47 protein-coding genes (2 of these 47 running past the window's edge) are annotated in these 57,671 nt (G+C 66.3%); 13 read left to right on the forward strand and 34 right to left on the reverse strand.

Annotated elements, in window-relative coordinates:
- A protein-coding gene (locus V9K93_RS05805; RefSeq protein WP_006391721.1) for a sugar MFS transporter crosses the window boundary here: on the reverse strand, positions 1-1,090 show its 5' portion. Its footprint begins 200 nt before the window's first position; the window shows 1,090 of its 1,290 coding nt (coding positions 1-1,090); its start codon is at positions 1,088-1,090; its stop codon lies off the left edge, out of view.
- 376 nt (positions 1,091-1,466) lie between these two features.
- Between V9K93_RS05805 and V9K93_RS05810 the strand changes: the two genes are divergently transcribed.
- From V9K93_RS05810 to V9K93_RS05820, 3 genes are all read left to right on the forward strand, one after another.
- On the forward strand, positions 1,467-2,486 hold the full coding sequence (locus V9K93_RS05810) for a glucokinase family protein (protein ID WP_136638960.1): 1,020 nt from the start codon (positions 1,467-1,469) through the stop codon (positions 2,484-2,486).
- A 143-nt stretch (positions 2,487-2,629) separates the two neighbouring features.
- Positions 2,630-5,290, forward strand: coding sequence for a TonB-dependent receptor (locus V9K93_RS05815; RefSeq protein ID WP_136638959.1), 2,661 nt, complete (start codon positions 2,630-2,632; stop codon positions 5,288-5,290).
- 111 nt (positions 5,291-5,401) lie between these two features.
- Positions 5,402-7,759, forward strand: a complete 2,358-nt coding sequence (locus V9K93_RS05820; protein WP_337302203.1) for a beta-N-acetylhexosaminidase — start codon at positions 5,402-5,404, stop codon at positions 7,757-7,759.
- A gap of 105 nt (positions 7,760-7,864) precedes the next feature.
- Here V9K93_RS05820 and V9K93_RS05825 read toward each other — a convergent pair whose 3' ends face one another.
- Positions 7,865-8,257, reverse strand: coding sequence for a VanZ family protein (locus tag V9K93_RS05825; protein WP_046986317.1), 393 nt, complete (start codon positions 8,255-8,257; stop codon positions 7,865-7,867).
- Positions 8,254-9,438, reverse strand: coding sequence for a class I SAM-dependent methyltransferase (locus V9K93_RS05830; protein ID WP_046986316.1), 1,185 nt, complete (start codon positions 9,436-9,438; stop codon positions 8,254-8,256). The genes V9K93_RS05825 and V9K93_RS05830 overlap by 4 nt, the downstream gene beginning before the upstream one ends.
- 59 nt (positions 9,439-9,497) lie before the next feature.
- On the opposite strand from V9K93_RS05830, the gene V9K93_RS05835 reads away from it, so the two are divergent.
- Positions 9,498-10,235, forward strand: a complete 738-nt coding sequence (locus tag V9K93_RS05835; protein WP_006391894.1) for a pteridine reductase — start codon at positions 9,498-9,500, stop codon at positions 10,233-10,235.
- Between the two features lie 65 nt (positions 10,236-10,300).
- Here V9K93_RS05835 and folK read toward each other — a convergent pair whose 3' ends face one another.
- Positions 10,301-10,786: a 2-amino-4-hydroxy-6-hydroxymethyldihydropteridine diphosphokinase gene (folK, locus tag V9K93_RS05840; RefSeq protein ID WP_136638956.1), complete on the reverse strand. Its 486-nt coding sequence runs from the start codon at positions 10,784-10,786 to the stop codon at positions 10,301-10,303.
- Positions 10,787-10,879: 93 nt separating this feature from the next.
- On the opposite strand from folK, the gene V9K93_RS05845 reads away from it, so the two are divergent.
- Positions 10,880-11,623, forward strand: coding sequence for a proteasome-type protease (locus V9K93_RS05845; protein WP_046986314.1), 744 nt, complete (start codon positions 10,880-10,882; stop codon positions 11,621-11,623).
- A gap of 75 nt (positions 11,624-11,698) precedes the next feature.
- On the opposite strand, the gene V9K93_RS05850 is transcribed toward V9K93_RS05845, so the two are convergent.
- The 4 genes from V9K93_RS05850 to V9K93_RS05865 form a co-directional block, all read right to left on the reverse strand.
- The gene (locus V9K93_RS05850; RefSeq protein ID WP_012512119.1) at positions 11,699-13,210 is read right to left on the reverse strand and encodes an ATP-binding response regulator; all 1,512 of its coding nucleotides are present in this window, start codon (positions 13,208-13,210) and stop codon (positions 11,699-11,701) included.
- 4 nt (positions 13,211-13,214) lie between these two features.
- Positions 13,215-13,655 (reverse strand): response regulator, encoded by a 441-nt coding sequence (locus V9K93_RS05855; RefSeq protein WP_005411057.1) that lies wholly within the window; start codon positions 13,653-13,655, stop codon positions 13,215-13,217.
- Positions 13,652-15,469 (reverse strand): sensor histidine kinase, encoded by a 1,818-nt coding sequence (locus tag V9K93_RS05860; RefSeq protein ID WP_046986311.1) that lies wholly within the window; start codon positions 15,467-15,469, stop codon positions 13,652-13,654. Before V9K93_RS05860 ends, V9K93_RS05855 begins: the two co-directional genes overlap by 4 nt.
- Before the next feature lie 286 nt (positions 15,470-15,755).
- Positions 15,756-16,139, reverse strand: coding sequence for a BON domain-containing protein (locus V9K93_RS05865; RefSeq protein WP_012512120.1), 384 nt, complete (start codon positions 16,137-16,139; stop codon positions 15,756-15,758).
- Positions 16,140-16,310: 171 nt separating this feature from the next.
- Here V9K93_RS05865 and V9K93_RS05870 point away from each other — a divergent pair, with 171 nt between their 5' ends.
- Positions 16,311-17,354, forward strand: coding sequence for an oxidoreductase (locus V9K93_RS05870; protein WP_253078325.1), 1,044 nt, complete (start codon positions 16,311-16,313; stop codon positions 17,352-17,354).
- A gap of 294 nt (positions 17,355-17,648) precedes the next feature.
- On the opposite strand, the gene gnd is transcribed toward V9K93_RS05870, so the two are convergent.
- The 8 genes from gnd to V9K93_RS05910 all read right to left on the reverse strand — a co-directional run bounded on the left by gnd (position 17,649) and on the right by V9K93_RS05910 (position 26,301).
- Positions 17,649-18,554: a phosphogluconate dehydrogenase (NAD(+)-dependent, decarboxylating) gene (gene gnd, locus V9K93_RS05875; protein ID WP_046986309.1), complete on the reverse strand. Its 906-nt coding sequence runs from the start codon at positions 18,552-18,554 to the stop codon at positions 17,649-17,651.
- A 10-nt stretch (positions 18,555-18,564) separates the two neighbouring features.
- Positions 18,565-19,800 carry a hypothetical protein gene (locus V9K93_RS05880; RefSeq protein WP_136638983.1) on the reverse strand — a complete coding sequence of 412 codons (1,236 nt, stop codon included), beginning with the start codon at positions 19,798-19,800 and terminating at the stop codon, positions 18,565-18,567.
- Between the two features lie 17 nt (positions 19,801-19,817).
- Complete coding sequence (locus V9K93_RS05885) at positions 19,818-20,408, reverse strand: DUF2242 domain-containing protein (protein WP_136638953.1); 591 nt, start codon at positions 20,406-20,408, stop codon at positions 19,818-19,820.
- Between the two features lie 247 nt (positions 20,409-20,655).
- Complete coding sequence (locus V9K93_RS05890) at positions 20,656-22,833, reverse strand: carboxy terminal-processing peptidase (RefSeq protein ID WP_046986307.1); 2,178 nt, start codon at positions 22,831-22,833, stop codon at positions 20,656-20,658.
- A 301-nt stretch (positions 22,834-23,134) separates the two neighbouring features.
- Entirely contained in the window at positions 23,135-24,145 is a 1,011-nt protein-coding gene (gene lipA, locus V9K93_RS05895; protein WP_136638952.1) for a lipoyl synthase, read from the reverse strand.
- An 18-nt stretch (positions 24,146-24,163) separates the two neighbouring features.
- The gene (gene lipB, locus V9K93_RS05900) at positions 24,164-24,874 is read right to left on the reverse strand and encodes a lipoyl(octanoyl) transferase LipB (RefSeq protein ID WP_046986305.1); all 711 of its coding nucleotides are present in this window, start codon (positions 24,872-24,874) and stop codon (positions 24,164-24,166) included.
- Complete coding sequence (locus V9K93_RS05905) at positions 24,862-25,140, reverse strand: YbeD family protein (protein WP_012512125.1); 279 nt, start codon at positions 25,138-25,140, stop codon at positions 24,862-24,864. The genes lipB and V9K93_RS05905 overlap by 13 nt, the downstream gene beginning before the upstream one ends.
- Positions 25,141-25,308: 168 nt before the next feature.
- Positions 25,309-26,301 carry a CsgG/HfaB family protein gene (locus V9K93_RS05910; RefSeq protein WP_136638951.1) on the reverse strand — a complete coding sequence of 331 codons (993 nt, stop codon included), beginning with the start codon at positions 26,299-26,301 and terminating at the stop codon, positions 25,309-25,311.
- 359 nt (positions 26,302-26,660) lie between these two features.
- Here V9K93_RS05910 and V9K93_RS05915 point away from each other — a divergent pair, with 359 nt between their 5' ends.
- Entirely contained in the window at positions 26,661-27,734 is a 1,074-nt protein-coding gene (locus tag V9K93_RS05915) for a lipid A deacylase LpxR family protein (protein WP_136638950.1), read from the forward strand.
- 90 nt (positions 27,735-27,824) lie between these two features.
- Here V9K93_RS05915 and V9K93_RS05920 read toward each other — a convergent pair whose 3' ends face one another.
- The 9 genes from V9K93_RS05920 to V9K93_RS05960 form a co-directional block, all read right to left on the reverse strand.
- Positions 27,825-29,045: a D-alanyl-D-alanine carboxypeptidase family protein gene (locus V9K93_RS05920; protein WP_046985793.1), complete on the reverse strand. Its 1,221-nt coding sequence runs from the start codon at positions 29,043-29,045 to the stop codon at positions 27,825-27,827.
- A 100-nt stretch (positions 29,046-29,145) separates the two neighbouring features.
- A complete protein-coding gene (locus V9K93_RS05925; RefSeq protein WP_253078328.1) occupies positions 29,146-30,417 on the reverse strand; it encodes a septal ring lytic transglycosylase RlpA family protein in 1,272 nt (423 codons plus the stop codon).
- A complete protein-coding gene (mltB, locus tag V9K93_RS05930; RefSeq protein WP_046985795.1) occupies positions 30,414-31,559 on the reverse strand; it encodes a lytic murein transglycosylase B in 1,146 nt (381 codons plus the stop codon). The genes V9K93_RS05925 and mltB overlap by 4 nt, the downstream gene beginning before the upstream one ends.
- 1,064 nt (positions 31,560-32,623) lie before the next feature.
- Complete coding sequence (gene rodA, locus V9K93_RS05935) at positions 32,624-33,703, reverse strand: rod shape-determining protein RodA (RefSeq protein ID WP_337302401.1); 1,080 nt, start codon at positions 33,701-33,703, stop codon at positions 32,624-32,626.
- A gap of 159 nt (positions 33,704-33,862) precedes the next feature.
- Positions 33,863-34,975: a rod shape-determining protein RodA gene (gene rodA / locus V9K93_RS05940; protein ID WP_046985025.1), complete on the reverse strand. Its 1,113-nt coding sequence runs from the start codon at positions 34,973-34,975 to the stop codon at positions 33,863-33,865.
- Positions 34,972-37,047, reverse strand: a complete 2,076-nt coding sequence (gene mrdA, locus V9K93_RS05945) for a penicillin-binding protein 2 (protein ID WP_136639025.1) — start codon at positions 37,045-37,047, stop codon at positions 34,972-34,974. The genes rodA (V9K93_RS05940) and mrdA overlap by 4 nt, the downstream gene beginning before the upstream one ends.
- 3 nt (positions 37,048-37,050) lie before the next feature.
- Positions 37,051-37,536: a rod shape-determining protein MreD gene (gene mreD, locus V9K93_RS05950; RefSeq protein WP_046985023.1), complete on the reverse strand. Its 486-nt coding sequence runs from the start codon at positions 37,534-37,536 to the stop codon at positions 37,051-37,053.
- Positions 37,533-38,642 carry a rod shape-determining protein MreC gene (mreC, locus tag V9K93_RS05955; RefSeq protein ID WP_136639026.1) on the reverse strand — a complete coding sequence of 370 codons (1,110 nt, stop codon included), beginning with the start codon at positions 38,640-38,642 and terminating at the stop codon, positions 37,533-37,535. Before mreC ends, mreD begins: the two co-directional genes overlap by 4 nt.
- A 121-nt stretch (positions 38,643-38,763) precedes the next feature.
- Positions 38,764-39,810: a rod shape-determining protein gene (locus V9K93_RS05960; RefSeq protein ID WP_005419402.1), complete on the reverse strand. Its 1,047-nt coding sequence runs from the start codon at positions 39,808-39,810 to the stop codon at positions 38,764-38,766.
- A gap of 283 nt (positions 39,811-40,093) precedes the next feature.
- Here V9K93_RS05960 and V9K93_RS05965 point away from each other — a divergent pair, with 283 nt between their 5' ends.
- Positions 40,094-41,032: a carbohydrate kinase family protein gene (locus V9K93_RS05965; protein ID WP_006392776.1), complete on the forward strand. Its 939-nt coding sequence runs from the start codon at positions 40,094-40,096 to the stop codon at positions 41,030-41,032.
- Between the two features lie 174 nt (positions 41,033-41,206).
- Here the strand turns inward: V9K93_RS05965 and V9K93_RS05970 are convergent, their stop codons facing one another.
- The 6 genes from V9K93_RS05970 to ubiE form a co-directional block, all read right to left on the reverse strand.
- Positions 41,207-43,180, reverse strand: coding sequence for an LTA synthase family protein (locus tag V9K93_RS05970; protein WP_046985020.1), 1,974 nt, complete (start codon positions 43,178-43,180; stop codon positions 41,207-41,209).
- Positions 43,181-43,465: 285 nt separating this feature from the next.
- Positions 43,466-44,098 (reverse strand): HAD family hydrolase, encoded by a 633-nt coding sequence (locus V9K93_RS05975; protein ID WP_136639058.1) that lies wholly within the window; start codon positions 44,096-44,098, stop codon positions 43,466-43,468.
- Positions 44,095-44,826, reverse strand: coding sequence for a hypothetical protein (locus V9K93_RS05980; RefSeq protein WP_337302204.1), 732 nt, complete (start codon positions 44,824-44,826; stop codon positions 44,095-44,097). The genes V9K93_RS05975 and V9K93_RS05980 overlap by 4 nt, the downstream gene beginning before the upstream one ends.
- Positions 44,827-45,065: 239 nt before the next feature.
- Positions 45,066-45,728 (reverse strand): hypothetical protein, encoded by a 663-nt coding sequence (locus V9K93_RS05985; RefSeq protein ID WP_136639028.1) that lies wholly within the window; start codon positions 45,726-45,728, stop codon positions 45,066-45,068.
- Positions 45,729-46,158: 430 nt separating this feature from the next.
- Entirely contained in the window at positions 46,159-48,090 is a 1,932-nt protein-coding gene (locus V9K93_RS05990; protein WP_337302205.1) for a M1 family metallopeptidase, read from the reverse strand.
- Between the two features lie 301 nt (positions 48,091-48,391).
- On the reverse strand, positions 48,392-49,153 hold the full coding sequence (gene ubiE / locus V9K93_RS05995; RefSeq protein WP_337302206.1) for a bifunctional demethylmenaquinone methyltransferase/2-methoxy-6-polyprenyl-1,4-benzoquinol methylase UbiE: 762 nt from the start codon (positions 49,151-49,153) through the stop codon (positions 48,392-48,394).
- 79 nt (positions 49,154-49,232) lie between these two features.
- Between ubiE and V9K93_RS06000 the strand changes: the two genes are divergently transcribed.
- The 4 genes from V9K93_RS06000 (at position 49,233) to V9K93_RS06015 (ending at position 51,038) form a co-directional block, all read left to right on the forward strand.
- Positions 49,233-49,685, forward strand: coding sequence for a nucleoside deaminase (locus tag V9K93_RS06000; RefSeq protein ID WP_046985014.1), 453 nt, complete (start codon positions 49,233-49,235; stop codon positions 49,683-49,685).
- A 198-nt stretch (positions 49,686-49,883) separates the two neighbouring features.
- Positions 49,884-50,141, forward strand: a complete 258-nt coding sequence (locus V9K93_RS06005; RefSeq protein WP_295382056.1) for a hypothetical protein — start codon at positions 49,884-49,886, stop codon at positions 50,139-50,141.
- 74 nt (positions 50,142-50,215) lie between these two features.
- Positions 50,216-50,542: a hypothetical protein gene (locus V9K93_RS06010; RefSeq protein ID WP_006393104.1), complete on the forward strand. Its 327-nt coding sequence runs from the start codon at positions 50,216-50,218 to the stop codon at positions 50,540-50,542.
- 73 nt (positions 50,543-50,615) lie between these two features.
- The gene (locus V9K93_RS06015) at positions 50,616-51,038 is read left to right on the forward strand and encodes a low affinity iron permease family protein (RefSeq protein ID WP_012512139.1); all 423 of its coding nucleotides are present in this window, start codon (positions 50,616-50,618) and stop codon (positions 51,036-51,038) included.
- 108 nt (positions 51,039-51,146) lie between these two features.
- On the opposite strand, the gene smeF is transcribed toward V9K93_RS06015, so the two are convergent.
- The 3 genes from smeF to smeD all read right to left on the reverse strand — a co-directional run bounded on the left by smeF (position 51,147) and on the right by smeD (position 56,946).
- Positions 51,147-52,532: a multidrug efflux RND transporter outer membrane subunit SmeF gene (smeF, locus tag V9K93_RS06020; RefSeq protein ID WP_046985012.1), complete on the reverse strand. Its 1,386-nt coding sequence runs from the start codon at positions 52,530-52,532 to the stop codon at positions 51,147-51,149.
- A gap of 97 nt (positions 52,533-52,629) precedes the next feature.
- Positions 52,630-55,752, reverse strand: a complete 3,123-nt coding sequence (gene smeE, locus V9K93_RS06025) for a multidrug efflux RND transporter permease subunit SmeE (protein ID WP_337302207.1) — start codon at positions 55,750-55,752, stop codon at positions 52,630-52,632.
- Between the two features lie 12 nt (positions 55,753-55,764).
- Positions 55,765-56,946: a multidrug efflux RND transporter periplasmic adaptor subunit SmeD gene (gene smeD, locus V9K93_RS06030; protein WP_032976547.1), complete on the reverse strand. Its 1,182-nt coding sequence runs from the start codon at positions 56,944-56,946 to the stop codon at positions 55,765-55,767.
- Between the two features lie 226 nt (positions 56,947-57,172).
- Here smeD and smeT point away from each other — a divergent pair, with 226 nt between their 5' ends.
- Positions 57,173-57,671, forward strand: partial view of an efflux transporter SmeDEF transcriptional repressor SmeT gene (gene smeT / locus V9K93_RS06035; RefSeq protein ID WP_337302208.1) — the 5' portion only. Its footprint extends 161 nt past the window's final position; the window shows 499 of its 660 coding nt (coding positions 1-499); its start codon is at positions 57,173-57,175; its stop codon lies beyond the right edge, outside the window.

The following is a 57,671-nucleotide window of genomic DNA, read 5'->3' on the forward strand; positions in this document are numbered from 1 at the left end:
CCAGGCCGCGGATCGCCAGCGGGAAGATCGCCGGCCACATCATCGCGTTGGCGAAGCCCAGCAGGGCCACGAAGGCCACCGATACATAGCCGTGGGTGGCCCAGGCACCGAGGCAGAACACCACGCCCAGCACCGCCGAAATGGTCAGGTAGCGCGACTGCGACACGACCTTGGGGATCAGCAGCAGGCCGACCACGTAGCCCACCAGCATCGCGCCGAGGGTGAGCGAGGTGAACATCTTGGTCTGGTCCAGCGGCAGGTCGAAACCATGTCCGTAGGTGCCGATCGCATCACCGGCCATCACCTCAACGCCCACGTAGACGAACAGGCACAGCACGCCCAGCCACAGGTGCGGGAACTGGAAGATGCTGCGGCGCTCGGCGGCACCGGCAGCCACCGGCGTGGCGTTGGCCTCGGAGGACTTGATTTCCGGCAGCGGCGAGAACAGCACGGCCACCGCCAGCACCACCAGCAGGCCGGCCATGGCCAGGTACGGCGCGTGGATCTTGGCGGCGAATTCGTTGAGCAGCTGCGCCTTGGTGGCTTCGTCCGCAGCGGCCACCGTGGCCGACAGGTCACCGATGCCATGCAGCACCACGGTACCGATCAACACCGGAGCGAGCATGCCGGCGATCTTGTTGCAGATGCCCATCAGCGCGATGCGCCGCGCCGCGGTCTCGATCGGGCCGAGGATGGAGATGTAGGGGTTGATCGCGGTCTGCAGCAGGGCCAGGCCGCTGCCGATCACGAACAGGCCGCCGAGCGCACCCGGGTACCAGCGCTGGGTGGCGAATTCACCGAACAACGCGGCACCACCAGCCATCACCAGCAGGCTCAGGCTCAGGCCCTTCTTCATGCCGGTGCGACGCAGGATCCACGACGCCGGCAAGGCCAGGAAGAAGTAGGACAGGTAGAACACCATCAGCACCAGGAAGGCGCCGACCTCACTGAGTTCGAAGGCCAACTTGACGAAGGTGATCAGCGGGCCGTTGAGCCAGGTGAAGAAGCCGATCAGGAAGAACAACACGCCAACGATGGCGATGGAGGTGGCCACGTTCGGGCGCGCGCTTGCAGCGGGGACGGCGGACATCAGGAGGGCTCCTGCGGCGACGGCCGCAGAACGCGGCGTCGGAGAGTGGCTGGGAACAACGTTGTCACATTCTTTCGATGGACAGCTGCGGTTTGTCAACTTCCACGCGCAGCCCTGTGAACCTCGTGCTGCACTGCGCAACCCGATCGCGGCGCCTCGTGCTGAATGCGCCGGAGGCCTTGGGCCATGTGCGGCAATGGTTCCAACGTGAAACCCGCACTCACGCCATGTAAACGTTTACTGCCTATCGCATTCGTTGCGATGCAGCAACGAAAGTGTCACGAACTCGTTGACATCGTTGTCAGCGGGGTTACAGACTCCGCCCCAATCGCCGCCCCCGATCCCGGGGCCGGCCCCACCTGCAGCAGGAGCCCGCGTGACCGCCAGCCACCCCGCCCCGGCCCATGTCCTGTCCCGAGTCGCGCCCTCGTTCCTGGCCGCCGACGTCGGTGGCACCCATGTGCGCGTTGCCCGGGTCCAGGCCAGCGGTGATGCTGCCCATCCGGTGCAGGTGCTGGAATACCGCAAGTACCGCAATGCCGACCATGCTGGCCTCAGCGCGATCCTGTCCGATTTCCTGGGTGAAGGCGTGCGTCCTACCCATTGCGTGGTCGCCAGCGCCGGCTATGCCCGCGAAGACGGCACGGTGATCACCGCCAACCTGCCGTGGCCGCTGTCAGCCCGCCAGGTGGAAGCCGACGTCGGCCTGCAGCGGGTCTACATCGTCAACGACTTCGAAGCAGTGGCCTACGCAGCCGCGCAGGTTGACGCCAGTGGCGTGCTGCACCTGTGCGGGCCGGACACCGCTGCCCGTGGCCCGACCCTGGTGGTCGGCCCCGGCACCGGGCTTGGCGCGGCGCTGTGGATTCCCACCGCGCACGGCCCGGTGGTGCTGCCCACCGAAGCCGGCCAGCCGACCCTGGCGGCCAGCACCGAACTGGAAATGGCCATCGTCCGCCACATGCAGCGTGACCGCGCCCACGTGTCGATCGAACACGCAATCTCCGGCCCGGGCCTGATGAACCTGTACCGCGCAGTGTGTGCGCTGCAGGACCAGGCACCGACCTTGGCCAGCCCCGACGCGGTCACCGCAGCGGCCATGGCCGATACCGATGCGCATGCGCGCCAGGCGCTGGATGTGTTCTGCGGCCTGCTCGGCAGCACCATCGGCGACATGGCCCTGTTCTACGGCGCCCATGGCGGCGTCTACCTGGCCGGCGGCATCCTGCCGCAGATCCGCGAATACCTGCGCGGCAGCACCTTCGTCGAACGCTACCTGCAGAAGGGTCCGATGGGCGAAGCGCTGGCACGCATCCCGGTGAAGGTGGTCGAACACGGCCAGCTGGGCGTGGTCGGCGCTGCCAGCTGGTACCTGCAGCAGCAGTCCGCCGCCTGACACCGCAACAGGCTTCAACGCAATCGCAGCACGCAGTACGTGGCACGCCAACGCACGGGACTTCGCCGCCGCCCCGCGCATGTCATCGCAACCGTAATCGAACACCGCCGCCGGCATCCATTCGAGTGATGAGGAGAGACATCATGAACACCCGCAAGACCCTGCTTTCGGCCGCCATCGTCAGCTGCATCGCCTTCAGTGCGCACGCGCAGCAGGCCCCCCAGACCGCCACCGATCTGGACACCGTCACCGTCACCGGCATCCGCGGTTCGATGGAAAAGTCGCTGGACACCAAGCGCGAAGCCAATGCGCGCGTGGAAGTGGTCACTGCCGAAGACGTGGGCAAACTGCCCGCGCACAACGTCGCCGACACCCTGCAGCGCCTGCCGGGCGTCAACATCAGTTCGTCCAGCGCCGATGAAGGCGGCTTCGACGAAGCCGACCGTGTCAGCCTTCGCGGCACCAGCCCGAGCCTGACCCAGACCCTGATCAACGGCCACACCGTCGGCTCCGCCGACTGGTTCGTGCTCAGCCAGGGCAACAACGTCGGCCGCAGCGTCAGCTACTCGCTGCTGCCGTCGGAACTGGTCAGCTCGGTGGAAGTGAACAAGTCCTCGCAGGCCAAGCTGCAGGACGGCGGCACCACCGGTACCGTCAACATCATCACCCGCAAGCCGCTGGAATTCTCCAAGCAGTTCACCGCTGAAGGCTCGATCGGCGCGGTGCGCTCGGACCAGGCCAAGTCGAACGACCCGCAGCTGTCTGCCCTGTTCAACTACAAGAACGATGAAGGCACCTTCGGCGTGATGCTGCAGGCCTTCAGCCAGAAGCGCGAGCTGCGCCGTGAAGCGCAGGAAATTCCGGGTGGCTTCTTCACTATCGAAGCCAACGATCCGGTGGCCAAGACCAACCCGGATCTGGTCGGCGTACAGGTTCCGGGCCTGCTGGGTTCGACCTTGTTTGAACAGACCCGCAAGCGTACCGGCGGCCTGGTTTCGCTGCAGTTCAAGCCGACCGACGATCTGAGCTTCGTACTCAGCGGCTTCAGCTCCAAGCTGGAAGCGAACAACTACAACCGCAACTTCATGATGTTCGGCAACAGCTTCGGCAAGTCGCAGGCGCCTGATCCGGGCTACGTGGTCAAGGATGGGGTGCTGACCCAGGCCAGCTACGTCGGCAAGCCAGGCACGAACTACGCGGTGTACGACATGATCTACCGCGAGTCGACGGCCAAGACCAACTACATCACCCTGGATGCCGACTGGCAGGTCAGCGAAAACCTGACTGCGAAGTTCCAGGCCGGTACCACCAAGGGCACTGGCGAAACGCCGCGCCAGTACATCGCAGAGCTGTTGACCGCCAACGGTGGTGGCGCCAGCTGGACCACCCATGGCAACGGCTCGCCCGTGGACTGGAATGTGGGGGGCGATATCAGCCCTGCCGGCGCCAGCTGGGGCGGTACCTGGGGTAACCAGCAGGTCACTGCGATCGACAAGGAAAAGTGGGCCAACGTCGATTTCAGCCAGTACTTCAATGCTGGCGTATTGAGCTCGATCGATTTCGGCGCCCGCTACGCCGACCACACGCGTGAAGCGAAGTCGCCGGAAGGCGCCACCCCGGGCAACATCTGGGACGCCTTGCGCGGCAGCCCCACCGCCAACTACCCGGGTGGCTTCGCCGGCGACATCGGCGGCAACTTCCCGCGCAACATCTGGTACTACACCCCGGCAGCGCTGCGCAATGCGGTGACCAACAATTCCGAATGGCTGTCGGGCAATGATGGTCCGGATGGCCGCCACAACTACGGCGCCGAATGGAAGGTGACCGAAAAGAACTTCGCTGCCTACGTGCAGGGCAATTTCAGCGGCGACCGCTGGAGCGGCAACGTCGGCCTGCGCTACGTCAACATCAAGCAGGACATCGATACCTACGCCACCGCCACGGGCTCGACCGTGCCGGACGTGAAGAGCCTGTTCGGTGCGTGGACCCGCGAAGCCTTCGAGAACAAGCACAACCGCGTGCTGCCGAGCGCCAACTTCAAGTACGACCTGCGCGACGACCTGGTGCTGCGCCTCGCCGCCTCCCAGACCCAGACCCTGCCTGACTACTCCGCACTGGGTGCGTCTTCGTACGGCTCGGATCTGAACCGCAAGGGCGGCGGCGGCAACCCGAAGCTGAAGCCGGTGATCTCGACCAACTTCGACGCCAACCTGGAGTGGTACTTCATGCCGCGCGGCATGCTGTCGGTCGGTGCGTACTCGATGCGCCTGAAGGACTACGTGGCCTTCAGCACCGAGAAGCAGATGCTGTTCAGCGAGCTGACCAACCGGCTCGAGGAGTACGACATCTCGCGTCCGAAGAACGCCGACGGCAAGGTACGCGGTATCGAAGTGGCCTATGAGCAGCCGATCGGCGAGTACTTCGGCGTCAACGCCAACTACACCTACGCCGATGGCAGCACCGAGCACACCTGGGCCGATGGCACCGACAACCTGCTGGGCACCTCGAAGAACACCTACAACGTGGGTGCCTACTTCGAGAACGACACCTTCGGTGCACGCGTCAGCTACACCCGCCGTTCGTCGTTCCTGATCGGCCTGTCCGGTGCCAACCCTTACTACCAGGATGACTTCGGCACGCTGTCGGCATCGCTGAGCTACAAGGCCACCGACTGGCTGAGCATCAGCTTCGATGCGCTGAACCTCAACAACCCGACCTACAAGTACTACCAGACCGCGGCCATTCCGACCTCGTTCTACAGCAACGGTCGCCAGTACTACCTCAACTTCCGCTTCAAGTACTGATCCAGCGGCGGCAACATCGCCGAGTCGTGCACGCACGCCGGGCCTGGGTCATTCCGGGCCCGGCGTTTTTCATGTATAGCGTTCATCGCACCGTTCCAAGGAGTCGTTCCGATGGTCAAGCCTTCCCGCGCCCGGATGCGCAGCGCACTGCTGCTGGGCAGCCTGTTCGCGATGCTGCCGGCGATGCCGGCACTCGCCGCCGATCCCACGCCCGTCGCTGAAGCTCCTGGCCCGCAGCTGCGCGCCGGCAGCCTGATGCTGATTCCCGCACCCACCCAAGTGCAAGCCGGCCAGGGCAGCGGCATCAGCGTACGCGCTGGCACTCCGCTGCATGCCGAAGGCGAGGCCGCGCAGCGGGTCGCCAGCCAGTTCGCCGACCTGCTGGCGCGCAGCGGAGGCCCGCGCCTTGCGCTGGCCAAGGGCAAGTCGGCCGCCCAGGACGGCGGCATCCGTTTCCAGATCATCCCGACCTTCCGCGACAGCGGTGAGGGCTACACGCTGGAAAGTACGGCGACGGGCGTGCTGGTGCAGGCTGGCAACGAGACCGGCCTGTTCTACGGCGCGACCACCCTCGCCCAGCTCGCCACCGGCGGCAGCAATGGGGTGCTGCCAGCGGTGCAGATCCAGGACGCGCCGCGCTTCAGCTGGCGCGGCTTCATGCTCGACTCGGCGCGGCATTTCCAGAGCCTGGACGAGATCAAGCGCGTGCTCGACGCGATGGCCGCACACAAGCTCAACACGTTCCATTGGCACCTGACCGATGACCAGGGCTGGCGCATGGAGATCAAGCGCTACCCGAAGCTGACCGAAGTGGGCAGTTGCCGCCTGCCGGCCGGCGACGGTGGCATCGATCCGGTCACTGGCCAGGAGCATCCCTACTGCGGCTTCTACACGCAGGAGCAGATCCGCGAAGTGATCGCCTACGCCGCCAAGCTGCATATCCAGGTGATTCCGGAAATCGACGTGCCCGGCCATGCCACCGCCGCGATCGCCGCGTATCCGGAGCTGGGTTCGATCAGCACGCCGCTGAAGCCGATCAGCGAATGGGGCGTGTTCCCGAACCTGTTCAACGTGGAGGACAGTACCGTCACCTTCCTGGAGAACGTGCTGGAAGAAGTGATCGCGCTGTTCCCGGCCAAGTACGTGCACGTGGGTGGCGACGAGGCAGTGAAGGACCAGTGGGAAGCTTCGAAGCAGGTGCAGCAGCGCATGCGTGCGCTGGGCATCAAGGATGAGATGGCCATGCAGAGCCACATCATCAAGCGCCTGGAGACGTTCCTGGAGGAACACGACCGGCGCCTGATCGGCTGGGACGAGATCCTCGAAGGCGGTCTGCCGCCGCAGGCCACGGTGATGTCGTGGCAGGGCACCGAAGGCGGCCTCGCTGCGGCCAGTGCCGGGCATGACGTGATCATGTCGCCGGTCGGCTACCTGTACCTGGACTACCTGCAGACGGCCTCGCCGAACGAACCGCCGGGCCGACCGACCCAGGTCAACCTCGGCAAGCTCTACAACTTCGAGCCGGTGCCAGCCGAGCTGGCGGCCGACAAGCGCGGGCACATCCTCGGCCTGCAGGCCAACATGTTCACCGAACACACGCGCAGCTATGCACGCCTGCAGCACAACCTGTTCCCGCGCCTGGCCGCCGTGGCCGAAACCGGCTGGAGCACGCCGGAACACCGCGATTTCCGCGATTTCCTCGCACGCCTGCCGGCACAACTGCAGCGCTACCGCGCCTGGGGCCTGGCCTATGCGCAGACCCCGTTCGAAGTAGGCGTGGACTACACCGATGATCGCGCGAAGAACACCGTGACCGTGTCGCTGGCCAATCCGCTGGGCTATGAAGTGCGCTACAGCACCGATGGCCAGCCGGTGACCGCGCATTCGCCGCTGTACCAGCAGCCGCTGACGGCGCAGCTGCCCGCCACCGTGCAGGCCGCTGGGTTCTACCAGGGCCAGATGCTGGCCGCGAAACCGACCATCGCCACGTTCACCGCGCAGTCACTGCTCAGCCGCCGCAGTGATGAACTGCTCAGCTGCGTAGGCAAGAAGGGGCTGGTGCTGCGCCTGGAAGACGATGGCCCGCGCGAGGGAACGCGTGCAGTGTTCAACGTGGACATCTTCCAGCCGTGCTGGCGCTGGCCGCAGGCGCAGCTGGAGGGCGTCGGCAGCGTGGAGGTACGTGCTGGCCGCATTCCGTACTACTTCCAGCTGGCCCATGACGAACCCAAGCGCCGCTTCGAGAAGGCCAAGCGTGCGCATGGCGAGATGCTGGTGCGTCGCGGCGACTGCAGCGGCAAGGTGCTGGCTGAAGTGCCGCTGCCGGCCAAGCCGGATGCCGATGGCTTCGTGACGCTGCGTGCGACGCTGCCGAAGGGTACGCAGGGCACCGGTGACCTGTGCATCAACTTCACCGGCGACACGCGCCCGGCGATGTGGGTGCTGGATGAGGTCACGCTGCGCAAGTAACGGCAGGTCTGTCCTGGTGGGTGCCGACCTTGGTCGGCACCTCGGGCAGTCCATCCACGCTTGGCGTGGATCTACTGGTAGGTGCCAACCTTGGTTGGCACGCCTTTACCCCCGCCAGCGCAGCAGCAGGTCGCGCAGCGGGGTCAGCGCGGTGGCCATGCCGGCCAGCACGCCAATCGTGTTGGCCAGCGCATCCATCGGGTCGGCCATGCGGTTGCTGGTCAGTGCGCCCTGCGCGAACTCGATGCCGATGCCCATCAGCACCAGGCCCATGCCCACCCACAGCAGCGGGCGGCCGCGACGGAACAGCTGCACCGCGCTGCCGGCGAGGATGAAATAGGCGAGGAAGTGCTCGCCCTTGTCGCTGTTTTCCGGCAGCGGGATCGGCGGCGGCGGGATCAGGCAGACCACGATCACCAACAGCACCGCCAGCGCCCACAGCACGGCCCACAGCCGCGGCCGCTGCAGCGGCTTGATCACCGGCAACACGTCACTCACAGGCGCCAGCTCAGGTCACCCAGCTCGAACGCCGGTTCGAAGTCGACGCCACGCTGCAGGCCGATAGCCTGGAAGCGCTCGCCCATCTCGGTCGGCAGGGTCAGCTTCTTCACCTGGTCACGCAGCTGGATGCGGCCGACCTCATCGGTGCGTTCCTCGGCCAGCAGCAGCACCTGGTCCAGGCCGTTGCCGAGCAGGAAACTGGCCTGGCTGCAGTAGCCAGCCAGCTCGAAGCCACCGTGCAGGCCGGCTTCGGCCAGCGCGGTGAAATCGACCGAAGCAGTGATGTCCTGCAGGCCCGGCCAGCGGTAGATCTCGTTGTGCACGTGCTGGCGATAGAACGCGCGCACGGTGCCGTCATCGCGATCTTCCATGTAGAACTCGCCACGGTTGTAGCCGTAGTCGACGAACAGCATTGCACCACGCTGCAGGCCACCGGCCACCGCCTGCAGCCAATACGGCAGCTGCGGCAGCACTTCGGAGCGGTAGCCCTCGGCAAAGGGCTTTTCCAGGTAGCGTTCCAGATGGCGCACCGCACCGTTGAGCAGGATGTCGGCCGGCTGCGCTCCGCGGATGAAGTTGCCATCGCCATCGAGCTCGACGGTCTCCTCGTACACCTCGCCGTCCCTGATCAGGAAGCGCGGAGTCGGCAGCGCATCGATCACCTCGTTGGCGAACACCACGCCCTCCCAATCCTCTTCGAACGGGCGGTCGACCCAGTCGACGCGCGCGGCCAGCTCGGCCGGCAGGTTCTGCTGCAGACGCTGCTGCTGGCGCTCGCGGAGGTCCGCACTGGGTTCGAGGATGGCGTAGCGCGCCGGCAGTGCGTCCAGCTCGGCCAGGCGCAGCAGCACGGCTTCGGCGAAGGCGCCGGTGCCGCCGCCCAGCTCCAGCATGCGCGCCTGCGCGCCCAACTGGGCGAGCACCGGGGCCAGTGCATTGGCCACGCTGCCGGCGAACAGGCTGCCGAGCTCGGGCGCGGTGGTGAAGTCGCCACTGCCGCCGAACTTGCTGGCGCCAGCGCTGTAATAGCCCCAGCCGGGGGCATACAGGCACAGCTCCATGAACCGCGAGAACGGCATCGCCCCGCCCTGCGCAAGGATTTCAGCGCGCAGGGCGGCGGCCAGCTGGTCGCTGTGGGCCAGGGCATCGGCTTCGGGCAGAGGGAAGGTGGGCTGCATGGCGTCTTCGAATGCGGTGACAATGGTGCACAGGATAGCCGAGCCTTGGAGGACCCTCGATGAGCGACACCACCCCCGTGGTCCTGATCACCGGCAGCGCGCGCCGGATCGGCGCGGCCATTGCCCGCCAGTTCCATGCCTGTGGCTGGTCGGTGGTGCTGCATGCCAACACCTCCAGCGCCGAGCTGCAGCAGGCCGCGTTCGATTTTGACAACGTGCGCCCCGGCAGCGTGCTGGCGCTGCAGGCCGACCTGCGTGACGCCGACGCGCTGACCGATCTGGTGGAACAGGCCGTGACCCACTTCGGCCGCCTGGATGCGCTGGTCAACAACGCCTCCAACTTCTTCCCTACCCCGCTGGGCCAGGTCACCGCCGAGGCGATGGACGAGCTTTACGCGGTCAATGCACGGGCGCCCCTGCTGCTGTCGCAGGCGGCAGCTCCGTACCTGCGCCGCCAGCACGGCTGCATCGTCAACCTGACCGACCTGCACGGCACCGACCCGATGCGCGACCACATCGCCTACACGATGGCCAAGGCCGCGCTGGAGATGGCCACCCGCTCGCTGGCGCTGGAACTGGCGCCGAAGGTGCGGGTCAACGCGGTCGCCCCCGGCGCGATCCTGTGGCCGGAACAGGGCAAGGACGATTTCGCCCGCGAGGCGCTGCTGGCGCGCACGCCGCTGGCACGGATCGGCACCGTGGAAGAGATTGCCGAGGCGGTGTACTGGCTGGTGGCCGATGCCAGCTTCGTCACCGGCCATACCCTGCGCGTGGATGGCGGGCGTACGGTCAGCTGAGGCGTTGCCGGGATGCACGATGGGGTCAGATCCCTTTTCCCGGCGGGAAAAGGGATCTGACCCCGTCATTCGAGCTCCACGACCTCGAACGCTTCGCCAAACTGCCTGTGCGCACGCCACAGCGTGGCCAGGTCCTGGCCGCTGACCGGGTCGACGAAGCCCGGCGCAATGTCCGCCAGCGGCTTCAGTACGAAGGCATGCTTCAGCTCCGGGCGAGGGATGCGCAGGTGGCCAGGGCCCTCCACCACCAGGTCGCCGTAGAACACCACATCGATGTCCAGGGTCCGGTCGGAGAAGCGCGGGCCACTGCGGTCACGCCCGTGCGCGTCTTCCAGCGCATGCAGCCAGTCGTCCAGTTCCTGCAGTGGCAGGTCGGTCTCGATCGCCACCGCATTGTTGAGGAAGGCCGGGCCATCGAAGCCGACCGCAGCGGTACGGTAGGCGGGTGACACCTGCAGCGCGCCGAAGCGCTCGCGCAGGGCCGTCACCGCGGCGTGGAGGTAGCGGCGGGGCTGGACGTTGCTGCCCAGGCTCAGGAGCACGGTGGTCATGCGGTTCAGGTGACGGCACTTGGGGGGGGCGTGGACATGCCGTCGTCACGGCGGCCTGCCTACAATCCGGGACGCACATGATAGGGCACCGACATGACCTATTGCGTTGGAATCGAGGTGGACGAGGGCCTGGTCTTCGCCGCCGACACCCGGACCAATGCCTCGCTGGACGATGTGCGCGTGCACCGCAAGCTGCACGTGTTCGAGTACCCCGGCCAGGCAGCCTACGTACTGATGGCGGCTGGCAACCTGGCCACCACCCAGCTGCTGGTGTCGCGCCTGGTCCGCGACGCCGACGAGCGGCGTACGCCCAACCTGCGTGACATGGCCCACCTGTTCGAGGCCGCGGCCTACGTCGGCCAGTTGCTGGTCGACAGCCAGGTCAAGACCGAGCACAGCGAGCACGGCCATGACGGGGTCAACACCCAGGCCACGCTGATCTTCGGCGGCCAGGTTGCCGGTGAACGCCCAGGGCTGTACATGGTCTACCCCTTGGGCAACGCCATCGCCGCCTCGCCGGAGACGCCATACCTGCAGATCGGCGAATCCAAGTACGGCAAGCCGATCCTCGACCGCATCCTCAGCCCGGCAACACGCCTGGAAGATGCCGCACGCACGGCCATCGTCTCGCTGGACTCCACCATCCGCTCCAACCTGTCGGTGGGCCTGCCGATCGACCTGGCGCTGCTGCGCGACGGCGAACTGCGCATCGGCCAGCAGCTGCGGCTGGGTGCGGATTCAGCGCTGTATGCGGACATCCACCAGAACTGGTCGCGGCGGCTGGAACAGGCGGTGGACAGCCTGCCGCGGTTTCCGTGGGAAACCGCCGAACGGTAGTGCCGGCCGCTGGCCGGCAACCGCAATGATCCCACCACACGCAGACGCCGGCCAGCGGCCAGCACTACCGCGGCGTCAGCCCAGCGCTTCGGCCACCGCGCGGAACACCTGCTGCATCTGCAGCGGCTTGCGCAGCACATGCACTTCCACGCCAGCGGGGAATGCATCGGCCGATACATCCACCGTTGCGTCTTCCAGCACCAGCGCCGGGCCGCGATAGCCCAGTACAGCCATCTCGCCCAGCAGCTGGCTGGCCGGCAGCAGCTTGGAACCGGCGTCGGCGATCACCAGTGCCGGCAACGCCTCCTGCTGCATCCAGCGCAGCGCCGCCGGACCATCGGACGCCAGTTGCAGCTGATAGCCCTGGCTGGACAGCGCATTGCCGAGCAGCGACAGGCGGGTGGCTTCGCCATCGACCACCAGGATCGACTGGCCACTGCCCAGCGCCACCAGCTGCTCGATCGGCTCGCTGCCATCAATGGCCTCATGCATCGGCAGACGCAGTTCGAAGCAGGTGCCCTGCCCCGGCTGGCTGCTGACGTGGATGCTGCCGCCGGCGCCTTCAACGATGCGCTTGCAGGAAATCAGGCCCAGGCCGGTGCCATCGGCCTTGGTGGTGAAGAACGGGTTGAACAGGTGCGAGAGCGTGTCCGCATCCATGCCGATGCCCTCATCGACCACACGGATCTGCATCCAGTCCACGCCATCGCGTTGGCCGGCATGGCTGGCGGTCAGGCTCAGCCGGCCCCCGTTGGGCATCGCCTGGATCGCGTTGAGCGCCAGGTTCAACATCACCTGCTGCAGCTCTGTGTAATTGGCATCGACCACCAGGCCCTGGTCCTGCACCTGCAGTTCCAGGCGCACGGCATCGGGCACGTTGCTGCGCAACAGGAGTGCCACCGCATCGAACAGGCCATCGATCTCGATGCGTTCACTCGGCTTGCGCGAGCCACGCACGAACGACAGCATCGATTCGGCCATCTCGTGGCCACGACGACCACACTCGGCGATGACGTCGGCCAGGTGGTGCAGCTGTGGATCGTCGGTACGGGCCTTCAGCAGGTCCGGCATGATCAGCAGCGGCTGCAGGATGTTGCGCAGGTCATGGCTGAGGCCGGCGGCGAGCAGCGACAGGCTCTCCAGCCGCTGCGCGCGCATCAGCTCGGTTTCCACGCGTGCGCGTTCAACAGCGCTGCGCGCCTCGCGGATCGCGCGCGCCACCGCCGACGGCAGGCGCGCCGGCAGGTGCTTGATGATGTAGTCGTTGGCACCCTTCTGCAGCGCCGCCACTGCGTTCTCCTCACCCATGGTGCCGGAGACGAAGATGAAGGGCACTTCCGGTGAGGTCTCACGCACGATGCGCAGTGCATCGTCACCGGAGAACCCCGGCATGCTCAGGTCGGACAGCACGATGTCCGGCACGAACGCAGCCAGCGCCTGGCGCAGCTCGACCTCGCTCTCGACACGCTCGAAACGGGCTTCCAGGCCCGCATCAAGCATCTGTTCGGACATCAGCTCGGCATCTTCCGGGGAATCTTCCACCAGCAGGATGCGCAGCGCCCCCAGGGCGGGACCGGTCAGGGGCATGGGCTCACTCGAGTTCCGGTGCCTGGTTGATCAACGCCCAGAACTTGCCCAGGGTCTGCACCGCGCCAAAGAACTGGTCCACGTCCACCGGCTTGACCACGTAGGCGTTCACGCCCATGTCCCAGCTGCGGGCGAGGTCGCTTTCCTCGCGCGAGGACGACAGGATCACCACCGGCAGGCGCTTGAGTTCTTCGTGCTCGCGGATCTGCCGCAGTACTTCCAGGCCATCCATGCGCGGCATCTTGATGTCCAGCAGCAGCACCGCCGGCAGGCCTTCCTCACGGTTGGCGAAGGCGCCGCGGCGCAGCAGGTAGTCCATCACTTCCACGCCGTCTTCGACGTGCACGATGGGATTGGCCAGACGCGCCTCTTCCAGAGCGTCGATTGCCATTTCGGCATCGGCCGGGCTGTCTTCGGCGAGAAGAATGGTGCGCAGAGTCGTCATGCAGAGGGACCTTGTTTGTCCGCGTCGATCGCGGGAGGCAGGTAGAAGTGGAAGGTGGCGCCGACGTCAGGCTCGGCTTCTGCCCAGATACGGCCGCCATGGCGGGTCAGCACGCGGCGCACGCTGGCCAGGCCGATGCCGGTACCCGGGTAGTCGCTGGCCTTGTGCAGGCGCTGGAACACACCGAACAGTTTGGCGGCGTACGCCATGTCAAAGCCTGCACCATTGTCGCTGACCGTGAACTGATGACCACCGTCGGGCTGCAGCTGGTAGTCCACGCGGATCTTTGCCGGCTCGCGGTTGCCCGAGTACTTCACCGCGTTGCCGAGCAGGTTCAGCCAGACCTGGCGGATCATGTTTTCATCGCCGACCACGATCGGCAGCGGTGCGATGCTCCACTCCACCTGATGCGCATGGCCGTTGTTTTCGGCCTCGGCCTGCAGGTTGGAATCGAGCATGGCACGGGTATCGGCCACCAGCGACTGCATGTCCACCGCCTGCTGGCGCATCGCCACGCGCCCCAGGCGCGAGTAGACCAGCAGGTCGTCGATCAGGGCTGCCATGCGCCGCGCCGAACTGGAGATCACTTCAAGGTAATGGCGGCTCTTGTCGTCGGCCTGCTCGCCCAGATGGCGCGACAGCTTGTCGGAGAAACCAGCAACATGGCGCAGCGGCGCACGCAGGTCGTGCGAGACCGAATAGCTGAACGCCTCCAATTCGCGGTTGACCTCCGATACCTGCGCCACCTTGCCCTCCAGCTGGCGGTTCAGCTCTTCCACGCGCAGCTGCACGGCCCGCTGCACGGTGACGTCACTGACGGTCATCAGCACCACCTCGTCATCGGTATCGGGCAGCGGCATGCGCCGGGCGTTGAGCAGCATGTAGCGCACCATGCCGTCGGCGGCGCGCTGTTCGTGCTCGAAGTCCCATAGTTCGCGGCCACGCAGCAGCACATCGGACAGTCGCTGGCGCATGACCGGATCCCGCCAGGCGCCATCACCGACCGATTCCAGCAGCAGGCCATCGGCACGCTCATCCTGCAACCCGTACAGCTCAGCAAATGCAGGATTGTGCAGCTGTACGCGCAACTCACGATCCAGCAGCACGATCGGCTCACGCACAGTCTGCAGTACCGACGCCGCGCGCGCGGCCGAGCGCTGCGATTGCTGCTCCGCATGCAGGCGGCGGCCGATCTGCCGCTGCAACAACCACAGCACCAGGCCCAGCAGGGCCAGCTGCACCACCAGCGAGCTCCAGGAAACAAACTCGGTCTGCCTGCGCTGGCGTGCGGCCTGCTCGGCGCGCAGAGCCAGCAACTTTTCCTCGCTGGCCTGCAGCTCCTCGACCAGGCCACGGATCGGGTAACGCGTGCTCAGGTCCTGCACCAGTTCACGCTGGTCGCTGTTCGGTTCGGACTTGGCCAGCTCGCGCGCGACCGCCAAGCGCCCGTCCAGCATCGACTCGATGCGGCCGATGCGGATCAGCTGTTCGGGATTGTCGCGGGTCATGCGGCCGAGCTGGGCCAGCCGGCCCGGTATTTCATTCGCTTTGGCCATGCGCTCACGCAGGCCCGGCGCGTCCACACCCTTGGACAGCGTCAGCGCAGCCGATTCGACATCGCGGACATCGGCCTGCAGCTGTTGCAGGGCCACGCCCACGGCCTGGGTGTGGCTGACCCAGGCCATCGCTTGTTCGTTGTCCTGCTGCAGTTTGCGCAGGGTCAACCACGGCACCACGATGATCGCGGCAGCCGCCAGCGCCAGGGCCGGCAATCGCCAGCGATCCCAGACGTCATCACTGAAAACCTGCGCCATAGTTCCTCGTCAGCACGGCCGCGGAGCGTAGGCCGATACCGGCCCGGCTGCGGCGGAACGGGCAATATAGCGCAGGCGGTCACAACTCTGGAGTTTCCAGCCTGGTTGGCTGAACGGGTTCCGGAAACCCACGGTAGGGCCGGGCGGGGCCGTCGGCTCTGCTTCGTAGAGTCGAGCTCGCTCGAATGCTCGGGCGGTTGACTCGGGGTTGATCTGCAGTGGAGCGAGCCGAGCAAGCTCGAATCTACCCGGGCAGTGGGCGCCCCATGCGGGGCGCCCACCGGATTCAGCGCTTGGCGGCCGCGCTGACCTTCAATGCGGCGGCATCGACGCGGGTCACGCCCTTGATGCCCTTGGCAGTTGTGACCGCCTTGTCCTTCTCGGCCTGGGTGGCCACGGCACCGCTCAGGCTGACCACGCCGTTCACCGTTTCCACCTTGATTTCGGTGCCCGGGACGTTGCTGCTGGCCAGCAGGTCGGCCTTCACCTTGGTGGTGATCCAGCTGTCGGTCACCGGCTCGTTGGAATCATGGCGGTCGGCGTGGGTGGCCGGATGAGTGCTGGTCGGCGGGCTCTTCGCGGCCGGATCCTTGGCGAATGCGGCCGAGGAGGACAGCGCCAGGCCCAGCGTCAGGGCGGAAGCAATCAGCGTGCGGGTGGTATTGCTCATCGTGTCGTACTCCTTCGGAATGTGCTGCCAGTCTGGACATACCGGCGTAGAGCAGGCGTGGCGTTACGGTCATGCTGCCGTGAATCGAAGCGTTTCCAACGGCAACGGTTCAGTTTTGGCCTGCCATCCCCCGTCGTTTACCCTGCCCTTCCCCACTGCCGGAGCTCTGCCATGCGCCCCGACCTGCAACTGGCCCTGATCGGCTACGGCCTCGCCGGCCGCGTCTTCCATGCACCCCTGATCCAGCACACGCCCGGCCTGGTGCTGCACAGCATCGTCAGTTCGCAACGCGACACGCTGCTGCGCGCGTTCAGCGACGTGCACGTGCGTGCCACGCCGCAGGAAGTGTTCGGCGATCCTGCAGTGGATGCGGTAGTGATTGCCACACCGAACGAACAACACGCTCCGCTGGCCATCGCGGCGTTGGCCGCGGGCAAGCACGTGCTGGTCGACAAACCGTTCGCGCTGGACGTGGCCGAAGCGGAAACGGTATTGGCTGCGGCGCGCGACGCCGGGCGCATCGCTACGGTGTTCCAGAACCGGCGCTTCGACGCCGACTTCCTCACCCTGCAGGCACTGCTGGCGCAAGGCGTGCTGGGTGATGTTGCCGAATGCCACGCGCACTTCGACCGTTACCGGCCGCAGGTGCGCGACCGCTGGCGCGAGCAGGATGGCCCCGGCAGCGGCCTGTGGTACGACCTGGCACCGCACCTGCTGGACCAGATGCTGGAGCTGTTCGGCTGGCCACAGTCGATCGATGCCGATCTGGCCGTGCAGCGCGAAGGCGGCAGCGGCATCGATTACTTCCATGCGGTGCTGCACTACCCACGGCATCGCGCGATCGTGCATGCCGGTTCGCTGGTTGCGGCGCAGACACCACACTTCAGCGTGCATGGCAGCAAGGCCAGTTGGATCAAGCACGGCCTGGACGTGCAGGAAGCGCAGTTGCGGCGTGGGGTTGCGCCGGGGGCGCCAGGCTGGGGCATCGATCCACGGCATGGTGAGCGGGTGCACTGCGATGCGGAGGACAACGTGCAGCGCAGTACTGTCGACAACCTGCCCGGTGACTACCGGCGGTTGTATGCGCAGTTCGCGGCGGCGATGCATGGTGACGGCGAAGCGACGGTCAGCCCGATGCAGGCGCTGCAGCTGATGCGGTTGCTGGAGGCGGGGATGGTCAGTGCGCGCGAAGGGCGGCGGGTTCAGTTGGGGTGACCGGCAGGGCTGCGCCCTGCACCTGCCGAATCAACGGCAACGTCAACGTCAAAGCAATAGCTGGCTATCCATGGGATGGCGGGGGGGCGCTCACGCCCCCGCAACCGGACCCACTCCGCCTTCGACAGTTATCCGCGCCCGACGGTAGGTGTCGACCTTGGTCGACACATCCACGCCAGGCGTGGATGACGTGGGAACGATCGGAGACGGCTTTTGTAGAGTCGAGCCAGCTCGACTGGCTTCATGGGGTCAGAGCCCTTTCCTGCGGGAAGGGATCCGACCCCACCGCAGTGATTACGACTTCTTGATGGCGTGGCCGCCGAATTCGTTGCGCATAGCCGACAACAGGCGGTCGGTGAACGAATTCGATTCACGCGAGCGCAGGCGTTCCAGCAGCGACAAGGTGATCACCGGCGCCGGTACATCCAGTGCGATCGCTTCGGCAACCGTCCAGCGACCTTCGCCGGAGTCTTCCACGTACGGTGCAATGCCATCCAGCGACGGATTGCGCTTGAGCGCCTCGGTGCTAAGGTCCAGCAGCCACGAACGCACCACGCTGCCGTGGCGCCACACCTCGGCCACCTGGGCCAGGTCCAGCTCCATTTCCTGCTTGCGCTCCATCAGTGCGAAGCCTTCGGCGTAGGCCTGCATCATTCCGTACTCGATGCCGTTGTGGACCATCTTGGTGAAGTGGCCGGCGCCGGACGGGCCGACACGCGCCCAGCCGCGGTCTTCGGCCGGTGCCAGCGTGCGCAGCAGCGGTGCGACCTGCTCCACCACCGACGCTTCACCACCGACCATCAGGCTGTAGCCTTCCTGCAGGCCCCACACGCCACCGCTGGTGCCGCAGTCGACATAACCCAGGTCGTCCTCGGCCAGCGCCTTGGCGCGGCGGATCGAGTCCTGGTAGTTGGAGTTGCCGCCATCGATGACGATGTCACCCTCGGCCAGGTGCGGGGTCAGCTGGCCCAGGGTCTGGTCGACGGTTTCGCCGGCCGGCACCATCAGCCACAGCACGCGCGGTACCGGCAGGGCGGCGACGGCCGCGGCCAGCGAATCAACCACTTCCAGGCCGGCCTCGGCAGCGCGCTGGCGGGCGCCCTCGCCCGGGTCGTAGCCGACCACGCGGTGGCCGCCGCGATGCAGGCGCTGGGCCATGTTGGCGCCCATGCGGCCGAGGCCGATCATTGCAATGTCCATTGTTTCACCTTCAGTTGGGGTCTAGGGTCAGGCTGCCTGGCCTGCCGGTAGCCGCGCAGTGGCGCAGCTGCGCCTCGCGCCAACGCCGGTAGAGCGTGGTATGCAGATTGTGCACCGCCAGATCGATCGAAAACGGCGTTCGCGGGTTGCGATCAAGCAGGCGGGCGATGTGGTAGCCGATGGGACGTATACCGCGCGGGTGCACATAGATCACGAACTGCTGGTAGAACGGATCGTCCAGCAGCTGGTCCATTCGCGCGAGCGTGTCGTGGTAGCGCGGTTCCAGCCGTGCACGAAGGTCCGGGTCGCGCTCGAACAGCAGCCGCTCGAAGTAGCGCCGGCCGACGCGCGGAATACGCTGCGCCAGCGTCCACAGTTCGGCATTGCGCTGGTCGTACCAGGCCAGGCCGCCATGCTCAGCCAGTGCCTGCGCGGCGCCCTCGCCCACCTCGACCACGACGAAGTTCTCGGCCTGGTTGCTCAGGTCATCCAGCGTGCCCTTGTCATACACATGCTCGATGAAACCGGGCACGCCAACGAAGGCCTGCCGCCCCATCGCCGACGTGCGCACCGCCTTGCCATCGGCGAAGAAATCGCCGGCATGCGCGCCAAGCAGGATGCTGTCGGTCTTGTGCAGGGCGAGGAAGGTGCCGATCGACAGTTCATCCGCTGCGAACTCAGTATCGAACGCAGCATCGCCATACAGCTCTCGTTGCGTGGCCAGCTGCGCGACCTGGCGGCCGACCCCGCATTCGGCACGCACGGCACCGCTGTAGAACGCCTGCAGCGCCTGACTGTTGCCCGCGCTGGGCACGAAGCCACGGCCGAAACTACGCGTGCGCTGCCAGCCCTGTGCCTGCGCGCCCTCCAGTCCGAAGCCGATCCAGCCCAGCTGCGGGCCGGAGAAGCGGAAGGCCGGGTTGTCCTGCAATGCCGAGGCCGTACGTTGCGTGGCTGCCCCCAACTGGAAGGCATAGGCGCAGACCGTGGCCGGATCGTCCAGCAGTTGCTGCAGCAGCGCCTGTCGAGCCTGGGTCGGCAATGCCGTCGGCCAGCGCACGCGCAGATCACCTGCCGCCTGCGCTTCAGCCAGCGACGCACGCGTGCACACCGGACCACCCTGCACCTGTGGCGCGGCCACCGTCGCCTCGTCGAATTGCCAGCCCAACCGCTGCAGCAGGCCCTGCGTGCAGTCGATGGGAGCTGCCGTGACCAGCGGCGGGGCCAGCAACAGGGCCACGCACATGAACCTGCCGCGCACGCTCAACCCTGGTCCAGGCTGGCCGGTGCGGGTTCCGGTGGTGCGGTCGGAGGCGGCGCGGGCGGGGCTGCGGCCGCTGGCAGATACTGCTGCAGGCGCTGGAAGAAGCGGCGATAGAACTCGGCATCGGTGACCGTGCTGCTGGCCACTTTCACCAGCGAGTCGTCATTGCTACCGAACGGCAGCGACACCGAGCCCAGCGCACCGACACCGACACTGGCTGAGGTCGGGCTCTTCTTCAGCGCGTAGCGGTCCTGCACCGCGCTGACGAACACCAGCGCCTGGCTGCCACGCGGCGCGCAGGAGATGCGCAGCACCAGCTGTTCGTGGTCATCCTCGCGCGGCTGGAAGTTCTTGTTGCCTTCCACCTGTGTGTCGTCGGAACGGGCGATTGCGTAGCCCTGGCTGAGCAGCGTGCGCCGCGCAGCCTCGCAGGCGTCAGCCGCGCGGCCATCGACGGTGCGCGAGAAGGTATCGCCGGAATCAAAGGATTCGCGCAGCACGGTGCTGTCGGCGGCACGACCACCGCAGGCCGACAGGATCAGGGCGCTGGCGAGCGCCACGGCAGCACTGGAAAAACGGGAGGCCCGCATGGGTACTCCTGCGAGGACAGTACGGCCAAGGGTAGTCCCGCGCCCGTGTGCGGCAGGTCGAAAGTACGCCCACCAGACCCCGTCGTTGCGGCCTGTTCATGCACCGGTAGCGCCGGGCCATGCCCGGCGGAAGCGCGCGATCCACTTCGCTCGCCGGGCATGGCCGGGCGCCACTTGGAATGAGGTCCTCAAACGCAAAGGGGCCGGCAATGCCGGCCCCTCGGGTATCTAACGTCGTCGCCCCGGCTCAGTCAGCCCAGCGACCGGCACCAGTGGACTGCGGCAGCACCTGCGCCGACAGCGGGCGATCGTTGGCCAGCAGGTTCACCGCATCGGACAGGATCGACGCGGACTCGCGCAGCAGCGGGTCCGGACGCTTCTCGGCAGCCTTTTCGCGGGCGGCATCCTTGACGATGTCGCGCTCGTTGCCGGTCAGACCGTCATCGCTACTGTCATCGGCCAGCGGGTCCAGGGCCAGGCCCAGTTCCTTGCGCATCACCTGGCGCTCCTTGCGCTGGGTGTCCTGGCGCTCACGCTCTGCGCGACGGGTGGCCTCGTTGAGCGAGATGTACTTCTTCGCGGCCTCGGTGCGGAACTGCTGCACGTCCTCGTTCCACCACTGGAATTCCTTGTCGGCGGCAATGCGCGCGTCATGGCGGGTTTCCAGCTTCGGCAGCAGCGGCGCGAAGTTGCCGTACTGGGTGTGCGGCACGGCGGCGATGCGGGTCCACGGCAGCGCGTTGTCGTAGGTGCTCTCGCCGAATTCGGTTGCATCGACGCTGGCCGGGAACGCCAGGTCCGGCACCACACCCTTGTGCTGGGTGCTGCTGCCGCTGATGCGGAAGAACTGGGCGATGGTCAGCTTGACCTGGCCGAAGCGCTGGGTTTCGCCACTCGGCCAACGGTCGAGGTCGACGATGTTCTGCACGGTGCCCTTGCCGAAGCTGGTCTCACCGATCACCAGTCCACGACCGTAGTCCTGGATGGCGCCGGCGAAAATCTCGGAGGCAGAGGCCGAACCGCGGTTGATCAGCACCGCCAGCGGGCCGTCCCAGGCCACGCCCTGGTTGCGGTCGCTGTTGACGGTGATGCGACCACCGGATTCACGCACCTGCACCACCGGGCCCTGCTCGATGAACAGACCGGTCAGTTCAATGGCTTCATCCAGCGAACCACCGCCGTTGTTGCGCAGGTCCAGCACCACGCCGTCCAGCTTGTCGTTCTTGAAGCCGGCCAGCAGCTTGGCCACGTCGCGGGTCGCCGAAGCGTAGTCGGCGGCATTACGGCGACGGCCTTCGAAGTCCTGGTAGAAGGTCGGCAGCTTGATCACGCCGATCTTGCGTGCCGGCTCGCCGTTGGCAGCCGGAATGCTCATGGTCTCGCCCTTGGCGGCCTGTTCGGCCAGGCGCACCTTCTGCCGGGTCAGCACCAGGGTGTGGTGCTTGCCGTCGGCACCTTCGGCCGCCGGAATGAACTCCAGCTTGACCTCGGTGTCCTTGGCGCCGCGGATCTTGGCCACGACATCGTCGATGCGCCAGCCGATCACGTCCTCGACCAGGCCGGACTTGCCCTGGCCAACGCCGACAATGCGGTCACCCGGCTTCAGCGTGCCGTCCACCGCCGCCGGACCACCGGCGATGATCTCGCGGATCACCACCACGTCGTCCTGGCGCTGCAGCTGCGCGCCGATACCTTCCAGCGACAGCGACATCGCCTGGTTGAAGTTCTCGGCGGTGCGCGGGGTGAAGTAGTCGGTATGCGGATCGACCGCGCTGGTGTACGAATTCATGAAGAACTGAAAGACGTCTTCGCCCTTCAGTTCGTTGACCGATTTCTGCAGCGTCGCATAGCGCTTGTCCAGCGTCTTGCGGATGTCGTCCGGCTTCTTGCCGGCCAGCTTCAGGCGCAGCCAATCGTTCTTGACCGACTTGCGCCACAGCTCGTCCAGTTCGGCACTGCTGGCCGCCCACGGCACCTTCTTGCGGTCGTATTCGAAGCGCTCGTCGGCGGTGAAGTCCGGCTCCTGCTTGAGCAGCCTGCGTGCATACGCCACGCGTTCGCCGACCCGCTGCTTGTACACGGCAAACACCTGGAACGCCGGCTCCAGCTCGCCACCACGGATGGCCGAGGAAATGTTCGCCTCGAACGGCGCGAAGCGCGCCACGTCGGCCTGGGTGAAGTACTGCTTGCCGCCGTCCAACGTTTCCAGGTAACGCTTGAACACGTCCTTGGAAGTTGCCTCGTCCAGCGCGCGCGGCCGATAGGCGTAGCGGCTGTCGGACAACAGGCCGTACACCAGCTTGGAGGTGGTCACCTGATCGGCAGTTGCCGCTGCGGGCAATGCAGGCGAGTCGGCCTTGGCCGCCAGCGCCAGCGGCGCGACCAGCGCCAGGGCCATCAGGAATGCGGGGGCTTTGAATTTCATTGACGTGCTCGAAGGCGCCTTGCCAAGGGGGAGACTGCGGGGTGTTCAGACACCACGACAGTGCCGAAAGTTGCCGGGTTTGTCACCCGGCCGCGCTCGGTGGAAAACCAGCCTAGCGGGGCCGGTGTAGCAAATTGTGAATGCAGGCGAAGGCACGGCCGAGCCCTTGCTCGGCAGGCCGCCAGCAAGCAGCCGAGCATGGGCTCGGCTCTATAGCAGGCAAAGGCGTGCGAACCAAGGTTCGCACCCACCGGGACGGTTCGCACCCACCGAAGGTGGCGGGCCGCGCCCGCCCGGGGCCTCAGGAGACCCCTGCGCCCTTGGCCTGGACGTCGGCGTGGTACGACGAGCGCACCATCGGGCCGGAGGCCACGTGGCTGAAGCCCAGCTCGTAGCCGTAGTCTTCCAGCGCCTTGTAGTCTTCCGGCGTCCAGTACTTCAGCACCGGATGGTGGTGCGCGGTCGGCTGCAGGTACTGGCCGATGGTGATCATGTCCACGTCATGCGCGCGCAGGTCGCGCATGGTGGCCTTGATCTGTTCGAACTCTTCGCCCAGGCCCAGCATGATGCCGCTCTTGGTCGGCACCTCCGGATGCTGCGCCTTGAAGTTCTTCAGCAGGTTCAGCGACCACTGGTAGTCCGCACCCGGACGCACGTTGCGGTACAGGTCCGGCACGGTTTCGATGTTGTGGTTGAACACATCGGGCGGGTTCTGCGCCAGGATCTCCAGCGCGCGCTCCATGCGGCCCTTGCCACGGAAGTCCGGGGTCAGCACTTCGATGCGGGTGCCCGGCGACTTCTCGCGGATGGCGGTGATGCAGTCGACGAAGTGCTGGGCACCGCCGTCGCGCAGGTCATCGCGGTCGACGCTGGTCACCACCACGTACTTCAAGCCCATGTCGGCCACGGTCTGGCCGAGGCTGGCCGGCTCGTTGGCATCCGGTGGCTTCGGGCGGCCATGGGCGACGTCGCAGAACGAGCAGCGGCGGGTGCAGACTTCGCCGAGGATCATGAACGTTGCCGTGCCGTGGCCGAAGCACTCGTGGATGTTCGGGCAGCTGGCTTCCTCGCACACCGTCACCAGGCGGTTCTCGCGCAGCTTGGCCTTCAGGTTCTGCACCGCATTGCCCGAGGGAATGCGCACGCGGATCCAGGACGGCTTGCGCAGCACCGGCGCGTCGGCGAACTGCACCGGCGAGCGGTTGATCTTGTCACCGCCCAGCTGCTTGACCCCGGCCTGCAACGGCGCGGCGGACGGAGAATCGCCCTGCACGATCTGCAGGGGAATGGAACGGGCGGTGGATTCAGTCATGGCAGTTCCGGGTGGCGGTCAGGCGGCCGCAGAAAAATCAGGCAGTTCGGGCGTGTGCTGCAGCAGCAGGCCGAACTGGCGGGCCAGGTGGTCCAGCAGCACCGGCTTGACGGCATCCATCCCGGAGGGGCCACCCAAGTCTACCACCGAGGTCACCTGCAACCCCTGATAGCCACAGGGGTTGATACGGTGGAAGGGTTCCAGGTCCATGGCCACGTTGAAGGCCAGGCCGTGGAAGGTGCAGCCACGGCGCACGCGGATGCCGAGCGCGGCGATCTTGGCGTTACCGACATAGACGCCGGGGGCGCCCTCGCGGCGCTCAGCGCCGATGTTCCATTCGGCGAGCGTGTCGATGATCGCCTGTTCGATGCGGCACACGTAGTCGCGCACGCCGATACCCAGCCGCGGCAGGCGCAGCAGCGGATAGACCACGATCTGGCCGGGGCCGTGGTAGGTCACCTGGCCACCACGATCCACGTGCAGCACCGGGATCTCACCCGGCGCCAGCACGTGCTCATCCTTGCCAGCCTGGCCGAGAGTGAACACCGGATCGTGCTCGACCACCCACAGCTCGTCGGCATCGGCGTCGCCACGCTGGTCGGTGAAGCGCTGCATGGCACGCCACACCGGCTCATAGGCCTGGCGACCGAGATCACGGACCAGCGCCGGACGCGGCGCGCGGTGCTCAGGGGCGGCTTCGGCCGGGCAGCTGTCGGCTACAGCGTCCACTTCACTTCCGGATGGTCACGCAGTGCCTGGTGCGCCAGATCGTACTGTTCGCGGCTCTCGGCCTTGAACACCATGCGCACAGACACGTACTTGCCGTTGGTCGAGTGCTTCCAGCTGATGCGTTCATTGACCACATCGATACCGGCAGCCAGCAGCAGGCGGGGAAGCTCATGTTCCAGGCCGCGGTTGGCCGGGCCCATCGCGCTGAGCTCGAACTGGCCGGGGAACTGGAAGCCGTGGTCGGGGTTGTCGGACTTGATTTCCATGCCCCCATTATCGGGCCGCAGGGCAACAAACCCAAGAGTATTCATCAACGTCAAACGCGGCATCTGCGGGCCGCTGCGTTGCAAGGGGGCCTACACATGGAAAAGGCCGGCCCGTGAAGGCCGGCCCCTGGCAGGACACATACCGCACGCGGCCGGTATGCAGGCCGCTTACTTGGCCGTTTCCATCAGGGTGGAGTTGACCCAGCCCTTGTTGCCCATTTCGTCTTCCACTTCCCACATCGTGCCTTCCTTGACACCGGTGGGGTACAGCAGCATGCCCGGCTCCAGCGAGCGTACCGGCGCGCCGGTGCCCTTGGCATTGGCCAGCAGGCGACCGGCCTTGAGCATGGTCACGGCCTGGCCGGCGTTGGCGGCCGACGCATTGGCCGGAAGGCCACCCAGCTCGGCCACCATGTTGGTGTAGGCCTGCAGGTAGGCCAGGGTGATCACCTGGCCGATTTCGGTATTGGCATAGCCGCCCACGCCCATGGCCCCGATGCCGCCGCCGCCGAACAGGCCGCCACCAGCGCCCCAGCCCAGGTCGGTCTTCTTGGAGTTGCCCTCGACAATGGCCACCTGCTCGGAGGAGCGCACGTCGGTCAGGGTCAGGGTCACGTCGGCGGTCTTGCTGCGGAAGTTCAGCCCGCCGACCACGGCACCGGCCTTGCCGCCGATCAGGCCACCCAGCAGGCCACCGATGGCGTTGCCGCCGGAGTTGCTGTTCTGCGAGATCAGGTCGGGCACCAGCACGTAGTCGGCGGCACGGATCTGGCCCTTGCCGATGTTGGAGCGGCCGCGCAACTGGCCTTCGCTGGCCAGCGCGCGCTCAGCCTGGGCCGCCGCCATGCCGACCCCACGGTCCACCAGCGTGAAGCACTTGGACTTGTTGACGAACACCTTGATCAGCTTCGAAGGCGCCGGCAGCTGCTGGCCGGTCCACCAGTTCACAACGTCTTCCGGCTCGATCACCGAGATGGAGCCCAGCGGCTTGGTGCACACCGGAATCTCGGCCTGGCCCTTCTTGCTCTGCTCCTGGGCAGAGGTACGGCTGTTGGCAAAACTGTCACGCAGGCCAGCCGAAGCCGGGGCACTGATGGCCACCAGACCGACACCCAGCAGCGCGCAGGCCAGCGCATGGGCGAGCGAATTCGATTTGTTCATTTGAGTCATCCAGCACCTCGCCGACGGCGAAGCACAATCCATGGGTTGAGAAAGGGTCTGGGACCTGAATCCTTTGCGACGCCCCCCAGGCGTCGGCGCAGAGAATAGGGCAAGGTGCCCCCAACCACAACCGCAGCTGACTGGACGTGCGGTTTGGCCCCCGCCGGGGCGCGCGACCGGTCCCGAGCACGGGTCCACCGGCACCCGTCCCTGCCCGCAGTCCCCCACATTCCGTATCACATCGTGTCGGATGGACAATGTTGTTTTCGGAACAGACAAGTGAGCGCCGTGTGGTCGTTTCACGGACCGCCTGGGGGTACCGTGTCGCGGCTGAAAACGACAAATAGAATCCGCCCCCCATGAGCCCCCCTTCCAAACGCTGTTTCGCAGCCTTCGGGCTGTCTGGCCTGCTGGCCACCGCCCTCCCCCTTGCTGCCCAGGCAGCTGAACAATGTGGTCCGGACGCGATGCGCGACCATCCGCCGCAGATCAACTTCCGCGTCGACAACGACCTGTTTGGCGGCCGCCACCAGGACCAGGGCTATACCAACGGCGCGCAGCTGACCCTGGTCTCGCCGAATCTGGTCGACTACACCGATGACCCGTGCCTGCCGCGTATGGCGCGTTGGGTGAACCAGTACCTGGAAGGCCTGCACCCGGGAAAGTTCGAACAACAGAACATGATCTTCAGCATCGGCCAGGGCATCTTCACCCCGACCGACCCGACGCGCCGCGACCTGATCGAGGATGACCGCCCGTATGCCGGTGTGCTGCTGGCCAGTTTCGGCTTCAACGCGCGCAGCGGCGACCGCCTGCAGACCACCCAGCTGGCGCTGGGCGTGGTCGGCCCGTGGGCGCAGGGCAAGCAGGTGCAGGATGCGGTGCACAACATCCTCAACGACAAGAAGTTCGAAGGCTGGGACAACCAGCTGCACAACGAGCCGGTGTTCATGCTGACCCACGAGCGCATGCGGCGCTGGCCGGCCGATGCCAGCGTCAATGCCGGCGGCTGGGGCTGGGATGCGATCAGCCACTACGGCGGCGCGATCGGCAACCTGGAAACCAAGGCCAACGCCGGTGGCGAAGTGCGCTTCGGCTGGAAGCTGCCCGACGACTTCGGCAGCACGCCGTTGCGCCCGGCCGGCGAAAACACCGCGCCGACACGTGGTGGACGTGCCAGCGGCTGGTCGTGGCACATGTTCTTGACCACCGACGCGGCGTGGGTGATCCGCGACATTACGCTGGACGGCAACACGTTCCGCAGCAGCCACAGTGTGGACAAGCGCCACGTGGTCGCACAGGGCGGTTATGGCATTGCAGTGATGCGCGGCCGTTGGAAGTTCGCGGTGGCGCGCTACCACAGCACCCGCGAATTCGATGGCCAGCGCCAGTCGCCCGTGTTCGGCAGCTTCACCATCAGCCGGTCGCTGTAAGGTAGTTGCCGACCGTTGGTCGGCACACCGATTCCAACGAAAAAGGCCGGCATTCGCCGGCCTTTTCCGTTCACCACGCCAAGGCGTGGATCATTCCGATTCCCACCACATCCAGAAGCTGTCCCACAGGCGCTTGAAGAAGCCGGCCTGCTCAACGGCAGCGACCGCCACCAGCGGCGCTTCGGCCACCAGCTTGCCATCCAGCATCACCTTCACGGTGCCGATCTGCTGGCCGGCGGTGAACGGTGCTTCCAGGGTCTTGGGTACGTCGATGCTCGGCTTCAGGTCGTTGTAGCGACCGCGCGGCACGCTCACCAGCATCGGCTGGGCCACGCCCAGCTGCACCTTGTCGGTGGTGCCCTTCCAGACCTTGTGCTCGGCCACGGCCTTGCCCGGCTCATACAGGCGGTGGGTCTCGAAGAAGCGGAAGCCCCAGTTCAGCAGCGCCAGGCTGTCGTCGGCACGCTGCTTTTCCGAAGCGCCACCCAGCACCACGGCCACCAGGCGCTGGTCGCCGCGCTGGGCAGAGCTCATCAGGCAGTAACCGGCTTCCGAGGTGTGGCCGGTCTTGATGCCGTCCACGCTGCCATCGCGCCACAGCAGCAGGTTGCGGTTCGGCTGCTTGATGTTGCCGACCTGGAATTCCTTGATCTTGTTGTACGCGTAGGTTTCCGGGTAGTCGCGCACCATCGCGCGGCCCAGCAGGGCCAGGTCGTAGGCGCTGCTGTGATGGCCCGGGGCGGTCAGGCCGTGGGCGTTCACGAAGTGCGAGTTCTTCATGCCGATCTTGGCAGCGTAGCTGTTCATCAGCGAAGCGAAGGCTTCTTCGCTGCCGGCCACGTGCTCGGCCAGGGCGATCGCGGCGTCATTGCCGGACTGGATCGCCATGCCCTTTTCCATGTCTTCCAGGCGTGCAGTCTGGTTGACCGGGAAGCCGCTGTAGCTGCCATCGGTACCCGCGCCACCTTCGCGCCAGGCGCGCTCGCTCATCATCACCTGGTCGTCCGGACGGACCTTGCCGTTCTTGACCTCGGCGGCGATCACGTAGGACGTCATCACCTTGGTAATGCTGGCCGGGGCCAGCTGTTCGTTGATGTTTTCACCAGCCAGCACCTGGCCGGTTGCGTAATCCATCAGCACCCAGGCTTTGGACACGCTGGGCGCGGGTGCCGGCGGGGTGGCGACGGTGGCCGGGGCAGCGGCGGCGGCGGCAGGCGCCGGCGTGGCCGGGGTCGGCAGCGGCGTCTGGGCGGAGGCCAGGCCCACCACCAGGGTGGCGGCCAGGGCGGTGGCGGCGGAACGGAAATTCATTGGACAGCAGGCTCCAGGGGACGGCCGGGAATGGAGGGTGGAACGTAACGGCCATTGTAAGGCCGGGGGAGCATGGGCCGGCAGCACCGGCCCGGGCGGATCAATCCTTGACGATCTGCGGCGAACCCAGGCCCAGACCGGCGATGCGGCCGGCAAGTTCCGCGGCACTGGCATGGTCGCTGGCGGGAACGCGCAGGCGGAACAGGGTGCGGCCACCGGCAGCGATGTCGCTGATGGTCGCGCCGACGATACCGGCGGCGTTGAGCTGGCCCATCGCGCGGTTGGCGTTGTCGCGGCTTGAGAAACTGGCGACCTGCACCATCACCGCGCCCACTACCTGCTGCGACAGGCTGGGTGCCGCTGGCGTGGTGCGGACCGGCGCCGGCGCAACAGCGCGCGGCGTGGTGCTGGCAACGACCGCCTGTGCCGGCGCGGTGCCGCGTACCGGCGGCGCACTCGGCGGCAGGCTGCTGACCGCCACGTCCGGCACGGTGCTGGCCACGCCCTGGGTGGTGGCCGGCTGGCCGCGCGCCGGCATGCCCTCGGCAGGAAGGCCCTTGACCAGGCGATCGATGTCACTGTCGGCGGCGGCACGTGCGGCCGGTACCGGCCGCGCACTGGCCACCGCAGTTGCCGCAGCGGCGGCTTCCGCAGCCCGGCGTTCGCGACGAGACGGCTTCTGCGCCATCAGGTTGCTTTCACCCGGCTGCAGCGCGCGCACTTCGACGTTGCCGGTGCCGCGCTGGGTAATGCCCAGGCGCACGGCGGCCGCATAGCTGAGATCGACCACGCGGCCGTCGTGGAACGGGCCACGGTCATTGACGCGCACGATCACCGATTCGCCGTTGTCCAGGTTTGTCACGCGGGCGAAGCTGGGCAGCGGCAGCGTCTTGTGCGCGGCGGTGAACTGGTACATGTCGTAGACCTCGCGGTTGGAGGTCAGGCGGCCATGGAACTTGGCACCGTAGTACGACGCGGTACCGCGCTCGACATAGTTGCGGGTGTCGTCGAGCACCTTGTAGGACTTGCCCAGCACCACGTACGGGGTCTTGTTGCCGATCGCCGAGCGTTCTTCCGCGGTTACTTCCGGCTCGGGGATGCAGGCCACGTTGGGAATGTAGTCTGGCGTGCTGTCACGCACGCCCGGCTTGTACAGGCCACCGGCAGTGTAGTTGCCGCGGGTATTGAGGTCTTCCTTGGCGGCCGCATACGGCGAGCCCTCCGGGCAATGCGCCGGGCGTGAGCCACGGCCCTGCACCAGCGTACCGCCGGACTTGCCGCCATGGCCGGCCGTGGCCGGCTTCTTCGGCGCGCTGCTGCAGGCAGCCAGCGCGAGGACGATCAAGCCTGGGACCAGCCATCTGATGTTCATGCCGGGGGCAGCTCCTGTCCGGCGATGGCCTGGGACAACTGGAACACGGCCATCGCGTACATCTTCGAGAGGTTGTAGCGGGTGATCGCGTAGTAGTTCTGGAAGCCCAGCCAGTACTGCTTGCCGGCGCTGCCTTCAAGGGTGATCGGGGTAGCGGTGGCGCCCGGCTGTACCGCTGCGTTCGGCTGGTAGCCGCGCTGCGCCAGATCGGCCAGCGACCAGGTGGGCATCCACTCGGTCGGGTTGAATTCCTCGCGGCCAGCAGCCAGCGTTGCTGGCACGGCGACCTGGCCACCACGTACCCAGCCGCCCTTCTTCACGAAGTAATTGGCGATGGACGAGAACACGTCGTCATAGCTGGTGAACAGGTCGCGGCGACCATCGCCGTTGCCGTCAACGGCGTAATCCAGATAGCTGGACGGCATGAACTGGCCCATGCCCATCGCACCGGCATAGCTGCCCTTGAGCGTAGTGATGTCCAGGTTTTCTTCGCGGCCCAGCTCGAACAGCTTGGCCAGCTCATCGCGGAAGAACAGTTCGCGGCGCACTTCGCGCTCCAGCTTGGCCGGGTCGCCACTGCGCGGGTAATAGAACGCCAGCGTGTACAGCGCATCGAGTACGCGATGGCTGCCGGCGTTCTTGCCGTAACTGGTTTCCACGCCGATGATCGCCACGATCACTTCAGCCGGCACCCCGGTGCGCTGCTGCACGCGATCCAGTTCGGCACGGTGCTGGGCCAGGAACGCGCGGCCGCCATCGATGCGTGCCTTGCTGATGAACATCGGCCGGTATTCGTTCCACGGCTTGACCCGTTCGGCCGGGCGCGACATGGCGGCGATGATCGGCTGGCGCACCTGCGCCTGGTCGAGCACGCTGCTGATCTGCTCCGGCTTCAGGCCGTAGCGCTTGGCGGTATCGGCAATGAACCGTGCCCGCGCAGTCTCGAACGGGACCGGGGTGAGGTCGACCGGCGGCGCGGTGGCAGCGGTGGCTTCAGGCGCGGCCTCGGCCGGGCCATGGGCCTTGGCGGCAGGTTGGCGCGGCGTACTGCTGGCCTGGGGCGAAGACGGTGGGGACTTCGGCTGGGTCGCGCAGGCGACCAGGCCGAGGGTGAGCATGCAGGCCAGAGTGCGTCGAATCATCGTCGCAGGTTAGCAGGTCATGGATGAATTAAAACCCCTAACACCATGAATCACAACGATTTGCCTGCGAGCAGCGGGAAATGTGAAGACCTCGTGATCCCGCTTCCCCATTCAGATAGAGGTTGCCGGTTGCGTCCCCATCCCCGCAGACGCAACCGGCGACCGGATCCGGTCGGTACCTGCGCGGCTGCCGCTCCCCAGTGGCAGTACCCCGCGCTCCCTGTACCCGTTGGACCAGTACTGCTTCCCGCCCGACGCCCCCTCGCGCTGCAACGATTGACGGCGCGCCGTGCCGAACGGGCCGCCATTGTGCAGGCCGATTACGACAAGTCCATTGATCAGGATCAACGCGCTGTAAAAGTGTGAACCAGATAACGTTTTTTACGGACTTTGGTCGGCGGGCGTGCTGCCGTGCATCGTCGTGAGAACGCTTCCACAACGGGCGTTGCGCAGAGTCAGGAAGTTTCCATCCAACGGCGCAGCCCCTCGTGGGTGGTGTCTGGTTGGTCGTGGAAAGCAGAAGCCGTGGGTGGGCCGGTCGGGCTGGGTGCGCGGGGGACGCCGTGAATCCGTCCCTGGAGGCTTGGCAGCCGCATCCATGCGGCTGACACCCCCGCGTACCCAACCCGACCGCCCTCTGACAGATTTCGGAGGTCTGCCACCCACGGAGAAGAAAGAGAAGATCAAAAGCGGGTCGCGCGCTGCGCTTGCTCGTGAGCCGAGCATGGCTATGCCGGTCGTCCTGACCGGCACCCTTCGGGCCGTCGCCGTGGGCGATGTTGGCAGCGGCTCCTGCCGGTGCCTTCGGCTCTACACAAGGCAATGAAGCGATCCGCCAGGCCGCTTTTGCTTTTGATCTTCTTTTTCTTCTCCGTGGGTGGACGCGCCCGAAAACTGTCAGAGGGCGGGCGCGGTGGGTTCGCGGGACCGTTGGCGCCATGGATGGCGCCATCGAGCCCCCAAGGACGGGTTCACGGCGTGTCCCGCGAACCCACCGCGCCCGCCCCACACATGACCCGCGTTACGCGACCACCCACGAGGGGCTGCGCCGTTGGCTGGAAACCCTATCCCCCGTGCACGGGCCGGTGCCCACGTACCGCCATCACCAATCCGATACCGGCCAGCAGCGAGACCGCCGATGTCCCGCCGTAGCTGATCAACGGCATCGGAATGCCCACCACCGGCAGCAGGCCGGAAATCATTCCACCGTTCACCAGTACGTAGACGAAGAACGCCAGCCCCAGGCTGCCGGCCAGCAACCGTGCATGGGTGTCGCGCGCCTGCACCGCGATCCACAGGCAGCGCCCGACCACAAATAGGTAGAGTGCGAACACTGTCGCCACGCCGATCCAACCGAACTCCTCGGCGAGCACTGAAAATGCGAAGTCGGTCGTGTACTCGGGCAGGAAATCCAGTGTCGCCTGCGTACCCTGCCCCCAGCCACGGCCCTGCCAGCCTCCGGAGCCGATGGCGATGCGAGACTGCAGGATGTTCCAGCCGGTGCCGAGCGGGTCCGCCGCCGGGTCAAGGAAGGTCAGCACGCGATCCTTCTGGTACTGCCGCAGCAGTCCGAACCACGCCAGTGGCGCGGCCATCGCCAGGCCCGCCGCACCCGTGGCCACCCAGCCCCAGTGCAGGCCGGCCAGCAACAACGCAAATACGCCGCTGGCGGTCACCAGCGTGGCGGTGCCGAGGTTGGGCTGCATCAGGATCAGAACCGCTGGCACGCCAATCAGCACCACTGCGGTGAGTACCGTGCGTGGCGACGGCGGCAACGGCTGCCGATGCAGGTACCAGGCCATCATCAACGGCAGGCTGAGCTTGAGCAGTTCGGACGGCTGCAGGTAGAACACGCCCAGGTTGAGCCAGCGCTGCCCGTACTTGCCGGTGCCGATCACATACACCGCCATCAGCGGCAGCATCGACAGTGCATACAACGCAGGCGTCCATGCGCGCAGACGCAGCAGCGAGACACGCGACAGCAGCCACATTGCCAACAGACCACCGGCAAAGCGCGCCGCCTGCCCGGCCACTGGTCCGGACACGCTGTGAAGCACCGCCAGGCCGGCGGCCATCAGGATCAACAGCGCGACCAGCAACGGCAGATCGATCGTGCGCACCGCCTCACGGCAGCCGCCAAGCATACGTTTCCATTCCACGCGGCCACGGTATCAACGGGCGCTTGCGTGAAGCTGTCATGGTGCTTCTGCGTTTGTAGCGTCGAGCCATGCTCGACTGCTTCCGAGCTGTGGGGTCAGATCCCTTTTTCCTGTGGAAAAAGGGATCTGACCCCACAGCCGGACTCAACCGTAGCCGCCGTGCACCGGGTTGTGACTGCGCACGGCCATCACCAGCCCGAAGCCGGCCAGCAGCGAAACCGCCGAGGTGCCGCCGTAGCTGATCAGCGGCATTGGCACGCCCACCACCGGCAGCAGGCCGGAAATCATCCCGCCGTTGACCAGCACGTAGACGAAGAACGCCAGCCCAGTGGCACCGGCCAGCAGGCGCGAATAGGAGTCGCGTGACTGGCTGGCAATCCACAGGCAGCGACCGATCACCACCAGGTACAGCGCCAGCACGGTGGCCACGCCGATCCAGCCGAATTCCTCGCTCAGTACCGAGAACGCGAAGTCGGTGGTCTGCTCGGGAATGAAGTTGAGGTGCGACTGCGAGCCTTCGCCCCAGCCCTTGCCATCGAAGCCGCCGGAGCCGATCGCGATCTTCGACTGGATGATGTTCCAGCCTGCGCCCAGTGCATCCATCTCCGGATCCAGGAACATCATGATGCGGTCCTTCTGGTAGGGCCGCAGCAGCCAGAACCAGGCCACCGGTGCGACCGCTGCCACGCCACCCACGCCCAGGCCAACCCACCACCACGGCAAGCCGGCCAGCAGCAGCACGAACACGCCACTGGCAGCGATCAGCACGCCGGTGCCGAAGTCGGGCTGCAGCATCACCAGGCCGGTCGGCACACCAATGATGACCAGGGCAACCAGCACCGTGTTGAAGCGCGGCGGCAGCGGCATCTTGTGCAGGTACCAGGCCACCATCATCGGCAGGCTGACCTTCAGCAGTTCGGCCGGCTGCAGGTAGAAGAATTTCAGGTCCAGCCACTGCCGACCGTACTTGCCGGTGCCAAGCACGAACACTGCCAGCAGCGGAATCATCGAGATCGCATAGATCATCGGCGTGGCCGAGCGGATGCGCAGGATCGGCACCCGCGAGATGCCCCACAGCGCGGCCATGCCCACCGCGAAACGCGCGCCCTGGGCCATCACCAGGCTGTCGCCGCCTGCGCTCTTGAGTGTCGCCAGACCGATCACCATCAACGCGCCCAGCGCCAGGCACAGCACCCAGTCCAGCGTGCTGAAGAAGCGGCGCAGCATGTCGCCGGCCCAGCGCAGGAATACTTTCATCGCGCGGGCTCCGCGGCGGTCGGGCGTGGTGTGACCGGCAGTGCGGCGGCAGCCGGCGTACCCGGCTGTGGTGCAGGTACCGGTTCCGGCGCAGGCACGCCGACCAGCACCGGGTGCTCACCCATCTGTCCGGCGGCGAGGTCGCCCGCCTGACGCGCCCCCACGTCTTCGTTGTCGAACGCGGTGGCGCCGATGGCGGTGGTACCGCGCTCGCTGTCCAGCGGCTGCATGCCTTCAGGCATCTTGCCCAGCAGGTAGGCATCAAACACCTTGCGTGCAATCGGTGCGGCGGCCGCACCGCCGTAACCCCCACCTTCCACCGCGATCGCCAGCGCGATCACCGGCTGATCGACCGGCGCGAAACCGACGAACAGCGCGCGGTGGCGCAGGTGCATCGGCAGACTCTTCGGGTTCACTGCGGCGGTGCCCTTGCGGCTGACGACCTGCGCGGTACCGGTCTTGCCTGCCATCGTATAGGGTGCGCCGGCCGCCATCCGCGCAGCGCTGCCGCCTGGCAGCATGGTGGCCATCATGCCTTCGCGCACCGCCTGCAGGTTGTTCGGGTTCGGGCTGACCGGCTTGCTCTCGCCCGGGTCGGTGGCCATCCAGTCATGGTCGAAACCTGCACGTTGCTGGATCACCAGGTGCGGCGTGCGCAGCTGCCCGTTGGCCAGCCCACTGACACCCCGCGCCAGCTGCAGCGGAGTGACCTTCCAGTCGCCCTGGCCGATGCTGATGTTGACCGTGTCGCCGGGGTACCAGGCTTCCTTGCGGCTCTTCCGCTTGTAGGCCGGCGACGGCAGGATGCCGCCGATCTCGCCGGTCAGGTCGATGCCGGTCGGCTGGCCGAAGCCGTAGTACTCCATGTAATGGTCGAAGCGCTCGATGCCCAGGTCCAGCGCGAGCTTGTAGTAGTAGGTGTTGACCGACTGCGCGATGGATTTGCGCAGGTCGGTCCAGCCATGGCCGCCGCGATGCGAGTCACCCCAGCCACGCGAGGTGCCGGGCAGGTAGAACATGCCGGTGGAAAGCACTTTGTCTTCCGGCCGGCGCACGCCCGAATCGAGGCCGGCCAGCCCGATCAGCGGCTTCAGCGTGGAACCGGGCGCGACGCCACCGAGCACCAGGCGGTTGAACTGCGGCCGCGACGGGTTGTCGTTCAGCGCCTTGAAGTCGGCATGGGAAATACCGTTGACGAACAGGTTGGGGTCGTAGGACGGCAGGCTGACCATTGCCAGCACCTCTCCGGTGCGCGGGTCCATCGCCACGGCCGAGCCTTCCTGTTCGCCGAAGGCGGCCACCATTGCGCGCTGCAGGTCGGCATCGATCGACAACCGCAGGTCGGCGCCGGACTGCGCGGCGACGCGGCCGATCGTACGGATCGCACGGCCCTGTACGTTGGTCTCGACCTGTTCGTAGCCGACCTTGCCGCGCAACTGCTGCTCGTAATAGCGCTCCAGCCCGGACTTGCCGATGTGGGTCAGGGCTGCATTGCCCTCGCCGAGGATCTCCAGATCCTTTTCATCGACGCGGCCGACGTAGCCGATGATGTGCGCGAACAGGTCACCGTACGGGTAGCGCCGGGTCAGATAGGGTTCCAGCTCGACGCCGGGGAAACGCCAGCGATCGACCGCGAAGCGCGCCATCTCCTCGTCGCTCATGCGCAGCTTCAGCGTGACCGGCAGGAACTTGCGGCGCGCCTTGCGCGACTTGTCGAACGCTTCCAGCTCTTCTGGGCTGATGCTGATGATCTTCGCCAGCCCTTCCAGGGTGGCATCCATGTCCTTGACCTTGTCCGGGGTCACGTCCAGGCGGAAGGCTGGCACGTTCTCCGCCAGCAGGCGGCCGTTGCGGTCGTAGATCATCCCGCGCCCGGGCACCACCGGCCGCGGCTTGATGCGGTTGGCTTCCGAGCGGGTGGCGTAGACGTCGTGGTCCAGCACCTGCAGCTTGAAATACCAGCCGCCCAGGCCCAGCAGGCAGACCAGCACGCCGAGAAAACCCAGCGCCGCGCGACGGCGGAACTGCTCGGCTTCGGCGTGCGGATTCTTGACCTGGCGGCGCGGGATCATGGCTCAGCGCCCGCGCTTGCCGAAGCGCACCGCGTCCAGCAGCACGAACACCAGCGGCCACAGGCCCATGCCCAGCAACGGCGCCCACCAGTACGACCACGGCAGGGTCGGCTCACCCACCAGGATGTGGACCAGCGCACTGACGATGCGGTCGTTGAACAGCAGGCCGCCGATGGCCAGCATCTGCTGCGACATCGGGAAGAAGCGGATGCGGGCACGGAAGCGCTGCAGGATGAAGGCCAGCATCACCAGCCGCAGCGCCTGTTCTCCCAGCACGCCGCCGTACAGCAGATCGGCGATGACGCCACTGGCGAAGGCAATGCCCAGGCCGACACGCTCGGGCGCTTCGATCACCCAGTAGGCCAGCACCAGCGCCAGCCAGTACGGGCGCAGCGGCTGCAGCAGTGTCGGCAACGGCAACAGGCCGAGCAGCAGGGCCACTACCAGGCTGGCCGGAAGCACCCAGGGGTTGTCGCGCAGGCGGCTCATCGCTGGGCCTCCGGCTGCGGCTGGGTGGGTTGCGGTTGCCGGCCAGCGGCCGGCACTACCGGAGCAGCAGGATCAAGCGACGATGCCGGGGCCACCGTCGGCGTCGCAGACGGAGCCGGCGACCGGCCCACAGCCGGTGCGGGCGTTGCAGGTGCGGGTGTCGGCGTGGCTGTGGCCGGTGCGGTTGCCGCCGGCACAGTTCCGCCCGCGGCCGGGCCACCCGGGGCGGTCTCTTCCAGCTGCAGGCGCAGTTCCGGCGGAATGCGGATCGCCGCACCCGGGCGCAGCAGCAGCACGTCGCGGCCACGGTCGAGCTGGGCCGCCGGCTTCAGTTCGCCGACCAGGAAGGCATGGGTGTCGTCCGGGCGCAGGCCGGTGATGGTGCCGACCGGGAAGCCCGCCGGGAATCGACCGCCGAGGCCGGAGGTGACGATCTCGTCGCCCACTTCCACGCCGGCGCTGAGCGGGATGTCGCGCAGTTCCAGTTTGTCACCGCGGCCATAGACGATCAGGCGCACGCCGTTGCGGGCCACGGTGACCGGCACCGCGTGGTCAGGGTCGGTCAGCAGCAGTACCGTGGAGGTGCTCCCGGTGACGCTGATCACCTGGCCCATCAGACCGCCGACATCGATCACTGCCTGGCCGACGTGCACGCCCTCGCGGCTGCCGGCATCCAGCACCAGGCGCTGCTTCACCGGGTCCAGGTCGATGTCCAGGATCGGCGCCAGCTGCACGTCCAGGCCACTGCGCTCGGCCACGTTCAGCAGCTCGCGCAGCTGTGCGTTGTCCAGCGCGGCGGTCTGCAGCCGGGTCAGGCGAGCGTTGGCCAGCAGCAGCTGGTTGCGCAGTTCGCGGTTCTCGGTCACCAGCTGGCTGTGGCTGGCCGCAGAATCCTTGACCTGGTTGCCGAGCTTGCCTGGCAGGCCGGCCAGTGCCCACACCGGCTGCACCAGGCTGTTGGCCTGCCCGCGCAGGCGCGCCAGCCAGCCGGCCTGGTCGTCAAGCACGATCAGGGTGATGGCCAGTGCGAGGTAAGCCAGCAGCCGCAGCGGGCTGGCGGCATCACCGGATCGGGAAGCGACGGGAGGTCCGGCGTAGGGCGGCACGGCAACGATTCAACTGGCAGAAGGCGGAGGGGAAACACGCGGACGCCCCGCCGGTGCCGACCCGCCATGATGGCGGGCCGCACCCCGGAGGGGCGCTGCGGGCGCAGGCAGCCGGGTCGGCTTACTCCGGCGCAAAGAACTCGTTGCCGTGCATGTCGACCAGCTCCAGTGCACGGCCACCACCGCGGGCCACGCAGGTCAGCGGGTCATCGGCCACCTGCACGTGCAGGCCGGTTTCCTCGGAGATCAGGCGGTCCAGGTCACGCAGCAGGGCACCACCACCGGTCAGCACGATGCCGCGCTCGGCGACGTCGGCGCACAGTTCCGGCGGGGTCTGCTCCAGCGCCAGCTTGACCGCGCTGACGATGCCCGACAGGGGCTCGTGCAGGGCCTCGAGCACTTCATTGGAGCTGATCTTGATCATCTTCGGCACGCCCTCGGCGAGGTTGCGGCCGGAAATTTCCATCTCGATCACTTCCGCCTGCGGATAGGCGCAGCCCAGTTCGACCTTGATGCGTTCGGCGGTGGCTTCACCGATCAGCATGCCGTGGTTGCGGCGCACGTAGTTGGTGATCGACTCGTCGAAGCGGTCGCCGCCGATACGGACCGAGGCCGAGTAGACGATGCCGTTGAGCGAGATCACCGCCACTTCGGTGGTACCGCCGCCGATGTCGATGACCATCGAGCCACGGGCCTCGGTGACCGGCATGCCGGCGCCGATCGCGGCGGCCATCGGCTCTTCGATCAGGAACACGTCACGGGCGCCGGCTTCCTCGGCCGATTCCTTGATCGCACGGCGCTCGACCTGGGTCGAGCCGGCCGGCACGCAGACCAGCACGCGCGGGCTCGGGCGCAGCACGCGCGACTTGTGCACCTTCTTGATGAAGTGCTTGAGCATCGCCTCGGTGTAGGTGAAATCGGCGATAACGCCGTCCTTCATCGGGCGGATGGTGGTGATGTGGCCCGGGGTACGGCCCAGCATCTGCTTGGCCTCGGCGCCGACGGCTGCCACCGAGCGGGTACCACCGATGGCGCGATCCTGACGCACTGCGACCACCGACGGCTCGTTCAGCACGATCCCCTGCCCGCGCACGTAGATGAGGGTGTTGGCCGTGCCCAGGTCGATGGACAGGTCGTTGGAGAACATGCCACGGAGTTTCTTGAACATCTGAGGAAGGAGTCCTGAGGGGTGTCGTGCCCGCCGCGGGATGGCGAAAAAATGGGCAGAAATCGAGGCCGACAAGCCTAGCAACCCGCCTGCCGCCGAGCAAGGAAAAAACTAGCTGAACCCGCGCCTTGACAGGCTTTCGGCCCGATCGGGCATCACCCGGTTCTGGCCCTGAGCGGCACCAGCGGGTAACCTTTGCGCCGTCGGGCGCCCAAGGGCGCCGTTTGCTTGCCTGCTGAACCGGGCCGGCCCACCCCAAAATTCACCGCATAGGCTTACATCGATGTCCGCTCTGATCTGTGGTTCTCTTGCCTTCGACACCATCATGGTGTTCCCGGACCAGTTCAAGAATCACATCCTGCCGGACAAGGTGCACATCCTGAACGTGTCGTTCCTGGTGCCGCGCATGCGCCGCGAGTTCGGTGGCTGCGCCGGCAACATCGCCTACAACCTGCACCTGCTGGGCGGCCAGCCGATCCCGATGGGCACCGTCGGTTCGGACTTCGGCCCGTACCGCGAGTATTTCGAAGGCCTGGGCATCGACCTGACCCGCGTGCGCGTGATCGATGAGCTGTTCACCCCGCAGGCGTTCATCACCACCGACCACGACAACAACCAGATCACCGCCTTCCATCCGGGCGCGATGATGCGTTCCTACGAGAACCATGTGCGTGGCGTGCCCGGCGTGACCCTAGGCCTGGTCGGCCCGGACGGTCGCGAAGGCATGATCCAGAACGCGCAGGAATTCCACGAAGACGGCATCCCGTTCATCTTCGACCCGGGCCAGGCCATGCCGCTGTTCAACGGACCGGAGCTGCGCGCCTTCATCGACCAGGCCGACTACGTGGTGGTCAACGACTACGAGTCGAACCTGCTGCAGGAACGCACCGGTTGGGACGAGAAGGAGATCGTCAGCCGGGTCAAGGCCTACATCACCACCCGTGGCCCGAAGGGCGCGGTCATCCACACCCCGGAAAAGAGCTACGACATCCCGCCGGCGCACGAACGCCGCGTGGTCGACCCGACCGGTTGTGGCGACGCCTTCCGCGCCGGCCTGATCTACGGCATCCAGAAGGGCTACGACTGGCTGACCATCGGCCGCATGGGCAACCTGATGGGCGCGCTGAAGGTGGAGCACCCGGGCACCCAGAACCAGCGCTTCACCTTCGAAGAGTTCAACGAACAGTTCAAGCAGCAGTTCGGTTACGCGTTGAACGCGTAAGCGAATTGCCCGCGCATTCCGCCTTATCCCCGCGCCGTTGGCGCGCCCCCTTGAACAACAAGGGGGCTTTCCACCCGACGCGCTATCGGGAATGCGTCTGGTAGGTGTCGACCTTGGTCGACACTGCCGGCCAGCGGCCGGCTCAGGACCGCAACGCCGCCCTGCCCTTCCGGCTCAGGGCTTGGGTTTCTCCGGCAACCGGTACAGCTCTTTCTCGTAAGCCAACGTGCCCCACATGGCATAGGCATGTGCGCGCCGTGCCAGCTCCGGCCGTAGTGGGTGTGGCTGCAGCTGATCGGTCACCGGGTCGTAGCGGAATCCCTGCGCCGGCTTGTCCGGCTGCAGGATGGCGACGTCGTTGCCCTCCATCCATGCCAGGTTGCGGTCGTACTGCATCAGCGCGCGACCCGGTTGCAGCCGCCGCAAGTCGGTCAGGTCCTGGCCTACCAGCGGCGTGGGGTCGGCGATGCCCAGCAGCGACAGCAGCGTCGGCGCCAGATCGATCTGGCTGACGATGCGGGTATCCCGCCGCGGTTCGATGCCGCCGCCAAGGATCAAGCCCGGGATATGGAAGTTGGCGATGGGCACCATGTCCTTGCCGAACACGCGCGAGTCATGGTCGGCCACCACCAGGAACACGGTATTTTCCCAGTACGGTGAGGCCATCGCCTTGCGGAAGAATTCTCCCAGCGCGTGATCGGCATACTTGGCGGCATTGTCGCGGGTCTGCTTGGGCTGCTCGTACAGCTCGATGCGGCCGTCCGGGAACTCGAACGGATCATGGTTGCTGGAGGTGAACACCAGGCCGAAGAACGGCTTGCCCTGCGCATTCAACTGCTGGAACTGCTCATCGGCGCGGTTGAACAGATCCTCGTCCGATGCCCCCCATGATCCGACGAACGTCGGCGTGCGGTAGTCCTTGCGATCCACGATGCGGGTGAAGCCATTGGCGAGGAAGAACTCGCGCATGTTGTCGAAATGGCTTTCACCGCCGTAGTAGAAGCCGGTGTCGTAGCCATGCCGGCCCAATACATCGGCCAGGGTGAAGAAGCGTTGGCGGCTGGCGGGCAGCTTGACCACCGCTTCGGCCGGGGTCGGTGGGAACCCTGTCAGTACCGCCTCGATCCCGCGCACCGAACGCGTACCGGTGGCATACAGGCGCTCGAACGCCCAGCCCTGCTTGCTCAGGCGGTCGAAGTTGGGCGACAGCGGCCGCCCGCCGAGGCTGCCGATGAACTGTGCACCGAGGCTTTCTTCCAGCACGATCACCAGGTTGCGCGGCTTGCCCTGGTGCAGCGGCGGACGCAGTGCCAGGCTCGGCAGCGCCTCGGACACGTACGCCGTGGCAGGCAGGCCACTGGTCGCGTGAAGCTCGTCGACCACCTGCCCCAACGGCAGCTCGCCATAGATGCGCGAGGTCTCGCTGCGGGCAGCCAGCTGGCGCGCCGCATAGCCGACGGTGTACAGCGAGTTGAGTGGCAGCACGTTGATGGTGGGGTCGGTGGAGAACGCCACCAGCGCCGGATTCAACGGCCGATGGCCGAGGCTCGAACGCACACCCATCGCCGCCAGCAGGAGCACCAGCACCGCCAGCGGCAATCGCCACAGCCACCCGGCTTCGACCACGGTCGCCGGGCGGATTTCCACCCAGCGACGCGAGCCGCGCAGCAGCGCCCAGCACAGCACGATCACGGCGACCACTTCGATCACCACCGCCAGCAGATGCCCCCGCAGCAGCGTCATTCCAACTTCTTCGGGGTAGATCAGATATTCAAGGAACAAACGATTGGGCCGCAGGCCGTACTCGGCCATGAAGCTTGGCGTAGCCAGCTCCATGAACACCAGCAGCACGCTGGCCACGATCAGCCACCCGCGCAGGACATGCCGCCAGGCGCGGCCCAACCGTCCTTCGACCGGCAACAGCAGCGCCAGCACCGCAGGGATGCCAAAGAGCAGGCACAGCGTGGACACGTCCACACGCAGTCCCTGCAGGAAGATCGTGGACCAACCGTCGGCAGCACTGACCCGCGCGGCATGCCACAGCGCCAACCCCAGCCGCGACAGCGACAGGGCCACCAGGCCAAACAGGAAGAAGGCGGCGATCGGACACAGACGCCGGCACAGCGACAGCAACACAGCTCGAGGCATGAAAGAAATCCAGGAATGGAACAACGGAGACCCTTGCCACCTCCCTGGCAGCGGGCCACATCGACCAACGTGTTACCTGACACCGTCGCCAGCGCCCGACCAGGCCGCGACAGTCGTCGGCAGCGGTTCCCCAACCGCCCCGGCCTCAGCTCCGGCCGGCCATCCCGCCAGACAAGGTCCAGCGCGGTGACCGCGCACAATACACTGTGATGACCGTCTACTTCGACGGCTTTCGACATCTGGACCCTTTCCTCCTGCCCGCCATGGGGCGCAGAGGGTGCCCCGCTAGCGCTGCCAATGCTCCAGCACCGCCGCACAATCGGCCAGGTGCCAGCAGGCCATGTCCGGCCACGGGTTGTCCGGAGCATTGACCAGCAGGGTGCGCGTGCCCGCGGCCCGGCCGCATTCCAGGTCGAAGCGGTAATCGCCCACCATCACCACCTGTGCTGGATCTACCTGCCAGCGCCGCAGGAAGTACTGCAGGCCGTCCGGCGAGGGCTTGGGCTCGGCTTCGTCGCGGCCGATGATGTCCTCTTCGGCAAACACATCGCCCAGCCCGATCGCCTGCAGCGTGACCTGGGCCAGGCTGCGCACGTTGCGGGTGAGGATGCCCAGCCGGCAACCGGCGCCCTGCAGCGCACGCACCAGCGCCACCGCGCCCATCGCCGGCACGGAGGCCGCGGCCAGTTCACGCTCGTGGGCCAGCAGCCAAGCATGCTTGGCACTGGCCTCTGCAGCGGGCAGAGCGGCCAGGTGGGTGAGGATGTCGTCCTGCGCCGGAATCGCCAGTTCGCGCTTGATCCGCGCGAAATCATGCATCGCCACGGTCAACGTGCCATCCATGTCGAACACCCAGTGCCGGATTGCCGACAACGCCGGTACTGCCGCGGGTGCCACCACGGGTACCGCCTGGGTCATCGCCACCACGCTGGCATGCGGCTGGCATCGACGCCACCGGTCTCGAACACCGCGGTACGGGTGCCACCGGCCTTGACCGGGAACTCGATGCTGATCGACTTGCCCTTGGCTGCCAGCTTCCACAGCGCTTTCTGGTCGGTGATGAACATGGCGATGGCTTCATCGGTCTTCGGCCGCCAGGCGGCCATGGAAATCGGCTTTCCGTCGTCCACGGTCACCTTCACCGTGCACTGCGGGCAGCGGAAATCGCCGGCCTGCAGCACCAGGTAGGCATGCCGCTTCCATTCCGGGTGATCGCGGAACACAAGCTGCACCGGCTTCGCACCGCTGCCATCCACATCCACCCGTTCCTTGCTGTAGATCTGCGCCGAGACCTGCTTGCCCTTGCTGCCAACCGGAATCTCGTTGTACTGCCACAGCGCCTGCATGCGGCGCAGGTCGCGCGCGGCATCGCCCTTGGCCTTGACCTCGTCGAAGCCGGCGGCAATGCGCTCGGCGGCGGCAGTGTCCTTGTACTGGTCCAGCAGCGAGGCGCCATGCAGGCGCGCACGCTCCCAGTCCTGCGCGGCCACGGCCATGTCGTACTGCTTGGCCACGTCTTCGGCCTTGGCCTCCTTCTGCGCCTGCACGGCGGCCGCGGCGGCTTCCTGCGCCTTGCGTTCCTCTTCCGGGTTGCTGCAGGCGGCCAGCGCGAAGGCACATGCAGCGGCCAGGATCAGTCTTTTCATTGCGTGCTCCCAATCGGTGAAGACGCCTGCCGGCGTGACCGGGATACTTTAGCAACCCGTGGTGGATGGACGCATGACCGTGAATGGGAGTGGCCGACAACCAGGCACGTTGCCTATCCCCGCTGATCACCATCCTGTTCCAGGAACCCACCGGTGCAAGCTCACTCTTTTCTGCGAACACCTCCCCATCGGTGACATTCACCTGCCGCTTCTGCCCATCGCGACGTCAGGCAAGCATCTCATCGCTGGAGGCCGCAACCATGACCTGCCTTCCGCGCAGCGGACACAGTGCGGAAACCGGAGCCACTGGCTGAACGCCAGCCTTGAAAGGACACCCCAGGAGGAAGCCGGAAGGGTCGCATCCCCGGAATGATCACCAGTTCATGCCATGTGCCATTACTTTCCAGGGAGGCTTCGCGCGCCTTCTTCTCCGCAGACGTAACCTCAGTGGGGCCCCCTCCTGCTGAAGGGGTCGAGTGGATGGTGCCCAGTTTCCAGAGTCGGATACGCTCATGACCTTCAGGGGTCCGATCGCTGGAGACCTCGTATCTTTCGATGCCGTACGCCCATGGCACCTCGACTTCGGTTTTACGCACCTTGCCAACGCCGTTATCACCCCGCACTTCAGCGGCTGCGCTGGCTACCATCGAGATTCTGCGGCTCAGCTCGGCGTACATCCATGTTACGGCAGCCAAAGCCTCCGGGTCGTCGCCCCTACTGGGCAACCCCGTCCTAACCGGGTTGAACCAAGGCTCTTGCCCGCAAAGCACGATGGCCACAATCCCCCTTTCTCCAATCCAGGCCGTCTGGTCACCATTTTGATAGAGACGCAAACTGCCACTGAAAGTGGGGATGGACTCCCCAGTGGAGTACTTGATGAGATTTGCGGACTTGAACAGCATCGCTTCTGCAGGCGATGCGGTAGAGACTGCGGGTGTGGCAAGGAGAAGAGCTGCGAGAGCCAGACCGCTCAGAACCGGAAACGTGGCGGGCCGCATGTATCTTTGCATTGACGTTTTCATGGAAATGCCCCTCGCCCGCAACGCTGCGGAAACCGGCCTGATGGAATTGAAGATTGCATACCTGTCGGATATGCAATGGACTGCACTGCATCCAGCGGCTGGCAACCAGCCCCGTTGATGCAAGAGAGAATGTTCAAGCTCAGGTCCAGGGAAATCCATACAACAATCTTCAAAAACCCTTGCAGACACCCATCACGCAGACCCAACGCCTCCTTCCGCCATCATGAACGTGACACCGCGACCGATGGTTGCAACCACAAAAAACGGCAGGTTTCCCTGCCGTTTTTTTGTTTCGCACCAACGCCGACGATTATTTGCCGGCGCTTGCCTTATCCAGCAGATCCTGCACCGAGGCGGTGGTGATCGGGTGGTAGCCCGGCTTGGCCTTTTCGAAGGCCTGCTTGGCCAGCTCAAGACCCTTCGGGGTCTTCACCAGTTCGGCGTAGATCGGCATGATCAGCTTGCGACGACCGACGCGCTCGATGAACGCGGCTGCGCCTTCATTGGCCTGCTCGTAGCCACTGCGGATCGCCAACGGGTACCAGCGCATGGCGATCTCGCCATTCGGGGTGCCGGTGAAGTGGAACGCCTTGTCCAGCGTGGCCAGCTTGTCCAGCGGCTGGGTGGCGCCCAGGCCATCGATGAAGCGGACCCACTCCTGGGTGCTCCACTCGGCAATCACCTGGCTGCTCGGCACGGTGCCGGCGCTGGCGAAGGCGATGCGCGCGGTATCGACGCTGCTGAAATTGCGCGACTGCGCCTTGGCTGCGAACGCCGGAATGCCCGGCTCGTCCAGCCACGCCTTCAGTTCGGCCTCGGTCACCGCCGACGGATTCTTCGGCAGCAGGTTCTTCTTCAGGTACTCGACGAACTGGTCGGTGTTGGCGCTCTGGAAGGCGTGGTCATCGAACCAGCCGCGCAGGAACGGGTCGAAGGTTTCGCGGCCGAAGCGCTGTTCCAGGAACTCCAGGAACCACGAACCCTTGACGTAGGCCACCTGGCTCAGGGCTTCGTCCGGGTCACGCTCGTTCAGCGGCGGCAGCGCCAGCGCCTGGTCGGCCGGGCTCATGTCCTTCACTTCGGCCAGCAGATCGGTCTGGTCGATCTGCTTTTCCATCTCGGCCATCTCCTTGCCGTACAGGGCTTCGGTGATGCGGCCCTGGACGTAGGTGGTGAAGCCTTCGTTGAGCCAGATGTCCTTCCAGCTGGCGTTGGTCACCAGGTTGCCCGACCAGCTGTGTGCCAGTTCATGGGCGACCAGCGAGACCAGCGACTTGTCGCCGACGATCACGGTCGGCGTGGCGAAGGTCAGGCGCGGGTTTTCCATGCCGCCGAACGGGAACGACGGCGGCAGCACCAGCATGTCGTAGCGGCCCCAGCGGTATTCGCCGTACAGCTTCTCGGCGGCACCGATCATCTTCTCGGTGTCTTCGAATTCCTTGGCGGCCTTGTTGACCATGGTCGGCTCGGCCCAGACGCCGGAGCGGCCGGAGATCGGCTCGAACACCAGGTCGCCGGCGGCGATGGCCAGCAGGTAGGACGGAATCGGCTGCGGCATCTTGAAGGTGTAGTCACCGTCACGCGCGGCCTTGGGATCGTTGTCGGCGCTCATCAGCACCATTACGTCCGGGCGCGAGACCACGTGCGCGCTGTAGGTGAAGCGCACGCTGGGGGTGTCCTGCAGCGGTACCCAGGAACGGGCGTGGATCGCCTGCGACTGGCTGAACATGAAGGGCAGCTTCTTGCCCTCGGTCATCGACGGCGCCAGCCACTGCAGGCCCGAAGCGGTCGGTGCGGTGTGGTAGGTCACTTCGACCTTGGCCGGCTGTTCCGGGGTTTCGATGGTCAGCTTGCTGCCGAACACCTTGTCGGCCGGGGCCAGCACGAACTGCAGCGGGCTGCGCGCGCCGTCAGCGGCGATCGCTTCGACCTTGGCGATGCTCAGCTCGCGGGTGTCCAGCACCAGCTGCTTGGCGTCCTTCTGCTTCCATTCCAGGGTGTAGGTGGCGGTGCCGCCGATCTGCTTCTGGTCGAAGTCCAGCTTCAGGTCCAGCGCGATGTCCTTGACGACGACCTTGTCCGGCTCGGCGTACGAGCTTTCATCGTGGCTGCGGTTTTCGGCGTTCACGGGGGCGGCGGGAGCCTTTTCGGCAGTCGGGGCGGCGGCGGGCGCGGCCGCCTCCTGGGAGCAGCCGGCGGCCAGGGCCACGGCCAGCGGAAGGAGCATCAGCGGATTACGCATGAATCGGGACCGTTACGGGGAACAAACCCCAATGGTACCTCCGTCCGGCCCCGCAGGCGTTGCGCGCTGCGGGGTAATGGCGGGGGGGCCGATCCTGCGCCTCCGGCGCATGCCGACCGAGGTTGGCCTCTACCGGAATGGCGACGGACGCGGTACGGGCGGCCGGGGCTGCGCTGCGCCTCGGGCGCATGCCAACCTAGGTTGGCCTCTACCGGTAGGTGCCAACCTTGGTTGGCACGGATCTGTCATCGCTCGCGGACGGGCGTGTGCCAACCAAAGTTGGCACCTACCAAAGCGGGGCTTACAGCTTGTAGCCGGAATGGATCGAGACGATGCCGCCGGTCAGGTTCTTGTAGTGGCAGCGCTCGAAACCGGCCTGCCCCATCATCGCCTTCAGCTCTTCCTGCGGCGGCTGCTTGCGGATGCTCTCGGCCAGGTACTGGTAGCTGTCCGAATCGTTGGCGAACAGCTTGCCCAGCTTCGGCAGGATCTTGAACGAGTGGAAGTCGTAGATCGGCTTGAACCAGTCGGCGGTGACTTCGGAGAACTCCAGCACGCGGGCCTGGCCGCCGACCTTCAGCACGCGGTACATCTCGCGCAGGCCGGCGTCCTTGTCGGTCACGTTGCGCAGGCCAAAGGCAATGGTCACCAGGTCGAAGCTGTTGTCCGGGAACGGCAGGGCTTCGGCATTGCACTGCACGTAGTCCAGGCCGAGCACCAGGCCGCGGTTAGTCAGGCGGTCGCGGCCGACCGACAGCATGCCGGCGTTGATGTCGCCCAGCACCACCGAACCTTCGGCGCCGACGCGCTCTTTCAGCAGCGCGGCGATGTCACCTGTGCCGCCGGCCAGATCGAGCACGCGGTCACCCGGCTTCACCTGCGCAGTGGCGACGTAGTAGCGCTTCCACGCCCGGTGCACGCCCATGCTCATCAGGTCGTTCATCAGGTCGTAGTTGCGCGCGACCGACGTGAACACCTGGCCGACCAGCTTCTGCTTGTCCTTGGCGGCGACGTCGCGGAACCCGAAATGGGTGGTACCGGATTTGTAGGGGGATTCGCTCATGCCCCGATTATCGCACCGCCGGGGGCCATCGGCACCCCCTGCCCGTATCATGGCGGGCCATGACTTACCGGAGCCCCGCATGATCACCACGCCCGACTACCAGGCCCTGCTGCAGACCGCCATCGCCGAAGCCCGCCAGGGCCTGGCCGAGGGTGGCGTGCCGATCGGCGCGGCGCTGTACCACAACGACGGCCGTCTGCTCGGCTGCGGCCACAACCGCCGCGTGCAGGAAGGCGACCCGTCAGTGCATGGCGAGACCGATGCCTTCCGCAAGGCCGGCCGCCAGCGCCGTTATCAGGACACCATCATGGTCACCACCCTGGCGCCGTGCTGGTACTGCTCGGGCCTGGTGCGCCAGTTCAACATCGGCACCGTGGTGGTCGGCGAATCGCGCACCTTCCAGGGCGGCATCGACTGGCTGCGCGAAAACGGCGTCAAGGTGATCGACCTGGACAGCCAGGAATGCGTGGACCTGCTGGGCGGCTTCATTGCGCAGCACCCGGAGATCTGGAACGAAGACATCGGTGAATGAACACCGCGCAGCCTCCTGTTGAACCCGCTTAATGAACGCTTCAGTGCCGGCACATCCTTGTGCCGGCAGCGTTTGCAGCCATCACCGTGAACCAGTGCACAGTCAGTTGCCTGGCATGCACACGCGCCGGTAACACCCGAGCCCGCCATCGCACCTAGGGTGGAATGACCGGGGCCCCTTTCCCCGGCGGAGCCAGCCATGTGCGCGCTCGCCCTACGCCCTGCATCAGACCCGGCCCTTGCCGGCATCCGCGACCGATTGACGCAGCAGTTCGCGCTGCATCGACGCACCGCGCCGTTCTGGACCGCTTACCAGGGACTGCAGCAGGAAGTGATCCGCGCCCATCCGCGTGATCATGTGCGGCTGTGCAATGCCATGGCCGACATCGCCGAAGACCTCGGTGCCGTGACCCGCGCGCAGCTGCTCGATGGCAACACCGGCTGCACGCCGCGCTGACGCGGCATGCACCGGCGCATACGCCACACTGCGATGAACCCCCACTCCCATCCACCTCAACCGATTGGATCGACATGCACGCTGAAGTCCCCACCATTCCCCCGGTCATCAATGTCGATGCCGAGCTTGATCACTGGCGCCGCCAGCATGCCGACGGCGCACTGCCGCACAACTCGTTCGGTTCCTACGTGCCGTGGATCAAGTTCGCCTGCGATTCGCTGATCACCCAACCGCGCGCAAGCAATGCCCAGCGCGACGAGATGTTCCAGACCCAGTACGCGCTGCAGATCATGCCGAGGCTGAGCGAGTCCCAGGCCCGCGAGTTCGTAGACCGCTGCTGGCAGCATGTCTACCAGACCAGCCCGGTGCGGCTGCAGGACGCTCCGCGCCTGCGCGCCTGAGCCGAACTACGGCTGCACGGCCCCTGCACGGGCCACTGCCGATCATCCTCGTCACCTGAGTGGGACGACGACGATGAAAGCAAGAAACCTGTTCAATACGATCGCCAAGAAGGCTGCGGCCGCCACCGGTTCGCCGTGGACCTTCCTGGCTGCGGTGATGATCGTGGTGATATGGGGCATCAGCGGGCCCGTGTTTGGCTTCAACGACACCTGGCAGCTGGTGATCAACACCGGCACCACGATCATCACCTTCCTGATGGTGTTCCTGATCCAGCACACGCAGAACGCCGATACCGCGGCGATGCAGATCAAGCTGGACGAGCTGATCCGGGCGACGGCCGAAGCCAACAACGAGCTTCTGGACCTGGAAGAGCTGGATGAAGAGCGCCTGGAGGAGATCCGCGCCGAGTACGAGCAGATGGCCCGCGAGGCCGGTGACGCGCTGGCGCGCGTGCGCGCCTGCCATGGCGTGCGCCGGGATGATGAAGCGGTCTGAAGGTAGCGCTACCTGCTCTGGTAGGTGCCAACCTTGGTTGGCACAATGCCGGCCGCCTGCGCTGACGCATCCGTGCCAACCAAGGTTGGCACCTACCAGAAGCGCTGCTTATCCGCGCTCGTGCCAGCCGCCGCCCAGCACCTTGTACAGGGTGATGCGGTTGGATTGCTGGGCCAGCTGCGCCTGCAGCTGCGTCTGCTGCGCGTTGTAGGCGGTACGACGTGCGTCGAGCAGGGTCACGAAGCTGTCCAGGCCGGCGTCATAGCGTGCCTGCGACAGGCGGTTGGCCTGCTCGGCAGCCTCGACCAGGCGCTGCTGCGAGGCGACCTGTTCATCCAGGCTGACATTCAGCGCCAGTGCGTCGGCGGTCTCGCGGAAGCCCACCTGGATCGCCTTCTCGTACTGCGCCAATGCAATGTCACGATCGGCATTGGCGATGGCCAGGTTCGCGCGCAGCTTGCCGCCCTGGAAGATCGGCAGCGTGATCTTCGGCAGGAAGCTCCATACGCGGGTGCCACTATCGAACAGGTTGGACAGTTCGTTCGAACCGCTGCCGATGCTGCCGGTCAGCGAGATGCTCGGGAAGAACGCCGCGCGCGCCGCACCGATGCTGGCGTTGGCGGCCAACAGCTGATGCTCGGCGGACATGATGTCCGGGCGTTGCAGCAGCACGTCGCTGGGCAGCCCGGCCGGCGGCGGCGCCAGTGCCAGCAGGCTCGGCGCCACAGCGTCGGGCAGCAGCGCCGGGTCGAGCTGGCCACCGGCCAGCAGCGCCAGCGCGTTGCGGTCCTGGGCCAGCTGGCCACGCAGGCGTGCGGCGTCGGTGCGTGCGGTTTCGACCAGGGTGCGGGTCTGGGTCAGCTCCAGTGCCGAACTGCCACCGCGTTCGTGGCGGGCCTCGGCCAGTCGCAGTGAATCCTCGTAGGTCTTCAGCGTCGCTTCGGCGATCTTCAATCGCTGCGCGTCCGCACCGTAGGTCAACCACGCGGTGGCGGTCTCGGCGACCAGGCTCAGCTGCGCGTTGCGACGGTTCGCAGCCACGGCGAAGTACTGCTGCAGGGCGGCCTCGCTGAGATTGCGCACGCGACCGAACAGGTCCAGCTCGAACTCCGCCACACCAACACCGGCAGTGAACTGCTCGGTGACGCCAGCGTCCGTACCACGGCGATCCATCTGGCCGGTAACGGCCACGCCCGGCACGCGATCAGCGCGCTGCACGCGGTACTGGCCACGCGCACGTTCAACATTGAGCACCGCCACACGCAGGTCGCGGTTGTTCTGCAGGGACTGGTCGATCACCTGCTGCAGGCGCGCATCGGTGAAGAAGTCGCGCCAGCCGACGGCGGCGACGTCAGCCACCTGGCCCTGCGCGGCCTCGGCCGGCCACTGCGCCGGAATGGCCGGAGCGACGGCGGTGTCCTTCGGCACCAGGGTGGAGCAGCCGGCCAGCACGAGCGCGGCGGCGATGGAAACAGCAATGGAATGAAGCTTCATGGCAACACCTTGGGGATCACGGTGGTAGCGCCGGGCCGTACCCGGCGGCTACGCGGTGAGACATCCGCCGGGCATGGCCCGGCGCTGCCTGATTTCATCATTCGGCGGTTTTGCGCTTGAACACGCGCTGCACCACGACGAAGAACAGCGGCACGAAGAACACGCCGAGCACCGTGCCGACGACCATGCCGCCGAGCACGCCGGTGCCGATCGCCTGCTTGGCGCCGGAGCCGGCACCGCTGGAGATCGCCAGCGGCAGCACGCCCATGCCGAAGGCCAGCGAGGTCATGATGATCGGACGCAGGCGGTCGCGGACCGCGTGCATCGTCGCTTCGATCAGCCCCGCGCCCTTCTCCAGATTTTCCTTGGCGAATTCGACGATCAGGATCGCGTTCTTGCTGGTCAGGCCCACCGTGGTCAGCATCGCCACCTGGAAGTAGATGTCGCGTTCCATGCCGCGGAAGGTATTGGCCAGCACTGCACCGAGGATACCCAGCGGCGCAACCAGCAGCACCGAGGTCGGCACGCTCCAGCTTTCATACAGGGCCGCAAGGCACAGGAACACGATCATCAGCGACAGCGTGTACAGCAGCGGTGTCTGCGAACCGGCCTGGCGTTCCTGGTAGGACATCGCCGTCCACTCGACACCGAAGCCCTGCGGCAGCTGCTTGGCCAGCTGTTCGATCTCGGCCATCGCATCACCGGAGGCCACGCCCGGCGCCGGCTCACCCTGGATCTCGGTGGCCGACACGCCGTTGTAACGCTCCAGGCGTGGCGAACCGTAGTCCCAGCGCTTGCTGGCGAAGGCGCTGAACGGAACCATCTCGCCCTTGTCGTTCTTCACCGACCAGAGATCAAAGTCCTCCGGCACCATGCGGAACGCCTGGTCGGCCTGCACGAATACGCGCTTGACGCGGCCGCGATCGACGAAGTCATCGATGTACGAGCTGCCCCACGCAGTGGCCAGGGTGGTGTTGATCTGGTCGATCGACAGCCCCAGCGACGTCGCCTTGGCCACATCGATATCGATGCGGAACTGCGGCGTGTCTTCCTGGCCGTTCGGACGCACGTTGGCCAGCTTGCTGCTCTGGGCCGCCAGGCCAAGCAGCTGGTTGCGCGCCGCCACCAGGGCTTCATGACCCTGGCCGCTGTTGTCCTTCAGGAAGAAGGTGTAGCCCGAGGCGGTGCCCAGTTCTGGGATGGCCGGCGGCGGGAAGGCAAAGATGAAGGCATCCTTGATCTGCCCCAGTGCTGCCATCGCGCGGCCGGTGATCGGCATCACGCCGTTGTCGGCATCACGGTCCTTCCAGTCCTTCAGCTTGACGAAGGCCATGCCCGCGTTCTGGCCCATGCCGGCGAAGCTGAAGCCCTGCACCGAGAACACCGACTCGACCGCGTCCTTCTCGTTTTCCATGAAGTGCTTTTCGAGCGCGGCGATCGATTCCAGCGTGCGCTCCTGGGTTGCGCCCACCGGCGCCTGCACCAGCGCCATCAGCACGCCCTGGTCTTCGTTGGGCAGGAACGAGCTGGGCAGGCGCACGAACAGCACGCCCATCAGCAGGAACAGCGCGGCCACGATGCCCATGAACCGCCACGGACGGTGCAGGATGCCGCGCACGCCACGCTGGTAGCTCTCGCTGGTGCGGTCGAAGCCACGGTTGAAGCCGTTGAAGAAGCGACCGGCGAAACCGCGGTGGGCGACATGGTGCTCACCCTTCTTCAGCGGCTTGAGCATGGTGGCGCACAGCGCTGGCGTCAGCACGATCGCGACCAGCACCGACAACGCCATCGCCGAGACGATCGTCGCCGAGAACTGCCGGTAGATCACGCCGGTGGAGCCGCTCATGAAGGCCATCGGCACGAACACCGCCGACAACACCAGGCCGATACCCACCAGCGCGCCGGTGATCTGGCTCATCGACTTGCGGGTGGCCTCCAGCGGCGACAGGCCCTCTTCGGACATGATGCGCTCGACGTTCTCCACCACCACGATGGCATCGTCCACCAGCAGGCCGATGGCCAGCACCATCGCGAACATGGTCAGCATGTTCACCGAGAACCCCAGCACCGACAGCACGCCGAAGGTACCCAGCAACACCACCGGCACGGCGATGGTCGGGATCAGGGTGGCGCGGAAGTTCTGCAGGAACAGGTACATCACCACGAACACCAGCACGATCGCTTCGAGCAGGGTCTGCACCACGCCCTTGATCGACACGCGCACGAACGGGGTGGTGTCGTACGGGATCTCGGCCTTCAGGCCGGCCGGGAAGAAGCCTTCCAGTTCTTTCAGCGTTTCATCGACACCGGCAGCGGTATCCAGCGCGTTGGCGCCGGTGGCCAGGGTGACCGCCAGGCCGCTGGCCGGCTGCCCGTTGTAACGGGTGACGAAGTCGTACGACTCGGCGCCCAGCTCGACGCGGGCAACATCGCCCAAGCGCAGTTCGGCACCGTCCTGCGCACCGCGCACGATGATGTTGCGGAACTGTTCCGGGGTCTGCAGGCGCGACTGCGCGTTGATGGTGGCGTTGAGCTGCTGGCCCTTCACCGACGGCGCACCACCCAGCTGGCCGATGGCCACCTGCGCGTTCTGTGCCTTCACCGCAGCGACCACTTCCGGCACCGACATGCCGTAGGTGTGCAGCTTGTTCGGGTCCAGCCAGATGCGCATGGCGTACTTGCCACCGAAGACCTGGATGTTGCCCACGCCCGGAACGCGGCTGAGACGGTCGACGACGTTGGAGCCGACGTAGTCGGCGATGTCGTTGGCATCCATGCTGCCGTCTTCGGACACGAACGCGATGACGTTGAGGAAGCCCGAGCTGGACTTGGCCACGTTGATGCCCTGCCGCTGCACTTCCTGCGGCAGCAGCGGCATCGCCAGCTGCAGCTTGTTCTGCACCTGCACCTGGGCGATGTCGGGGTTGGTCCCGCTCTCGAAGGTCAGGGTGATGGTGGCCTGGCCGTTGGACGAGCTGTTGGAGGAGAAATAGATCAGGCCATCAAGGCCCTTCATGTTCTGCTCGATGATCTGCGTCACCGAGTCTTCGACCACCTTGGCCGAAGCACCCGGGTAGCTGGCGCTGATTTCCACCGCCGGCGGTGCGACGTTGGGGTACATCGAGATCGGCAGCTTGAACAGGGCCAGGCCGCCGGCGAGCATGATGATGATCGCGATGACCCACGCGAAGATGGGTCGATCGATGAAGAAACGTGCCATGGAGTTCTCCGCTTACTTCGCGCCTGCGGCCGCAGCTGCAGGTTGGGCGGCGGCCGGCTTGGCCGGGGCGGCGCCCTGTTCGGTGGCATTCACGGGCATGCCCGGGCCGATCTTCTGCAGGCCTTCGACGATGACCTTGTCGCCGGCCTTCAGGCCGTCCTCGACCAGCCACTTGTCGCCGACGGTGCGGCTGACCTTGACCGGGCGCACTTCGACCTTGTTGTCCTTGCCGACCACCATTGCACTGGTATCGCCCTTCGGATCGCGGGCGATGCCCTGCATCGGCACCAGCACCGCATCGCTGCGCACACCGCCGCCGATCACCGCGCGCACGTACATGCCCGGCATCAGCAGGCCATCGGGGTTGTCGACCCTGACCCGCAGCGCGAAGCTGCCGGTGGCCGGATCGACGCTGACTTCGGAGAACTCCAGCGTGCCCTTGTGTTCGAAGGTGCTGCCGTCTTCCATCAGGATGCTGACCGGCGTCTGCTGGTTGTCCTGCAGGCGGCCGGCGGCCAGTTCGCGGCGCAGCTGCAGCAGCTCGGCCGAGGACTGGGTCAGGTCGACGTAGATCGGGTCCAGCTGCTGCACGGTTGCCAGCGCCGTGGCCTGGCCGGCGCTGACCAGCGCGCCCTGGGTGACGCTGGACTTGCCGATGCGGCCGCTGATCGGCGCGGTGATGCGCGCATAGCCGAGGGTCACGTTGGCGGCATCCAGTGAGGCCTTGGCGGCGCCGACATCGGCCTCTGCCTGCTTCTGCGCGGCCACGGCGTTTTCCAGATCCTGCTGGCTGACCGCGTCGACCTTGGCCAGCTCGGTGATGCGCTTGGCGCTCAGCCGCGCCGCATTGGCGGTGGCTTCGGCGCGGGCCAGCTGTGCACGCGCACTGTTGGCCTGGGCGCGGTAGCTGGCGTCCTCGATCTGGTACAGCGGCTCGCCGGCCTTGACCATCCCACCCTCGGTGAACAGGCGCTTGGCGACGATGCCGTTGACCTGCGGGCGCACTTCGGCCACCAGGAAGGCGTTGGTGCGGCCCGGCAGCTCACGGGTCAGCCCGACGGTCTCGGACTTCAGCGTGACCACGCTGACCTGGCCCGGTCCCTGTTCGGGCGCCTGGGGTTGGCCGCCGCAGGCAGCGACGGTGGCAGCGATCGCCAGCGACAACGCGAAGGGTCGGATTCGGCTCAGCAACATGATGGGAATGGCTCTTGAAGGGAGGGATCTCAGCAGGTGCTGATACGACGGCCCCTCCCTTGCAGGAGTGAAGACCGCGCGGACAGCGCCCACCCGCGTGAAGTGGGAGCCAGGACAGGCCTGCCACGCGCACGACGGGAATGATGGGAGGGAAATATACATACATGCGTGTTTGTTTGTAAAGCGGTACAATTCAGCCACGTTTCACCCGCACTCGTACCCGCTCATGGCCCGCAAAACCAAAGAGGACACCCAGGCAACCCGCGAAGGCATCCTGGATGCCGCCGAAGCCTGTTTCCACGAACACGGCGTGGCCCGGACCACGCTGGAGATGATCGGTGCCCGCGCCGGCTACACCCGCGGCGCCGTGTACTGGCATTTCAAGAACAAGGGCGAGGTGCTGACCGCGATCGTCGAACGGGTGCACCTGCCCTTCATGCAGGAGCTGGAGCGCACCTCCACCGACCAGCGCGACACGCCGGTGCATGACCTGCGCGCGGTGATGATCCACTCGTTCATCGAGCTGTCCGAGGACGAGCGCCTGCGCAAGACCATGGAGATCATGCTGCGCAGCGATGCCTCGGCCGACACCAGGGTGCTGACCGAACTGCAGCAGAGCGGTTTTCGCGATGCGCTGGACCGGATGGAGCGCGCCCTGCGCCGCGCACAGGACCTGCGCCAGCTGCGCGAGGGTGCGGACCCGAAGATCGCCGCACGCATGCTGC

The sequence above is a fragment of the Stenotrophomonas sp. CCNWLW162 genome (assembly GCF_037203745.1).
In the GTDB taxonomy this organism is placed as follows: Bacteria; Pseudomonadota; Gammaproteobacteria; order Xanthomonadales; family Xanthomonadaceae; genus Stenotrophomonas; species Stenotrophomonas maltophilia_AQ.

Excerpts from the sequence above, each read along its gene's own strand:
- V9K93_RS05885 (WP_136638953.1), bottom strand. The coding sequence starts at position 20,408 with ATGCGGGCCTCCCGTTTTTCCAGTGCTGCCGTGGCGCTCGCCAGCGCC.
- V9K93_RS05965 (WP_006392776.1), top strand. The coding sequence starts at position 40,094 with ATGTCCGCTCTGATCTGTGGTTCTCTTGCCTTCGACACCATCATGGTG.
- V9K93_RS06005 (WP_295382056.1), top strand. The coding sequence starts at position 49,884 with ATGTGCGCGCTCGCCCTACGCCCTGCATCAGACCCGGCCCTTGCCGGC.
- V9K93_RS06000 (WP_046985014.1), top strand. The coding sequence starts at position 49,233 with ATGATCACCACGCCCGACTACCAGGCCCTGCTGCAGACCGCCATCGCC.
- V9K93_RS05820 (WP_337302203.1), top strand. The coding sequence starts at position 5,402 with ATGGTCAAGCCTTCCCGCGCCCGGATGCGCAGCGCACTGCTGCTGGGC.
- gnd (WP_046986309.1), bottom strand. The coding sequence starts at position 18,554 with ATGGACATTGCAATGATCGGCCTCGGCCGCATGGGCGCCAACATGGCC.
- mltB (WP_046985795.1), bottom strand. The coding sequence starts at position 31,559 with ATGATTCGACGCACTCTGGCCTGCATGCTCACCCTCGGCCTGGTCGCC.
- V9K93_RS05925 (WP_253078328.1), bottom strand. The coding sequence starts at position 30,417 with ATGAACATCAGATGGCTGGTCCCAGGCTTGATCGTCCTCGCGCTGGCT.
- rodA (WP_337302401.1), bottom strand. The coding sequence starts at position 33,703 with ATGCTTGGCGGCTGCCGTGAGGCGGTGCGCACGATCGATCTGCCGTTG.
- V9K93_RS06010 (WP_006393104.1), top strand. The coding sequence starts at position 50,216 with ATGCACGCTGAAGTCCCCACCATTCCCCCGGTCATCAATGTCGATGCC.
- V9K93_RS05960 (WP_005419402.1), bottom strand. The coding sequence starts at position 39,810 with ATGTTCAAGAAACTCCGTGGCATGTTCTCCAACGACCTGTCCATCGAC.
- smeE (WP_337302207.1), bottom strand. The coding sequence starts at position 55,752 with ATGGCACGTTTCTTCATCGATCGACCCATCTTCGCGTGGGTCATCGCG.
- smeF (WP_046985012.1), bottom strand. The coding sequence starts at position 52,532 with ATGAAGCTTCATTCCATTGCTGTTTCCATCGCCGCCGCGCTCGTGCTG.
- V9K93_RS05985 (WP_136639028.1), bottom strand. The coding sequence starts at position 45,728 with ATGCTGTTCAAGTCCGCAAATCTCATCAAGTACTCCACTGGGGAGTCC.
- V9K93_RS05975 (WP_136639058.1), bottom strand. The coding sequence starts at position 44,098 with ATGACCCAGGCGGTACCCGTGGTGGCACCCGCGGCAGTACCGGCGTTG.
- V9K93_RS05835 (WP_006391894.1), top strand. The coding sequence starts at position 9,498 with ATGAGCGACACCACCCCCGTGGTCCTGATCACCGGCAGCGCGCGCCGG.
- V9K93_RS05890 (WP_046986307.1), bottom strand. The coding sequence starts at position 22,833 with ATGAAATTCAAAGCCCCCGCATTCCTGATGGCCCTGGCGCTGGTCGCG.
- V9K93_RS06015 (WP_012512139.1), top strand. The coding sequence starts at position 50,616 with ATGAAAGCAAGAAACCTGTTCAATACGATCGCCAAGAAGGCTGCGGCC.
- V9K93_RS05970 (WP_046985020.1), bottom strand. The coding sequence starts at position 43,180 with ATGCCTCGAGCTGTGTTGCTGTCGCTGTGCCGGCGTCTGTGTCCGATC.
- V9K93_RS05905 (WP_012512125.1), bottom strand. The coding sequence starts at position 25,140 with ATGGAAATCAAGTCCGACAACCCCGACCACGGCTTCCAGTTCCCCGGC.
- smeD (WP_032976547.1), bottom strand. The coding sequence starts at position 56,946 with ATGTTGCTGAGCCGAATCCGACCCTTCGCGTTGTCGCTGGCGATCGCT.
- V9K93_RS05915 (WP_136638950.1), top strand. The coding sequence starts at position 26,661 with ATGAGCCCCCCTTCCAAACGCTGTTTCGCAGCCTTCGGGCTGTCTGGC.
- V9K93_RS05990 (WP_337302205.1), bottom strand. The coding sequence starts at position 48,090 with ATGCGTAATCCGCTGATGCTCCTTCCGCTGGCCGTGGCCCTGGCCGCC.
- mrdA (WP_136639025.1), bottom strand. The coding sequence starts at position 37,047 with ATGATCCCGCGCCGCCAGGTCAAGAATCCGCACGCCGAAGCCGAGCAG.
- mreD (WP_046985023.1), bottom strand. The coding sequence starts at position 37,536 with ATGAGCCGCCTGCGCGACAACCCCTGGGTGCTTCCGGCCAGCCTGGTA.
- V9K93_RS05870 (WP_253078325.1), top strand. The coding sequence starts at position 16,311 with ATGCGCCCCGACCTGCAACTGGCCCTGATCGGCTACGGCCTCGCCGGC.
- V9K93_RS05980 (WP_337302204.1), bottom strand. The coding sequence starts at position 44,826 with ATGAAAAGACTGATCCTGGCCGCTGCATGTGCCTTCGCGCTGGCCGCC.
- V9K93_RS05910 (WP_136638951.1), bottom strand. The coding sequence starts at position 26,301 with ATGAACAAATCGAATTCGCTCGCCCATGCGCTGGCCTGCGCGCTGCTG.
- V9K93_RS05920 (WP_046985793.1), bottom strand. The coding sequence starts at position 29,045 with ATGAATTTCCGTTCCGCCGCCACCGCCCTGGCCGCCACCCTGGTGGTG.
- ubiE (WP_337302206.1), bottom strand. The coding sequence starts at position 49,153 with ATGAGCGAATCCCCCTACAAATCCGGTACCACCCATTTCGGGTTCCGC.
- V9K93_RS05845 (WP_046986314.1), top strand. The coding sequence starts at position 10,880 with ATGACCTATTGCGTTGGAATCGAGGTGGACGAGGGCCTGGTCTTCGCC.
- V9K93_RS05860 (WP_046986311.1), bottom strand. The coding sequence starts at position 15,469 with ATGGCGCAGGTTTTCAGTGATGACGTCTGGGATCGCTGGCGATTGCCG.
- lipA (WP_136638952.1), bottom strand. The coding sequence starts at position 24,145 with ATGACTGAATCCACCGCCCGTTCCATTCCCCTGCAGATCGTGCAGGGC.
- V9K93_RS05850 (WP_012512119.1), bottom strand. The coding sequence starts at position 13,210 with ATGCCCCTGACCGGTCCCGCCCTGGGGGCGCTGCGCATCCTGCTGGTG.
- V9K93_RS05865 (WP_012512120.1), bottom strand. The coding sequence starts at position 16,139 with ATGAGCAATACCACCCGCACGCTGATTGCTTCCGCCCTGACGCTGGGC.
- V9K93_RS05855 (WP_005411057.1), bottom strand. The coding sequence starts at position 13,655 with ATGACGACTCTGCGCACCATTCTTCTCGCCGAAGACAGCCCGGCCGAT.
- V9K93_RS05880 (WP_136638983.1), bottom strand. The coding sequence starts at position 19,800 with ATGTGCGTGGCCCTGTTGCTGGCCCCGCCGCTGGTCACGGCAGCTCCC.
- V9K93_RS05830 (WP_046986316.1), bottom strand. The coding sequence starts at position 9,438 with ATGCAGCCCACCTTCCCTCTGCCCGAAGCCGATGCCCTGGCCCACAGC.
- folK (WP_136638956.1), bottom strand. The coding sequence starts at position 10,786 with ATGACCACCGTGCTCCTGAGCCTGGGCAGCAACGTCCAGCCCCGCCGC.
- V9K93_RS05815 (WP_136638959.1), top strand. The coding sequence starts at position 2,630 with ATGAACACCCGCAAGACCCTGCTTTCGGCCGCCATCGTCAGCTGCATC.
- rodA (WP_046985025.1), bottom strand. The coding sequence starts at position 34,975 with ATGAAAGTATTCCTGCGCTGGGCCGGCGACATGCTGCGCCGCTTCTTC.